Annotated in this window: 62 protein-coding genes, 5 pseudogenes and 1 riboswitch; of the genes and pseudogenes, 21 read left to right on the top strand and 46 right to left on the bottom strand. The window is 45.0% G+C overall.

From position 1 onward, the window contains the following. Nucleotides 1–53: 53 nt before the first annotated feature. Nucleotides 54–1,082 (bottom strand): serine hydrolase domain-containing protein, encoded by a 1,029-nt coding sequence (locus ABHN01_RS19850; protein WP_429876951.1) that lies wholly within the window; start codon nt 1,080–1,082, stop codon nt 54–56. 203 nt (nt 1,083–1,285) lie between these two features. On the opposite strand from ABHN01_RS19850, the gene ABHN01_RS19845 reads away from it, so the two are divergent. Further along, nucleotides 1,286–1,426: a hypothetical protein gene (locus ABHN01_RS19845; RefSeq protein WP_290400178.1), complete on the top strand. Its 141-nt coding sequence runs from the start codon at nt 1,286–1,288 to the stop codon at nt 1,424–1,426. Next, nucleotides 1,410–1,676 carry a hypothetical protein gene (locus ABHN01_RS19840; RefSeq protein ID WP_429876950.1) on the top strand — a complete coding sequence of 89 codons (267 nt, stop codon included), beginning with the start codon at nt 1,410–1,412 and terminating at the stop codon, nt 1,674–1,676. The genes ABHN01_RS19845 and ABHN01_RS19840 overlap by 17 nt, the downstream gene beginning before the upstream one ends. 45 nt (nt 1,677–1,721) lie before the next feature. Here ABHN01_RS19840 and ABHN01_RS19835 read toward each other — a convergent pair whose 3' ends face one another. Both ABHN01_RS19835 and ABHN01_RS19830 read right to left on the bottom strand, forming a co-directional pair. After that, nucleotides 1,722–2,231, bottom strand: coding sequence for a GNAT family N-acetyltransferase (locus ABHN01_RS19835; RefSeq protein WP_429876949.1), 510 nt, complete (start codon nt 2,229–2,231; stop codon nt 1,722–1,724). Nucleotides 2,232–2,270: 39 nt separating this feature from the next. Then, nucleotides 2,271–2,795 (bottom strand): DinB family protein, encoded by a 525-nt coding sequence (locus ABHN01_RS19830; protein WP_429876948.1) that lies wholly within the window; start codon nt 2,793–2,795, stop codon nt 2,271–2,273. A gap of 191 nt (nt 2,796–2,986) precedes the next feature. On the opposite strand from ABHN01_RS19830, the gene ABHN01_RS19825 reads away from it, so the two are divergent. Further along, a complete protein-coding gene (locus tag ABHN01_RS19825) occupies nt 2,987–3,304 on the top strand; it encodes a hypothetical protein (RefSeq protein WP_429876947.1) in 318 nt (105 codons plus the stop codon). A gap of 111 nt (nt 3,305–3,415) precedes the next feature. On the opposite strand, the pseudogene ABHN01_RS19820 reads toward ABHN01_RS19825, so the two are convergent. From ABHN01_RS19820 to ABHN01_RS19805, 4 genes and pseudogenes are all read right to left on the bottom strand, one after another. Continuing rightward, a pseudogene (locus tag ABHN01_RS19820) lies at nt 3,416–4,600 on the bottom strand (helicase-related protein); the annotation flags it as partial. Then, complete coding sequence (locus ABHN01_RS19815) at nt 4,601–4,783, bottom strand: TetR/AcrR family transcriptional regulator (protein WP_429876946.1); 183 nt, start codon at nt 4,781–4,783, stop codon at nt 4,601–4,603. 291 nt (nt 4,784–5,074) lie between these two features. Next, nucleotides 5,075–5,941: a hypothetical protein gene (locus ABHN01_RS19810; RefSeq protein ID WP_429876945.1), complete on the bottom strand. Its 867-nt coding sequence runs from the start codon at nt 5,939–5,941 to the stop codon at nt 5,075–5,077. A 164-nt stretch (nt 5,942–6,105) separates the two neighbouring features. Next, on the bottom strand, nt 6,106–6,447 hold the full coding sequence (locus ABHN01_RS19805; RefSeq protein ID WP_429876944.1) for a VOC family protein: 342 nt from the start codon (nt 6,445–6,447) through the stop codon (nt 6,106–6,108). A gap of 227 nt (nt 6,448–6,674) precedes the next feature. Between ABHN01_RS19805 and ABHN01_RS19800 the strand changes: the two genes are divergently transcribed. Continuing rightward, on the top strand, nt 6,675–7,619 hold the full coding sequence (locus ABHN01_RS19800; RefSeq protein ID WP_429876943.1) for an aldose 1-epimerase: 945 nt from the start codon (nt 6,675–6,677) through the stop codon (nt 7,617–7,619). Nucleotides 7,620–7,729: 110 nt separating this feature from the next. Here ABHN01_RS19800 and ABHN01_RS19795 read toward each other — a convergent pair whose 3' ends face one another. After that, on the bottom strand, nt 7,730–8,680 hold the full coding sequence (locus ABHN01_RS19795) for a nucleoside hydrolase (protein WP_429876942.1): 951 nt from the start codon (nt 8,678–8,680) through the stop codon (nt 7,730–7,732). Nucleotides 8,681–9,037: 357 nt separating this feature from the next. On the opposite strand from ABHN01_RS19795, the gene ABHN01_RS19790 reads away from it, so the two are divergent. Both ABHN01_RS19790 and ABHN01_RS19785 read left to right on the top strand, forming a co-directional pair. Further along, the gene (locus ABHN01_RS19790) at nt 9,038–9,250 is read left to right on the top strand and encodes a hypothetical protein (protein WP_290400188.1); all 213 of its coding nucleotides are present in this window, start codon (nt 9,038–9,040) and stop codon (nt 9,248–9,250) included. A gap of 12 nt (nt 9,251–9,262) precedes the next feature. After that, entirely contained in the window at nt 9,263–9,436 is a 174-nt protein-coding gene (locus ABHN01_RS19785) for a hypothetical protein (RefSeq protein WP_429876941.1), read from the top strand. Between the two features lie 186 nt (nt 9,437–9,622). Here ABHN01_RS19785 and ABHN01_RS19780 read toward each other — a convergent pair whose 3' ends face one another. From ABHN01_RS19780 to ABHN01_RS19660, 25 genes and pseudogenes are all read right to left on the bottom strand, one after another. Further along, nucleotides 9,623–10,282 (bottom strand): general stress protein, encoded by a 660-nt coding sequence (locus ABHN01_RS19780; protein WP_429876940.1) that lies wholly within the window; start codon nt 10,280–10,282, stop codon nt 9,623–9,625. Between the two features lie 162 nt (nt 10,283–10,444). Then, nucleotides 10,445–10,981, bottom strand: coding sequence for a cob(I)yrinic acid a,c-diamide adenosyltransferase (cobO, locus tag ABHN01_RS19775; RefSeq protein ID WP_290400191.1), 537 nt, complete (start codon nt 10,979–10,981; stop codon nt 10,445–10,447). Beyond that, a complete protein-coding gene (gene cobA, locus ABHN01_RS19770) occupies nt 10,978–11,742 on the bottom strand; it encodes a uroporphyrinogen-III C-methyltransferase (RefSeq protein ID WP_429876939.1) in 765 nt (254 codons plus the stop codon). Before cobA ends, cobO begins: the two co-directional genes overlap by 4 nt. After that, nucleotides 11,735–12,370, bottom strand: coding sequence for an NAD(P)-binding protein (locus ABHN01_RS19765; protein WP_429876938.1), 636 nt, complete (start codon nt 12,368–12,370; stop codon nt 11,735–11,737). The genes cobA and ABHN01_RS19765 overlap by 8 nt, the downstream gene beginning before the upstream one ends. Beyond that, nucleotides 12,371–13,909 carry a cobyric acid synthase gene (locus ABHN01_RS19760; RefSeq protein ID WP_429876937.1) on the bottom strand — a complete coding sequence of 513 codons (1,539 nt, stop codon included), beginning with the start codon at nt 13,907–13,909 and terminating at the stop codon, nt 12,371–12,373. Next, the gene (locus ABHN01_RS19755) at nt 13,902–15,278 is read right to left on the bottom strand and encodes a cobyrinate a,c-diamide synthase (protein WP_429876936.1); all 1,377 of its coding nucleotides are present in this window, start codon (nt 15,276–15,278) and stop codon (nt 13,902–13,904) included. The genes ABHN01_RS19760 and ABHN01_RS19755 overlap by 8 nt, the downstream gene beginning before the upstream one ends. A 20-nt stretch (nt 15,279–15,298) precedes the next feature. Next, on the bottom strand, nt 15,299–16,426 hold the full coding sequence (locus ABHN01_RS19750) for a cobalt-precorrin 5A hydrolase (protein ID WP_429876935.1): 1,128 nt from the start codon (nt 16,424–16,426) through the stop codon (nt 15,299–15,301). Then, nucleotides 16,423–17,196, bottom strand: coding sequence for a precorrin-4 C(11)-methyltransferase (gene cobM, locus ABHN01_RS19745; RefSeq protein WP_290400197.1), 774 nt, complete (start codon nt 17,194–17,196; stop codon nt 16,423–16,425). Before cobM ends, ABHN01_RS19750 begins: the two co-directional genes overlap by 4 nt. Further along, nucleotides 17,196–17,897 carry a precorrin-2 C(20)-methyltransferase gene (cobI, locus tag ABHN01_RS19740; protein WP_429876934.1) on the bottom strand — a complete coding sequence of 234 codons (702 nt, stop codon included), beginning with the start codon at nt 17,895–17,897 and terminating at the stop codon, nt 17,196–17,198. Before cobI ends, cobM begins: the two co-directional genes overlap by 1 nt. A 1-nt stretch (nt 17,898) precedes the next feature. Continuing rightward, a complete protein-coding gene (gene cbiE, locus ABHN01_RS19735; RefSeq protein ID WP_429876933.1) occupies nt 17,899–19,107 on the bottom strand; it encodes a precorrin-6y C5,15-methyltransferase (decarboxylating) subunit CbiE in 1,209 nt (402 codons plus the stop codon). Beyond that, the gene (locus ABHN01_RS19730; RefSeq protein WP_429876932.1) at nt 19,091–20,206 is read right to left on the bottom strand and encodes a cobalt-precorrin-5B (C(1))-methyltransferase; all 1,116 of its coding nucleotides are present in this window, start codon (nt 20,204–20,206) and stop codon (nt 19,091–19,093) included. Before ABHN01_RS19730 ends, cbiE begins: the two co-directional genes overlap by 17 nt. A 3-nt stretch (nt 20,207–20,209) precedes the next feature. Beyond that, complete coding sequence (locus ABHN01_RS19725) at nt 20,210–20,857, bottom strand: precorrin-8X methylmutase (protein WP_290400459.1); 648 nt, start codon at nt 20,855–20,857, stop codon at nt 20,210–20,212. Beyond that, entirely contained in the window at nt 20,857–21,633 is a 777-nt protein-coding gene (gene cobK, locus ABHN01_RS19720; RefSeq protein WP_429876931.1) for a precorrin-6A reductase, read from the bottom strand. Before cobK ends, ABHN01_RS19725 begins: the two co-directional genes overlap by 1 nt. Further along, nucleotides 21,630–22,538 carry a sirohydrochlorin chelatase gene (locus ABHN01_RS19715; RefSeq protein ID WP_429876930.1) on the bottom strand — a complete coding sequence of 303 codons (909 nt, stop codon included), beginning with the start codon at nt 22,536–22,538 and terminating at the stop codon, nt 21,630–21,632. Before ABHN01_RS19715 ends, cobK begins: the two co-directional genes overlap by 4 nt. An 11-nt stretch (nt 22,539–22,549) precedes the next feature. Then, a complete protein-coding gene (cobJ, locus tag ABHN01_RS19710) occupies nt 22,550–24,172 on the bottom strand; it encodes a precorrin-3B C(17)-methyltransferase (RefSeq protein ID WP_429876929.1) in 1,623 nt (540 codons plus the stop codon). A gap of 1 nt (nt 24,173) precedes the next feature. Further along, nucleotides 24,174–24,875, bottom strand: coding sequence for a High-affinity nickel-transporter (locus tag ABHN01_RS19705; RefSeq protein WP_429876928.1), 702 nt, complete (start codon nt 24,873–24,875; stop codon nt 24,174–24,176). Continuing rightward, complete coding sequence (locus ABHN01_RS19700) at nt 24,875–25,264, bottom strand: (2Fe-2S) ferredoxin domain-containing protein (RefSeq protein ID WP_429876927.1); 390 nt, start codon at nt 25,262–25,264, stop codon at nt 24,875–24,877. Before ABHN01_RS19700 ends, ABHN01_RS19705 begins: the two co-directional genes overlap by 1 nt. 197 nt (nt 25,265–25,461) lie before the next feature. Further along, nucleotides 25,462–25,649: riboswitch (cobalamin riboswitch) on the bottom strand. A gap of 90 nt (nt 25,650–25,739) precedes the next feature. Then, nucleotides 25,740–25,961 carry a hypothetical protein gene (locus tag ABHN01_RS19695; RefSeq protein WP_290400206.1) on the bottom strand — a complete coding sequence of 74 codons (222 nt, stop codon included), beginning with the start codon at nt 25,959–25,961 and terminating at the stop codon, nt 25,740–25,742. A gap of 184 nt (nt 25,962–26,145) precedes the next feature. Then, nucleotides 26,146–27,008, bottom strand: a pseudogene (locus ABHN01_RS19690) (DUF4003 family protein). Beyond that, the gene (locus tag ABHN01_RS19685) at nt 26,980–27,111 is read right to left on the bottom strand and encodes a hypothetical protein (RefSeq protein WP_429876926.1); all 132 of its coding nucleotides are present in this window, start codon (nt 27,109–27,111) and stop codon (nt 26,980–26,982) included. Before ABHN01_RS19685 ends, ABHN01_RS19690 begins: the two are co-directional and overlap by 29 nt. A 73-nt stretch (nt 27,112–27,184) precedes the next feature. Then, nucleotides 27,185–27,442, bottom strand: a complete 258-nt coding sequence (locus ABHN01_RS19680) for a VOC family protein (RefSeq protein WP_429876925.1) — start codon at nt 27,440–27,442, stop codon at nt 27,185–27,187. 176 nt (nt 27,443–27,618) lie between these two features. Then, on the bottom strand, nt 27,619–28,041 hold the full coding sequence (locus tag ABHN01_RS19675) for a VOC family protein (RefSeq protein ID WP_429876924.1): 423 nt from the start codon (nt 28,039–28,041) through the stop codon (nt 27,619–27,621). Nucleotides 28,042–28,136: 95 nt separating this feature from the next. After that, nucleotides 28,137–28,655, bottom strand: coding sequence for a histidine phosphatase family protein (locus ABHN01_RS19670; protein WP_429876923.1), 519 nt, complete (start codon nt 28,653–28,655; stop codon nt 28,137–28,139). 26 nt (nt 28,656–28,681) lie between these two features. Continuing rightward, nucleotides 28,682–28,846: a hypothetical protein gene (locus ABHN01_RS19665; protein WP_290400210.1), complete on the bottom strand. Its 165-nt coding sequence runs from the start codon at nt 28,844–28,846 to the stop codon at nt 28,682–28,684. A 189-nt stretch (nt 28,847–29,035) separates the two neighbouring features. Then, nucleotides 29,036–30,253 carry an MFS transporter gene (locus ABHN01_RS19660; RefSeq protein ID WP_429876922.1) on the bottom strand — a complete coding sequence of 406 codons (1,218 nt, stop codon included), beginning with the start codon at nt 30,251–30,253 and terminating at the stop codon, nt 29,036–29,038. Between the two features lie 199 nt (nt 30,254–30,452). Between ABHN01_RS19660 and ABHN01_RS19655 the strand changes: the two genes are divergently transcribed. Continuing rightward, a complete protein-coding gene (locus tag ABHN01_RS19655) occupies nt 30,453–31,049 on the top strand; it encodes a YczE/YyaS/YitT family protein (protein WP_429876921.1) in 597 nt (198 codons plus the stop codon). Between the two features lie 48 nt (nt 31,050–31,097). On the opposite strand, the gene ABHN01_RS19650 is transcribed toward ABHN01_RS19655, so the two are convergent. Next, on the bottom strand, nt 31,098–32,297 hold the full coding sequence (locus tag ABHN01_RS19650) for a dicarboxylate/amino acid:cation symporter (RefSeq protein WP_429876978.1): 1,200 nt from the start codon (nt 32,295–32,297) through the stop codon (nt 31,098–31,100). Between the two features lie 97 nt (nt 32,298–32,394). Continuing rightward, nucleotides 32,395–32,658 carry a hypothetical protein gene (locus tag ABHN01_RS19645; RefSeq protein WP_429876920.1) on the bottom strand — a complete coding sequence of 88 codons (264 nt, stop codon included), beginning with the start codon at nt 32,656–32,658 and terminating at the stop codon, nt 32,395–32,397. 117 nt (nt 32,659–32,775) lie between these two features. Between ABHN01_RS19645 and ABHN01_RS19640 the strand changes: the two genes are divergently transcribed. From ABHN01_RS19640 to ABHN01_RS19610, 7 genes and pseudogenes are all read left to right on the top strand, one after another. After that, nucleotides 32,776–34,065, top strand: a complete 1,290-nt coding sequence (locus ABHN01_RS19640) for a phytoene desaturase family protein (RefSeq protein ID WP_429876919.1) — start codon at nt 32,776–32,778, stop codon at nt 34,063–34,065. A 10-nt stretch (nt 34,066–34,075) separates the two neighbouring features. Continuing rightward, the gene (locus tag ABHN01_RS19635) at nt 34,076–34,942 is read left to right on the top strand and encodes an RNA polymerase sigma-70 factor (RefSeq protein WP_429876977.1); all 867 of its coding nucleotides are present in this window, start codon (nt 34,076–34,078) and stop codon (nt 34,940–34,942) included. Between the two features lie 82 nt (nt 34,943–35,024). After that, a complete protein-coding gene (locus tag ABHN01_RS19630; protein WP_429876918.1) occupies nt 35,025–35,768 on the top strand; it encodes an alpha/beta fold hydrolase in 744 nt (247 codons plus the stop codon). A 235-nt stretch (nt 35,769–36,003) separates the two neighbouring features. Then, nucleotides 36,004–36,756, top strand: coding sequence for an IclR family transcriptional regulator (locus ABHN01_RS19625; RefSeq protein WP_429876917.1), 753 nt, complete (start codon nt 36,004–36,006; stop codon nt 36,754–36,756). Between the two features lie 121 nt (nt 36,757–36,877). Beyond that, a complete protein-coding gene (locus ABHN01_RS19620; RefSeq protein WP_429876916.1) occupies nt 36,878–38,218 on the top strand; it encodes an APC family permease in 1,341 nt (446 codons plus the stop codon). 11 nt (nt 38,219–38,229) lie between these two features. Further along, complete coding sequence (locus ABHN01_RS19615) at nt 38,230–39,039, top strand: creatininase family protein (protein WP_290400218.1); 810 nt, start codon at nt 38,230–38,232, stop codon at nt 39,037–39,039. Between the two features lie 123 nt (nt 39,040–39,162). Next, nucleotides 39,163–39,683: pseudogene (locus tag ABHN01_RS19610) on the top strand (YfiT family bacillithiol transferase). Between the two features lie 45 nt (nt 39,684–39,728). Here the strand turns inward: ABHN01_RS19610 and ABHN01_RS19605 are convergent. The 7 genes from ABHN01_RS19605 to ABHN01_RS19575 all read right to left on the bottom strand — a co-directional run bounded on the left by ABHN01_RS19605 (nt 39,729) and on the right by ABHN01_RS19575 (nt 47,043). After that, nucleotides 39,729–40,394: an O-methyltransferase gene (locus tag ABHN01_RS19605; protein WP_429876915.1), complete on the bottom strand. Its 666-nt coding sequence runs from the start codon at nt 40,392–40,394 to the stop codon at nt 39,729–39,731. 112 nt (nt 40,395–40,506) lie between these two features. After that, entirely contained in the window at nt 40,507–40,791 is a 285-nt protein-coding gene (locus ABHN01_RS19600) for an alpha/beta fold hydrolase (protein ID WP_429876976.1), read from the bottom strand. 7 nt (nt 40,792–40,798) lie between these two features. Then, complete coding sequence (locus tag ABHN01_RS19595) at nt 40,799–40,990, bottom strand: alpha/beta fold hydrolase (protein ID WP_429876914.1); 192 nt, start codon at nt 40,988–40,990, stop codon at nt 40,799–40,801. Beyond that, nucleotides 40,966–41,172, bottom strand: a complete 207-nt coding sequence (locus ABHN01_RS19590; protein WP_429876913.1) for an alpha/beta fold hydrolase — start codon at nt 41,170–41,172, stop codon at nt 40,966–40,968. Before ABHN01_RS19590 ends, ABHN01_RS19595 begins: the two co-directional genes overlap by 25 nt. A gap of 47 nt (nt 41,173–41,219) precedes the next feature. Continuing rightward, a complete protein-coding gene (locus tag ABHN01_RS19585) occupies nt 41,220–44,483 on the bottom strand; it encodes an SNF2 helicase associated domain-containing protein (RefSeq protein ID WP_429876912.1) in 3,264 nt (1,087 codons plus the stop codon). Nucleotides 44,484–44,594: 111 nt separating this feature from the next. Next, the gene (locus tag ABHN01_RS19580) at nt 44,595–45,134 is read right to left on the bottom strand and encodes a GNAT family N-acetyltransferase (RefSeq protein ID WP_429876911.1); all 540 of its coding nucleotides are present in this window, start codon (nt 45,132–45,134) and stop codon (nt 44,595–44,597) included. A gap of 409 nt (nt 45,135–45,543) precedes the next feature. After that, nucleotides 45,544–47,043 carry a multicopper oxidase family protein gene (locus ABHN01_RS19575; RefSeq protein ID WP_429876910.1) on the bottom strand — a complete coding sequence of 500 codons (1,500 nt, stop codon included), beginning with the start codon at nt 47,041–47,043 and terminating at the stop codon, nt 45,544–45,546. 236 nt (nt 47,044–47,279) lie between these two features. Here ABHN01_RS19575 and ABHN01_RS19570 point away from each other — a divergent pair, with 236 nt between their 5' ends. Next, complete coding sequence (locus ABHN01_RS19570) at nt 47,280–48,809, top strand: FAD-dependent monooxygenase (RefSeq protein ID WP_429876909.1); 1,530 nt, start codon at nt 47,280–47,282, stop codon at nt 48,807–48,809. 35 nt (nt 48,810–48,844) lie between these two features. Continuing rightward, nucleotides 48,845–49,108, top strand: a complete 264-nt coding sequence (locus ABHN01_RS19565) for a hypothetical protein (protein ID WP_429876908.1) — start codon at nt 48,845–48,847, stop codon at nt 49,106–49,108. Nucleotides 49,109–49,137: 29 nt separating this feature from the next. Here ABHN01_RS19565 and ABHN01_RS19560 read toward each other — a convergent pair whose 3' ends face one another. After that, nucleotides 49,138–49,860, bottom strand: coding sequence for an SGNH/GDSL hydrolase family protein (locus ABHN01_RS19560; protein WP_429876907.1), 723 nt, complete (start codon nt 49,858–49,860; stop codon nt 49,138–49,140). Nucleotides 49,861–50,230: 370 nt separating this feature from the next. On the opposite strand from ABHN01_RS19560, the gene ABHN01_RS19555 reads away from it, so the two are divergent. Beyond that, on the top strand, nt 50,231–50,995 hold the full coding sequence (locus ABHN01_RS19555; RefSeq protein ID WP_429876906.1) for a MerR family transcriptional regulator: 765 nt from the start codon (nt 50,231–50,233) through the stop codon (nt 50,993–50,995). A 45-nt stretch (nt 50,996–51,040) separates the two neighbouring features. Here ABHN01_RS19555 and ABHN01_RS19550 read toward each other — a convergent pair whose 3' ends face one another. Continuing rightward, the gene (locus ABHN01_RS19550) at nt 51,041–51,322 is read right to left on the bottom strand and encodes a WGxxGxxG family protein (protein WP_429876905.1); all 282 of its coding nucleotides are present in this window, start codon (nt 51,320–51,322) and stop codon (nt 51,041–51,043) included. A 201-nt stretch (nt 51,323–51,523) separates the two neighbouring features. Between ABHN01_RS19550 and ABHN01_RS19545 the strand changes: the two genes are divergently transcribed. Then, complete coding sequence (locus ABHN01_RS19545; RefSeq protein WP_429876975.1) at nt 51,524–52,042, top strand: DUF3231 family protein; 519 nt, start codon at nt 51,524–51,526, stop codon at nt 52,040–52,042. A 33-nt stretch (nt 52,043–52,075) separates the two neighbouring features. On the opposite strand, the gene ABHN01_RS19540 is transcribed toward ABHN01_RS19545, so the two are convergent. Beyond that, the gene (locus ABHN01_RS19540; protein WP_429876904.1) at nt 52,076–52,786 is read right to left on the bottom strand and encodes a cytochrome c oxidase assembly protein; all 711 of its coding nucleotides are present in this window, start codon (nt 52,784–52,786) and stop codon (nt 52,076–52,078) included. Nucleotides 52,787–52,872: 86 nt separating this feature from the next. Next, nucleotides 52,873–53,364 carry a DUF2243 domain-containing protein gene (locus ABHN01_RS19535; protein ID WP_429876903.1) on the bottom strand — a complete coding sequence of 164 codons (492 nt, stop codon included), beginning with the start codon at nt 53,362–53,364 and terminating at the stop codon, nt 52,873–52,875. Between the two features lie 11 nt (nt 53,365–53,375). On the opposite strand from ABHN01_RS19535, the pseudogene ABHN01_RS19530 reads away from it, so the two are divergent. The 3 genes and pseudogenes from ABHN01_RS19530 to ABHN01_RS19520 form a co-directional block, all read left to right on the top strand. Further along, nucleotides 53,376–54,224: pseudogene (locus tag ABHN01_RS19530) on the top strand (TrkH family potassium uptake protein); the annotation flags it as partial. Between the two features lie 23 nt (nt 54,225–54,247). Beyond that, nucleotides 54,248–54,909: pseudogene (locus tag ABHN01_RS19525) on the top strand (potassium channel family protein). A gap of 137 nt (nt 54,910–55,046) precedes the next feature. After that, nucleotides 55,047–55,586 (top strand): dihydrofolate reductase family protein, encoded by a 540-nt coding sequence (locus ABHN01_RS19520; protein ID WP_429876902.1) that lies wholly within the window; start codon nt 55,047–55,049, stop codon nt 55,584–55,586. Nucleotides 55,587–55,662: the final 76 nt, after the last annotated feature.

Here is a 55,662-nt window from a genome sequence, read left to right as displayed (position 1 = left end):
ATACCAATAAAATAAAAAGCAGTGCCATCCCGATGGAATAGCACTGCTCGTACTTAAGACGTGATCTCTTTCATCACTTCACTCTCAATACCTTTGATCATTTCAAACGCACCCCCTGACTGATTACTGCAAACAGAGATGCTGAGTGAGGAATGCGGATGGAAAGCGGCCCGAAAATTCACACCTGGGTCGTAGCCCATCAAAATGAATTTCGTCACTGCATGATTTTCAGTCTTCATCCAGATTCCATATCCATAGGCAGTAGAGTCATCTACCATCGTATGAGGGGTAAGCAGCTGTTGAACGGTCTTTTTATCCAACAACCTCCCTTCTGTTAATGCCTCCCATAACTGAATCATCCCACAGGCCGTTGTATACGCCCCGCCGTCTGGTCCTCCTTTTGCCGGCAACGAGAATATATTCGTCTTCCAGCTTCCATCGCTTTGATCGATATAGCCTAAAGCAGTTTTCGACGGCAGCCTGTCTGTTTCGAAGTAACCGGCATCCAGTCCGACTCTCTGAAATATATTTTTCTCTACATAGTCGGTGAACGCCATTCCGCTAACTTGTTCAATGATCAAGCCAAGCAAGATAAAGCCCGCGTTATTGTAGTGAAACTCGCTTCCAGGAGAGTGCCTCATCCTTTCATTTTGAAAGAACGGTAAAAGGTCTTCCGGACCACGGACATGATACATCGGCTTTTTAATCCATAGTTCCTCGTAATCTTCCATTATTTCTTCATCAAAATAGTCAGGTATACCCGAAGTATGACTAAGTAAGTGATGAACGGTTATTTCCTGAGAAAAGTGAGGGAGCGACAGGTGTAAAACATCTCCCAATAAAGTTTGATAGGACAGTCGCCCCTCTTCAACAAGCTGACAAATCGCAATAGCCGTAAACAGCTTACTGCCCGACGCAATTCCAAACCTTGTATCACTTTCGTTGTTGATCTGCTCAGATCGGTTGGCCAGTCCAAAACTGCTATCTGCCAGGACTTCGTCTCCCTGCTTTACGAATATCGAGCCTGAAAATTGAAATTCAGCCGCCATCGATTTTATGGAATTCATAATAGGATTGTTCATAACTCTTCCTCCACCATCTTTCCGTTAATCAAAACTTAGACATTTCTTTGCCAAATCCTGCTAAGTAAGTTGCTTTTCTAAATTCTTTCCATTTAATAAAATGAATGTATCCCATCTATCGTCTTTCTACTAAACACCTCAACAACTGATCCAATAATCATCGTAACCTCGTACCCCTAATTCTAAAAGGAGGAGGTGCAAAAGTGATGAAGAAGGCAGGTTGGATTCCGGTGTTTTTTATTATTACGATGCTGATTCCGACAACCGCGCATGCGGGCTGGGATTACCAGGGCAGTGATGGCTTTACGAAACAAAGCAAGAATCTCAATGCGGAAGCAGTTTAAATTCTGTCTGGGCAAAAATAGTAAAGAAGGAAGCTACCGACTGATGGAGGAGGATCCTTTTAATCCGGATGATTGGGTCTCTTATGAAGAAGAAGATCCGACACCAAGCTTCCCTAATCACGGATTCGATAGCAAAGGCTGTATCGTATACCACAATATTAATAAATATGTGGACGGAACAGTTGGACAAGCGGAGATGTATATCAAGAAATGGCCGGGAGGGAATTCAAAGGTCTATGCTTATGAATAATTTGAACGACAAAAAGAGCATCGATGCTGATGCTCTTTTATGTGCCTATTCAAGATTCAGCCGCCAGTTGTTGCACTGCATCATGCTGCCGGGAGGGTATTCAAACTGACATTCATTCACGAATGTAAAGCCCAGCTTGCGGCAAATGGCATTTGAAGCTTTGTTGCTGACAGATGGAAAGGCATGAAGAAATCTGTGCTTTTTCTCAGATCTCGCTTCCTCAATGGCCGCAGTAACCGCTTGGCTGGCTATGCCTTTTCCCTGATAGATAGGCAGAACACTCCAGCCGATCTCATAAACAGTTTCATTCTCCCAGACACTTTCCCAGTAACCGACAGACCCTGCTGTTTCACCGTGATCGAGGATGACCGTGTACATACAACCCCTGTCACCGAGTTCCAGATACCGCTTATGGCGGGCAAGGATGAACTCCTCACTCTCCGGTCCGCCAAGATGCTTTGTCATTTCAGGTGTATTCAACTGATACAGGAGCTCCAGATCCCTGTCCGCCTCCGTCCATGGCCGGATTTGAATTGAAATGTTTCCATCCTTCATTCCCTTTCCCTCCCATTGATAGAAGGCTACATAATTTTATTATACCGGGCTCTTAAATCCGTTTCTTGAAACATATAAATATAATCCGTAATCCTGCATGACAGACGGATGCCCTTCCTGTCTTAGCATGGCAGCTGCATTTCCACGGTGATAATTGCCGTGTGTGGAGATATGGAAGATCGTTTCGGTTGGCGTCGTATCGAGCAGGCCAGCGTACGGATTATCAACCGTGAATACTTTTTCCATATCGTTTTGCTGGATAAAGGCTTTGTATTTCTCGGTAAGCTCGTTGTACATCGTTTCCATCTCCTGGAGTGCACAAGAATCTGCCTGCAATCGGATTTGATCATTTTCACCCCATACTTCTTTCATATCTCTCCCGTTCATAACCTCCAGCCACAATAAATCCGTCAGATAAATGTGGATCATCACTGTTTGAAGAGATGGAAAAATGCTTGGCTTTAATTCTTTTTTGTATAAATCCTCTGGAAGTTCTTTTAGGCGTTCAAAAATTTTTGCGTTTGCCCAGGCATGATAGTCATACATTTCCTTTGCTTGGTCCATACCGAAAGCCTCCCTTTTGAAAAAGATTTCAACCCCCTATGTATTCAAGGAGAAACAGCCAATCCCTTCAACTAAGGAAATATTTGGTCATCTCTCCCATTCACCCCCACAAACCATACTTTTCATTATAAATATGTTATAGAGTACATAAAAAGCAACGCTGAAAAAGGACGCATGAAGGAGGCAAGGCCATGGAGCCTTATGTAAAAGAAGCTCTGCTGGAGTGGAAAGAAGAAATGGAGAGCCAGAAGCGAGAAATCGATGAAGAGTACGAAAAAGTAAAGACCGAACTTCAGCTTTATTCCTATAAATTCGGAATCACCAAACAAGTCCTGCAATCCACGATCAACGAAGAAATGATCCGAAACATCAAGTCCACCTACCAGGAACCATTCGAGGAAAAATACAACGAGCTCAAGCAGCAATTAAAGAAGCTTGAGGAGAAGCGGAATGTATTTTTAATGTTTGTGGAGAAGATTGAGGGTGCGGGGGTTAAAGAACAGGATTAATGAAAAAACGCAGCTAAGGGCTGCGTTTTTTCATTAATGTACAAGTAATTTAAGGTTCTCTTCTTTTCTCTCAAAGTGTTCATGCAGCCTATACTCACATATCTGTCTTGTTCACTCAAAAACGATTTCATTATGATTGATTGGAATCTTAATGGAAAAAACACCTTGATTAAACTCGGTTAACCCTTTCGAACTCCCGCTCCATTTAGTCATTGGCATATTGGCAATAAGCTTGCTGACTTTTTGTTCGTCATATTGCCAAAACTGTTTTGATGCTTTATCTGAGAAGTCAATCCGTTTCCGATATTCCTTTTCCGTCATATAACGATGGAAATATGGAGCAACTTCATTTGGTGTAACAGGAACCAGTCAGTTATCCAAGCCTTTGCTGAGCATGAAGTTTAAAACAACCATTTTATAGCTTTTCGCCATACCCGTACTCTAAACTTCAACTAGCCAGGTTTCATTCTCCAAGAAAGCATTTTTTTCTTCTTCTGTTAATTCATCTGCCCAATACAGAAAACCCGGATAAGATTTAAATTCCTGCCTGTATTCCCTGCTGTTTGATCTGCCATGTAAATGAAGCTCCAAATAGGTCGGACGCCTTCCCAGCTCTTTTTTGAGTTCAATGTAATCCCAAAAAAGTTTATCCTTCCTCGGCTGACGTTTACGATTCAGTTCATTGAGCAAATTAACTGCGGCCAATTCAATATTCAATTCACAGCCAGGAGGTACAGCAGGTATTGAGGCTTTCTTACCGTTCTTCTCTTCTCCAGGTTCGGTATTAAAAAGTTGAAGTTTAATGTCCGCATTTCGATAGTTTCCAATCAAATCAATAATGACACAATGATCTTTCCCGGCAAACAGCCTCAATCCCCGTCCAACCTGCTGGGTGACTACAGTAAGTGATTCGGTCGGCCTTACAAAAAGAAGCGTATTAATCGAAGGAATATCAACACCCTCGTTAAATAAATCTACCGTAAAGATCATATCGAGAGCTCCCTCATCCAACCTCTTTATCGCTTCCCCGCGTGTAATGCCCACTGTTTTAGAGTTTAGACTTATTGTTTGATATCCTTGTCGGTTAAAATACTCCGATAGAAAATTCGCCTGCCGGATCGACGAGCAGAAGGCAATAGTTCTTGATTGTTTATAAGATTTCCATGCTTTCAAAACTTTATCTGCCATATCATCACGCAGCTGCACCAAAGCCAACCTAGGGTGACTAAATTGTTGTCTGAACCCAACATCGCAATACTTGTATGGCTTCATATACTTTGTTTCGATCAGTTCGATTCATTGCTCTGTCATTAACTGCTTTGAAAAGCTCTTCTTTATTTTAAAAAAAGTGAAACACATATGTGTTACTCCTACCGCTTTAGCCACCATAGCTGTAGTTGTTTTATAATATCCAAGTTCCGCAAATAGTCCTACTGCTTTATCGATGATTTGTTCTTTGCGATTTTCGCGGTCGGCCAATACTTCCCTCTCCTTTTATTTATTAATAAATAATAATAGTTGATAATGGAAAGTAGTACGAAAACTTCATCTTTACCTGCGATACCTTTATGCTCATAATCTTTTACTTAACTAACTTAGTTTTTATACATTTTGCGGCTTCTTAATTCCTTGTTTGACGATGTGATATTTCCTTGCAGCTGAACAGCTTTTTTCTAGATGCTCTAATGCCCCTGAATGAGGCCGCCGGCTCATATGACAAATTGGTTTAGATTAATTTCTCAGGTTACTGTCGGTTTAACTTGTTTGATATCAAATACTATAAACGTCCCCATGAGACCCACAGGACCTCCAGTTGTCGTAATCGCCGTCCATCGTTTCCACAACGTCTCCAAAAGGCCCGCTGGATCTCCATTCTTTGTCATCGCCATTATCCGCCGTCTCCGGGACGTTTTGTGTCTGATCGTTTGCGGAAGAAAAACAACCTTCTATATCTTGCTCTCTGTATATACCGTATTCATTGTCCCTATCGTCTTCAGGCAGCCAATGAGATTGTTCCATTTCATCCATGATGGGCCATTCATTGAATGGCTGGCCACAGTTACAGATTGGAGTATTACTGAACATTTCATCGTTCATTTCATCCATCATGGGCCATTCATTGAATGGCTGGCCACAGTTACAGATTGGGGTAGGATTGATCGTTTCATCGTTCATTATTCGTCCCCTATCTTCCATTTCAGAGAAAAAACCGGTGCTGCCCATCATTTCCATAATAGAATCAATGTTACCTCTAAAACTACTCGGGCTGCTGCTGGAGCTGCTAGATCTCCTGGAACGCCTTAAGCTGCTGGACCTGCTTCTTGTTGATTCGTTTTTCATGTTATAACTCGAGCTAGGAAGGGTACTGGATTCCGTTGCCATCCAGCTTGATGATTCATACCTCCAGTAATATCTGGGGTTACTTGAACTGCTGGAACTGCTGGACTCAATGGGTTCACTGATATTACTTGGTTCGATTTCAATGCTCGTAATGTTTGAACTGTTGCTTGATGATTCGCTTATATCGTTTCTCCTTTTACGGATGATGCGGACGTTATCCTTTGTCGATCTTACAGGAGTAACCCAAGTGCGACCGATATAACAGCTGTCTAATGACTCTTTTCTTTTTTCAGACATCATATAGCCCCTTTCACGTTACTATATTCAGTACGAATGTTTGTAGAAAGGGACAAGTATCATTATTTTTAAAAATGGACGGGTTCATCCCCTTCACAATTTCATGTTTGAAATGGAAAAAGCTGCCTTATTGGCAGCTGACGAATATTTAAAAATCATTCTTTCTATTGACTAAGCACTTCGACTGTAAACCCTCCTGGTGCATCCACATAAAAGGTATAGCCATGTAACTGTTGAGGAGGCTTTACATCGAATCCATCCTCTTTTAACCGTTGATTGATTTGGTCCACTGATTCTTTATTTTCCTGGGCGAATCCAATGTGAAACGTTTTTGGATACTGAACGTCGTTCCCCTTCATTAAGGTAAATACGAAACCATCGTCATCAAACAAGACCGCAAATCCATTCCCACGGCTTGCTCTACATGTTAGACCGAAATATTTTTCTAAAAAACCCCGTGCAGCTGAGACATCCGTAACCGTTAGATTAAGGTGATTAAGTTTCATTCTTCCACCCTTTCTTCATTTGGTTTGATCAACTCTTCAAAATTATAATAGATGAAAGAGAAGCATGATCACAAATCGTACGCTCTTGTGAAAATATTTTGAACTGTTTTAAGATCATTCCTTAACTTTTAGCCTATGGCCATCCAATGGACTGATCAGATAAAGGCTTGTATTGAGCAGCATAAGGGAATACTACTATCGACACTGAACTTGATGGAGGTTTTTAAATGAGTGTAAAAAGGATCCAATTCTTGGATGAAACGGCCTATGCGATCGAAAACGAAGAAATAAAGGCGATTGTCCTCCCTTCCCAAGGATGCAATCTGATTTCAATTCTTGATAAAAAGACAAACACTGAAATACTCAGAACACCAAAAACCAGAGCGGAATACGAAACGAGAAGGATGGTGTTCGGGACACCTGTACTGTTCCCCCCAAACCGAATTGAAGATGCTGTGTTTGACTATAACGGCAGGAAATACGAGTTGGAGATGAATCGGCCGAAAGAGAATGTTCATATCCATGGGTTTGTTCATGATAAAGAATGGAGCGTTCTTGAGATCGATGAGAACCTTCCAAAATTGAAAACACAGCTCCGATCGGTTGAACATCCGGACATCCTCAATCAATTCCCTCACGATTTTTCGATCACGATGACGATTGAGATTGAGGGAAACGAAGTAATACAAACCACTGAAATCACAAATAACGGCGACTCCCCTATGCCCTGTGGAATCGGCTATCATACAACGTTTCAATTCCCCCGTGAAGCCAAATTATTTATTGATGTAAAAGAAAAATGGCTGCTAAATGAGCGCCATCTTCCTACAGGGGAGTTGGAAAGTGCCGCAAACAAAAAAGATCTTTCAGAAGGAACCTCCCTGTCTGGGGTGGCGATGGACGATGTTTTCTTAATGACCGAAAACAAGTCGGCTGCTATTGAACTCCCCGGCCAAGGCATCAAAATCTTCTACTCTCTTTCTGATGGATTTACCCAATGGGTGTTATTCACAGCGAGCGGCAAGGAAAACCTGCTTGCCGTTGAACCGTATTCCTGGGTCACCAATGCACCGAATTTGAAGGAGCTTCCAAGAGATTTAACGGGTTTGGACGACATTAAACCGAAGGACAAAAAAGAATATACCTCCAGATTTAAAATCGAACATAACTGATGACACTCAAGGGAGTTCTTCAAATAAAGAAGAGCTCCCGTTTATTTTGATTAATTTAATAAGAAAAGCTGCCTGTCATGGCAGCTGGATGGTAAGCAGCACCGCCCCCTCTATCTCCAAGATAAAAGAGTATCCATAATGCTTTTTTTAAATGCTTCATAATTAAAATGAGTAGCCACACTATGTATTTTGAACTCTGGGTTTACTGTAAAACGCAAATCGGCAATGCTTTGTCCAAACCCATCCCCTCTATCTGGAATTACTTTTATAGGAATTCTTGTAATGCTAACAAAATTAGGATTTAACAGATACCAAATTGTCATAAAATCATGCATAGGACTTCCTTTTATGCCCGGATTGGATTTCGAGTAAAAATGGTAATAGTAGTCCAACATCGGTTTAATTATGAGTCCGACGGGATCCTTCGTGTTTTGGTGAAATCGGTGAATGGTTTGAACCATTTCGGGAGTAACAAGTGCATACTGAGTGATGTTTAAAGGGATAAGCGTCAAATTTTTTGCATGTTGCAAGACCAGGTTCGCTGCATAAGGATCAGAGTGAAAATTGGCTTCAGCTACCGCGGTTACATTTCCAGGAACAAAGAATGCTCCTCCCATGCAAATATATTCCTTAACGTTTCTCATCTTTTCTAAATTTAGTACCAATGCGGTTGCCAATGAAGATAGTCTTCCAAGGTTGATGATTGTTAGATCCTCTATATTCGCATCAATTAACGGATAGATATCATTAAAAGGGAATACAGGATAAGGTATATCGGGAGGCGTGATTGGTCCTAACCCCATTTTTCCGTGTACTTCAGGAAAATACTGTACCGAAATACCCGTTAAAGGGCCGGAAGCACCAAGAAATACGGGTACTTTTTCTTGTCCCATAATAAACTTTATATAATTAATATTCCTAATAACATCCACTCTGGATACATTTCCATAGTCAGCTACGATACCTATTATTTGCACTTCTTCTTTACGGAAGAAGGCATATATAAGGGCAAAAGCATCGTCTATTCCCAAATCTGTAAAAAGAAGAACCTTTTTAGGCATACATATTCCTCCATTTCTACAAATGTATATGGCACCAAAGATCATTGATATGACCAAAATGGATATCTTAACTATTGTTGTAAAAACATCGAGAGAGTGATAGTCTTAGAAAACAAGCGTTTTATCTCTTTATAACGGCCGCGATAACCAAGTTCGTAACAACATCTGCAAGATATTCTTTTACTTCTCAAAGCGTTAGTCAGTAGGTATGATTAACGCTTTTTTTCCTCCTGTTTGAATGAAGGATTTTTATTCTGAAATTGTTAGACCATTTTTCTTTTGAACTCTCTCTTTCCGTTTCTTGCCTATAAGAAAAAGCTTTCCATCAAAAAAATATATGGAAAAAGGAATGATTTAATGAATAAGGTTGAATTATTAAGAAACCTGCACAAAGCCAGTCGAGGCAATTTGTTTTCAATAGAGATTCCTAAGGCTACAAAAGAAAATGGAAGAAAGATTGAAGAAATGGTCGGAGAATTACAAACAGAAGGAAAAATCAAACTAAGAGAATGTGTACAGCGTGATTACTCAGTTTATTTACAAGGAATATTGAAGTATGCATCCGAATAATCGGGAGGAAATATGAGATTTTTGATTCTGGCTGGCTTAGTCTATGTTTTTGTTTTTATTCTGAACATGCTTTGGCCGGAGCAAAATATGACTTCCAAACCGATCATCACAGGTCTTTTTACGGTCGGTGCAGTCTACCTTTCCAGCAAATGGTTGACTTCCAAAGATAAGAGCAAAGATGCGTAACCTTTTTTGGGCCTTTATCGGTATAGTCATCGGTGGCTATTTGCTGTTCCATGAAATGAAATTGCATGATACGGGCCATCGCTGTTGTCGAGATCTTCATTGGTTTTTTGTATGTTGTTTGAACCGGGGAAAAAAAGAAAGAAAAACAATAAAAAAGGCACCCGACTGGGGATGCCTTTTCATCTTCTAAAACAATTTATCTTTGTCCGAGTTTCTTGGTGTTGTTCTTGTGCGGCCTCTCAACTCATCTCCCTTATTCGTCTCCCCTTCATCTGGATAAAGTTCTCGGTCTGTATGATCCGTAATATCGGAATTTGACCGGTACGACCGCTCAATGTCATCCACTAAATCAAAATCTCTGTTATCATTTACATTGCTGCCTGCGGTGTAGCCATCTCTGGTATCTTTGACATCAGAAGCTATTCTGAAGGTTCCATAATCCATTCCGGCACTTGCAGGATTAACAGACGTTGAATCATCGGAATGAAGATTGCGGTCTGAATCGACCATCAGCAGAATTTTTCCTGATTCCACTTCTGAAGCATAGGATGCGGCTTCCCGGTCAGGTATTCCGTAATCTGATAATTTTTCTCCCAGGCTGTTCTTGCTTTTCATGTACTCATCATCCAAAAACGCAGCTTTTAATTTGTCCAACAAAGATTCTTTATGAGGTTCTTCCACATTTTCAACCGTTGCACCGGTGATGGTTTCAACGGTGTCCGTATAATGATCATGATTCGTGACTACAGAGATCTCATCTGTATCATACCCTCTTGATTGCAGTTGCTGTACCGCACTTACCGCCGCTTCCTCTGACTCATAAACACCAATTACATGTTTACCCATGAGAATTTCCTCCTCTTGTTAAAATGATTTGCTGTGGATTAAGTACCCGCATGGATGTTTTGTAAACAAAAATAAGCAAACTTTTCGGTTTTTACGATAAAAAAACCTGCCTATCATTTGATAAGCAGGCTTTAACTATTTAATTGAATTGATCATTCCTGCCTAAAATTCGATCCCTTTAATGGCAGGAATTCCTTCATCATAATAATGCTTGACCGGCTGCATCTCCGTCACAAGGTCCGCGATGTCAATGATCTCTTGTTTCGCGTTTCTTCCCGTCAAAATGACGTTCATGCCTGAAGGCCGATTTTTGATACTGTCAACGACCTCATCGAGTGGCAGGACATCATCGACCGGAAACTTCTCGATCGAAAGGGCGTTATTGATTTCGTCGAGGATGATTACATCGTACTGAGTAGAGCACAGCTTTTCCTTTGCCAGCTTCCAAGCGGCCTGGAGCGCTTCGCGGTGCTCTTCAGGTGTTTTCGTCCATGTAAACCCGACACCGGTCTGGATCATTTCGATGCCGATCTTGTCAAACATCAGCTTTTCACCGTATGTGCGGGTTGGTGATTTGATAAATTGAAGGATGAGGACTTTCTTGCCCCTCCCTGCTGCCCGGAGTGCCAGACCGAGAGCCGCCGTTGTTTTTCCTTTTCCATGGCCGGTATACACCAAAGTCATCCCCCGCTGGCTCATGCAAACACATTCACTTTATCGAACCATCTGATTTTCTCCCGCAGCTGAACGACTTCGCCGACGATGATCATGGCCGGATGGGAGATGGCCGCTGCCTCGGCCTCACGCTCAATCGTTGCAAGTGTACCGGTGACCGTCCGCTGGTGTTGGGTAGTCCCCCATTCAATCACGGCCGCAGGAGTATCGGGACTTTTCCCATGACTGACGAGTTCTTTGCAGATGTTCTTCAAGTTCCCGATGCCCATATAAAAAGCAATCGTATCGCTTCCTTCAGCGAGCGCCCGCCAATTGATGAAATCCTGTCCCTTCTCCTTTCGGCCATGGCCGGTGACAATGGTGAACGAACCGGCATGATCCCGGTGAGTGACAGGGATTCCCGCGTAGGCTGGCGCGGCGATGCCTGCCGTTACACCAGGTACAATTTCGAATGGGATATCATGCCCGGCGAGAATTTCCGCTTCTTCCCCCACTCTTCCGAACACACACGGGTCGCCTCCCTTCAAACGGGTAACGGTCTTCCCTTCCATCGCTTTTTCCACTAACAGATCATGGATCTGTTCCTGGATGAGTTCGTGCTTTCCAGGCAATTTTCCGCAATAGATGAGTTCTGCGTCCCGTTTGGCATAGTTCAGCAGTTCTTTATTGATAAGGCGGTCGTAGGCAATGACGTCTGCCTTTTGGATGCATTCCATCCCATATACCGTAATGAGCTTCGGATCCCCTGGACCCGCTCCAACAAGATATACTTTGCCTTTATTCATCTTCCCTTCCTCCTTCCGAGCATAATGCCAGAAAACGCTGCTCTCTTTCTTGGCCGCTCATATCCTGAAACTCTTGATCAAGAATTTGGGTTAAAATGCTTTTCCTTCGTTCTGGCTCTCTAATCACTGACTTCACATGGATACGGCAACGATCCAGAAACTCAAGGTATTCACCAAAGGACTCGTCGTAGCTTGAAGAAAGTTCTTTTGTAATTCTTTTGGCAAGTCCCGGGCTCGCGCCTGAAGTGGAGACAGCAACCGTCAGCTTTCCCTGGCGAAAAAGAGAAGGCAGGATAAAGTTTCCTTTCGTTTGATCATCACTCCGGCACAGCAGCTGCTCTGGATCGGCCGAATCTTGTACTTTTTGATTGACGGCCGGCTCGTTGACAGCCGTAATGACGAGAAACGCCCCATCCGTATCGCTCGGTTCAACATTCTTTTGTTTCCATTGGATCTGCTGATCGGCCGCCCATCGTGAAATCTGTTCTGTAGCGACAGGACTGATCACCGTAATATCCGCATCAGCTTCAAGCAGCCCCCGGATTTTACGTTCAGCGATGATGCCGCCGCCTACGACTATGGCCTTTTTCCCTTGGATGTTCAGCATGATCGGATAGTAATGGCTCATCTACTTCACTCCTTGTCCACTGCTTTCCTGCATCAAGAGCCGTTTATTACTGTAGTCTCTCATGGTTTGATAAATCTTGTCCAGATCCACATGCTCTCGTACATGTTCGGCGAGGAGATCAAAGCTTTCCTCTCGCATGGCGTTGAATCTGACAGGATCCTTCACCTCGTCTAATCCTTTTCGCTTTCTGACAGAATTGAGCAAAGCCGTTCGAAACTCATCGTTATGGAACAATCCATGAAAATAAGTACCGATGATCCGCTCATCTTCACTCTTCGCTCCGTCTGTCTCCCCGTTTGCGGTTTGGATAAAGGAATTCAGACTTTCGGTTGAACGGGAGACTCCCATATGAATCTCATAGCCCTCCAAGTCATAGCATTTCTCACCGTATAGGGCAGTGCCTTTTGAACGAATCGTTGTTTTTTCTGACGACAGCTCTGTATGTATTGGGAGCATCCCAAATCCTTCCGCATTTCCTAATGGGGTTTCCACCTGTTCAGGATCACTCACGCACCGGCCCAGCATCTGATAGCCGCCGCATATTCCTACTGTGGGTATATCGTTATGTTTTATTTTATCAAAAAGTCCGCTGCGTTGGAGAAAAAGCAAGTCCTCGATCGTGTTTTTACTGCCGGGCAGGACGATAAGATCCGGATGCTCCAGCTGATCCCCATGTGTGACGAAGCGGACCGAACAATCAGGCTCCGCAAAGAACGGATCAATATCGGTAAAGTTTGAGATCATCGGATATTGGATAACAGCAATGTCCAGGCTCTTTGTGTCATCCCTTTCCCGTCTGTAACGTTTGAGGACTACCGAATCTTCTGCCTCAATCGTCAAGCCTGGGAGGTACGGAATAACCCCGAGTACAGGCTTTCCACTGTAATTCTCGAACCAGTGAAGGCCCGGCTTCAGCAGGTTGATATCACCGCGGAACTTATTGATGATGACTCCGGCCACCCGTTCCCGGTCCCGATCAGAAAGAAGCTGCAGGGTTCCTACCAAACTTGCAAAAACGCCGCCTTTTTCAATATCACCAACAAGGATGACTGGCGCCTCTGCCATCTGCGCCACACGCATGTTCACCAGTTCCCTGTCATTCAGATTCACTTCAGCGGGACTTCCCGCACCCTCGATGACAATACAATCAAACGATTCATAGAGTGCAGCCAGTGAATCTTTAATCAATTTCAGACCTGTATGAAAAAATGCCTCGCGGTAATGGAAGGCATTCATGTTTTGATAGGGCTTGCCATGGACGACAATCTGTGAATCGTTCTCCCGGCTCGGCTTGATCAGGATCGGGTTCATGTCCGTCGTCGCCTCGACACCTGCTGCTTCTGCCTGGACGCCCTGTGCTCTTCCAATCTCCTTGCCATCGATCGTTATGTAAGAGTTCAGCGCCATGTTCTGTGACTTGAATGGTGCTGTCTGAAGCCCAGCCTGAGCAAAAATACGGCAAAAGGCGGTGGTGATCACGCTCTTTCCTGCATCAGAATGCGTACCTTGAATCATGAGGGAAAGAGGTTGTTTACACATACTGTTTCCGCTCCAGACATTGCTTTATCCAGTTTTGCGCCATTTGCGGAAAGGAGGCAAAATGGAAATGAGTGTATCCTGCGATCAGATTGCCCATCATGCAGCCTTCATCCTTGCTTCCTCTCATGCCTTTCGTCTTGTAGGCATACGGGACGTCCTGATCGGAGTGATACGTGGAATAGTGAAACTCATGGCCTTTTGCTGTTTGGCCGTCCTCCAACAGAAAGTTTCCCGGTTTCCCGGTGATCTCCCTGTAGCCGAGAGCCGCCCTCTTGTTTTGCATAACCACTCTTCCAGGTATGATCCCAGCCATCGGGTAGCACTTTCCGTCTGTTGTTTGAAGCTCCTCCGTCAGATACATGAATCCGCCGCACTCCGCCAATGTCGGAAGGCCAGCCGCAATCGCCTCTTTTACGGATTGTTTTACTTCTTTATTTCCCGCTAATTCCTTAGCGAACTCCTCGGGAAAGCCTCCGCCAAGATAAAGCGCTTCCGCATCTGCCGGCACCTTTTCTCCATTAAGGGGGGAGAAGAACTGAACCTTTGCCCCGTATGATTCGAGCAGTTCGAGGTTCTCCTGATAGTAGAAGTTAAAGGCAGCATCCTTTGCCACCGCGAGTTTTATTGAAGGATTCTCTCGTTTTTGAAAGATGGAAGGTTCGATTCCTCCATCCATCACTGACGTTTCCGCCAGCTCCATCAGGCGGTCCAAATCGATCGTTTGTTCAATGAGCGTTCCCAGTTTTTCAAAGAACGAATCCAAATCCCCTCGCTCGATGGATGGGATGAGGCCGAGGTGCCGTTCCGGTATGTTTAAGTCGTCATTCCTTTCCAGATAGCCGATGACCGGGACACCGCATTCTTGTTCGATGGCCGTTTTCACCAGCTTGTAATGTCCCTTGGAACCCACTCGGTTTGCGATGACTCCAGCGATATTCACCTCTTCAGAAAGACTTTGAAAACCTTTGACGATGGCAGCAGCGCTTCTCGCCATACTGGCACAGTTGACGACGAGCAGGACTGGACTTTGCGTGATCACACTGATTTCTGCCGTGCTCCCCGCGTCCGATCTCGGGTCCTTTCCATCATAAAAGCCCATGACCCCCTCGATGATGGAGAGATCAGCACCGGCACTCCCTCTTCGGGCAATCTCCTTTACTGCCTCATCTTTCATCATCCAGCTGTCCAGGTTTCTCGAAGTCCTCCCGGTTACCGCTGAATGGTAGGTGGGATCAATATAATCCGGGCCGCATTTAAAGCCCTGAACGGTGTATCCCCTGCTTTGCAATGCACTCATGAGCCCGATTGTAAGCGTTGTCTTCCCGACACCGCTTCCGGTTCCAGCGATCATAATTCTTCTCTCACTCATCCTGTTCACCTCCTGTTTGCTTATTGATATGGAATGACGGCCACGGATATGGTCACGTTGCCTGACTTCTTTTTCACCAATTCAAGAGAGCTCGCACCACTGGCCAGACGGGCCGCCGGTTCACTTACGCCGTAAGCACCCGTATACTTATGAACGGTTTCAGACGGATCGGAAATTTCAATCGCATTCAGCTCATCGGGTGTATAACAGACAAAGCTCCAATTATTTTTCTCAACCGTCTCCAATACCCCCTCTTCGTCCTTCTTCAGATCGATCGTTGCAATCCCTTTTACACTTTTCACAGAAAGATTCAGTTCATCCAGCGTTTCCTGAATGACAGACTGTATTTCTTCCGCAGCTGTTCCGCGGTTGCAACCCATGCCGAGAATGATGACTTTCGGGCGGTAGAGCACTCCGTTGTCCAATATCCTTTTTTCCTCTTCCTTTAGGTGGCGGTGTGTGATGACCAGGGCGGCATCCGGCTGATGCTGAAGTGCTTCAGCGATGGATGGGTACGGCCTGATGTTGGCCGGAAGCGGGCGGTCATGCTCCCACCAGCCCTTTTCTCCGGATTCCTGAATGACAGCAACGTGTTCTTCGTTCACAACCGATGCTGACACGGGTGTAAGTTTCTCTGCTGAATCCCACACCCAGCCGAAGCGTTTGCCGAACAGATCGACCGGAATCGTCTTTTGTACATCCGAAGCAGTCGTGATGACCGGCTCAGCTCCAATTAATGCTGCGATTTCCTTTGTCAGCTCGTTAGCCCCGCCAAGGTGACCGGATAGGACCGAAATGGCAAACTGCCCTTTATCATCCAGCACGACGATGCCGGGATCGGTCTTTTTGTCCTTTAACAGCGGTGCTATCATCCGGACGACCGCCCCCAGGGATATAACGAGTACTATGCCTTTATAGTTTTTAAAGAGAGAGGGCAGAAGCAGGCGGACACTGCCTTCAAACATCTGGATGTTCTTCTCCTGTTCATCCCCCTTTTCGAATTTCTTCATATAGTACAGATCAGACGACTGAAAGAGGCCTTGCAGCCTCCGTGCCAGTGCCACACCATGCTTTGTAATGGCGACGAGCGCATAATCATTGGCTGTTCGAACCTCGGGCTGGATTCCTTCCTGAAGCACATGATTCATGATGGGACTCCTTTTCGGAAGCCATGGGTAAAGGTCTTGTCATACAGCTTGGAACGGAAATCCTTCTCGTGAATGTTTTCATCCAGCGCCCAGCCGGCCAAAATCATGACCTGTTTTCTCATGCCGTTCTGCTTCAAATCTTCATCCAGGCTCTCAAGCGTCGTTCGTACGATTTTCTGATCCGGCCAGGAAGCTTTATACACGGCAGCGACCGGTGTCTCTTTGCTCCAGCCGGCTTCCAGGAATTCATTCACGATCTTCTTTGTCAGCGTTGCGCTAAGAAACAGACAGATCGTGCAATGATGACTCGCGAGATCTCTGAGCTTCTCCCGCTCCGGCATTTTCGTGCGTCCCTCCGCTCTCGTGAGGATCACCGTCTGTGTCAGATCAGGGATCGTAAGTTCGGCACCGACTGCGGCTGCAGAAGCAAACACTGAGCTGACCCCAGGGATGATCTCCACCTCAATGCCTTTCCGTTTCAACAAAGAGATCTGTTCCAGGGTGGCTCCGTAAACCGCAGGGTCGCCGGTGTGAACCCTTGCTACCTTTTTGCCTTCTTTTACGTATTCGGCCATCTTCCCGACCATCTCTTCCAAGTGCATGCCAGCCGTCTTGATGACTTCTGCATCCTCACTTGCCCTCTCAATGAGCGCCTCGCTCACGAGCGAATCGGCGTACATGACGACATCCGCCTCCTGAAGAGCGTTCAGCCCTTTCACTGTAATGAGGTCCGGATCACCGGGGCCTGCTCCGATAATCGTTATTTTCATTATTTTCTCACCACCATTAATGTTAAGTATTCGAGCTCAGCATGATCGAGCTCATCCATGTTCCAGATCACCTCTTCCTCGGAGGTTACTTTTGTCACAACGGATGCTTTGTCTATCAGATCAAGCTCTCGTAAAATTTTCAGCATGAGCGGCATGACCTTCGCTACTTTTATAAAAAAGATGCAATCATTCTCTACGATCGCTTTTTTCATCGTTTCGTAGTCATCACGAGCCGGAATGATCGCCACATGCTCGTCCCCTTCTGCAAGGGCAAGGCCAAGTGCGGAGGCTGTTCCATTGATGGACGAAATTCCTGGAACAGTTTGAATGGCGACCTCAGGGTGACGCTCTTTCATCATGTTCATCATATGTATGAATGTGCTGTACAGGAGAGGATCTCCTTCTGTGACGAAGGCGACGTCCTTTCCTTCGCTCAGCTTTTCATAGACCGCTTCCACCGTGTTGGACCATTCCCTCTCCAGAATGACAGGGTCCTTCGTCATCGGAAAAACGAGGCCGAGCATCTCTTTTTCTTCCTGCTTCAGAAAAACATCGACAATCTTGTGGGCATAGCTCTTTGTGCCTTTTCTTTTCTTTGGATAAGCGATGACCGGTGATTCCTTCAGCTTTCGGAAGGCTTTTACCGTCAATAGTTCCGGATCACCCGGGCCAACACCAAGGCCATATAACGTTCCAACCATATTAATCTCCTTTTTTCCTTGTGGCTGTAATGATATAAATCGGATTCAATGCATCAAATCTCGTTAAATTTAAGATGGGCTTGCTTCTGGATACTTGGGTAAGCGTGATGGCAGTCTCATAGCTTCTATTCTTGAATCCTTCCACCGCCTGAGCGAGGTTTTCGATCGTTACCGCGTTCAGAACAATTCTTCCGCCAGGCTTGAGGCGGCTGCAGCAAACGTCCAGGATTCCGTCCATGCCTCCGGCTGTTCCCCCAATAAAGACCGCGTCGGGAGCCGGGAATTCGTCCAGCCTCTCGGGTGCCTTTCCTTGGACGACAGTCAGGTCGGCACGGAATTTTTTCATATTTTCATAGCAGTTTTCCAGGTCATGCTCGTTCTTTTCAATGCCAAATACAGCACCTTCACGGGCAATCTTGGCCGCTTCAATCGCTACAGAACCCGTACAGATCCCGATGTCCCACATCGTACTGTCTTCTTTCAGTCCGAGCGCTCCAAGGCTCAATATACGGATTTCTTTTTTGGTGAGCAGGCCTTTTTCCGGCTTCCGCTGAAAAAACTCCTCATCCTCTATGCCAAAACCCCATGTTGGACCTTCTGACCGCTGTTTTAAAATGACGACGTTCAGCGGCGAGCCTTCCCAATCGGCCATTTCCTCCAGTGTGAGACGGGTACAGCGCTCTTCACTCCCACCCAGATTTTCTGCGACAAACGCTGTATACTCTGTCATGCCAAATGATAAAAGATAGTTGGCGATCGCAGCTGGTCTATTCTCCGCATCGGTTAAAAGCGCCACCTTCTTCTTTCCGTCAATGCGCTGGGCCAGCCCCTTCATGCTGCGGCCGTGGACACTCGTGACATAAGCGTCCTGCCAGCTTTCGTTCATCCTGGAGAAAGCGAGCTGAACAGAGCTCATATACGGATGAATCTCCACTTCTGTCTCCTTGGAAAGATAACTGCCGATGCCATAAAAGAGCGGATCTCCTGATGCAAGAACGACCGTCTTCCTCTCTTCCTGCTTCAATCGTTCCGTCATCTGCTTAAGCCCGCCCTTGATGACTGCCTTCTCCCCTTTGTATTCCGGGAAGAAGGACAGCTGGCGCTCCCCGCCCATCAGCAGTTCGCTTTCCTGAATCATCTCCTGATATTTCGGAAGAAGCCCCGCTGCTCCTCCATCACCGATTCCAATGATTTTAATCCTGGCTGTCATGTCGTTCCGCCTTTCCCAAAAAATCTCCTTTTAGCGTATATAAACTGGTGGACACCGTAAGGCCGCCCTTCATCTCTTTCAGTGCGTTGTCACAGCAGCTTGCACAAAGCTCGTCAAAAAAGGAAGTGACACCGTTCGCTGCCATGAGATCACCGACCTGTGATGCCGTGTTTGCCTCCTTTGCCTGCTGAACAAGCTCCTCACTTGCACCGGCTCTTTCAGCAACCGAAGAGAGAAACCCAAAATCGATCGGCGCGCTTTTGGAGTGGACCATCATGACTCCCTGGGCGACCTTCGAGAATTTCCCCATCATCCCGACCATGGATATGTGTTCCATGCCCTGCCTCTTACACTCTTTTAGCGTAAAACCGACAAAGTCTCCCATTTCAATGAATGCTTCTTCTGGTAGTTCCGGATACTCCTTGATTCCGTATTTCTCGCTGCGCCCGCCGGTGGTGATGACCACATGCCGGCAGCCGCTTGCTTTTGCGACTGAGATCGCCTGAACGATACTGGCCTTATAGGCTGCAGATGAAAAGGGAATGACGATGCCTCTTGTGCCAAGAATGGAAATGCCTCCGATGATGCCAAGCCTTCCGTTCAGCGTCTTCTTGGCGATCTCTTCTCCATCCGGTACCGAGATGACGATTTTGATTCCTTTTTCAACACCAAAGGCGTCCAGCACCTCTTTCGCCGTTTCACGGATCATCTTTCTTGGAATTGGATTGATCGCGGCTTCACCGACAGGAACCGGCAGCCCTTCTTTCGTCACTCTTCCCACACCAACTCCGCCGTCGAGTATGATCTCCTTTCCCTCCGTCCAGGACACCTCGGATTTGATGAGCGCCTGATGGGTGGCATCCGGATCATCTCCAGCGTCCTTGACCGTGCCGGCCTCCACTGCTCCCGCTCTCATGAAACAGCTGTCCATCTGAAAGGTGGCAAACTTCTTTACAGGCAGGTAGATCGTCGCTTCGGATTGCGGCTCTCCCGTAATGAGGGCCGTCAGGGCAGCCTTGGTGGCTGCTGTGGCACAAGCCCCCGTCGTATAGCCCTGCCGGAGGTTCTTTTTATCCTTTTCTGCCGTCTTGCTCTTCATGGTTTAGACCTGTTCTGCAAGAAGGGAAATCGCGTTCAATGCGGCAACCGTAACCGTACTGCCGCCTTTGCGTCCAAGGTTCGTAATATAAGGGATATCAAGCTTCGCCAATTCTTCTTTCGATTCTGCCGCTGATACGAAACCGACGGGCAGTCCGATCACCAGACCCGGCTTCGCTTCTCCCTCTTTAACGAGACGAATCAATTCGAGGAGAGCAGTCGGTGCGTTTCCGATGGCAAAAATTCCGCCATCCGCTTCTTTGATCGCTTTACGTATGGATATGATGGCGCGAGTGGTGTTCAGCCTCTTTGCTTCCTCCATTACGTCCGGGTCCGAGATGTAGACCCTCACTTCACCGCCGTATTTTTCAATTCGGGGCTTGCTCACACCGACCTGTACCATCTGCACATCTGCCACCACTTTTTTTCCGTTTCGGATCGCTTGAATGCCCGCCTGGACAGCATCCGGATGAAACAGCATGCTCTTTCCGAGCTCAAAATCGGCAGACGCGTGGATGACACGGCGAACGATAGGATATTGCTCCTCTGTAAAGTGATGCTCTCCAATCTCTTCATCAATCATCTCAAAGCTCCGTCCTTCAATTTGCTGCGGCTGGACGGTCAGCGGTTTAAATTCCGTTTTAAAATCCATCATGCCAATACTCCTCTCCATTCCCGGGAAATATGATTTACGATTTCTTCAAAGTTCGAATAGCGATTCTCATACGTGATCTTCGGCCGTTTAATCATTACGACTTGAATGCCCATTTCCAGAGCTGCTTCTACTTTTTCATCGACGGCTCCCTGTTTGCCGCTTTCCTTCGTCACCATGACGGTAACGTTAAACTGCTGAAACAGCGCCTTGTTGAAATCTCTGGAAAAAGGCCCTTGAATGGCGACGATGTTTTTTTGCTTAAGCCCGAGCTCCTCGCATTTCTCCATGTTGTCTTTTCTCGGCAGCATTCGGGCGATTAAAGTAGTATCCGGAAGATCCAGCAATTTTTCTGTAAACGTTTGAAGCGTCTTGCTTCCGGTCGTCAGCATCACCACTCCGCCAATCCTTGCCGCCTGATCTGCTGCCTCTTCATATGTGTCGGCGAGGAGCAGGTTGTTATCATGATAGCTTTGGGTATCCCGCTCATAGCGGATATAAAGGACCCCTTTTGATTTTGCTCCGGCCATTGCGTTCTTGCTCGCTTCCTCAGCGAACGGATGAGAGGCATCGACCACGGCTGTGATCTTATGTTTTTCAATAAAGGTGCCGAACTCTTCCTGATCCAGCCGTCCGGTATGTACGTCCAGCCCATGTTCTTTAAGCTCGCGAGCGGCATTCTCCGTTACGACCGTAGCAAGAAGCGGATATCCCGCCGCCTTGATGGTTAATGCGAGCTCCCTCGCATCGCTCGTACCTGCGAGAAAAAGGATCATACCTTTTGCTCCTCTCCTGCGTGAGTATGTTCATGATGATGGTGGTGGTGGTGGTGATGCCCATGGCCGTGGTCATGATCGTGGTGATGATGATGATCAATATGCTCCATCGCATCCAAACGGTACTGGCATGTATCACAATTCATCTTCACTTCCCCTTCCAGTACTTCTTCGATGCGGTCTAGAATAATGGTTTGCAGGTTCGGATGAAATCCAAAATATTGGGCGAGCTGGAAAGTATGCGCTGGATATTGTTCCTGAAAATCATCCACCAATTTCTCCAGACGGTTGATCAGGATTCCGGTGAATAAGAAATACGGAAGTATGATGACCTTTTTCGCACCAAGCTTGATGCAGCGCTCCACCCCTTCCGCAATGAGCGGATCAGTCACACCCATGAACGCCGGCTCGATGATCTTGTAATTCAGCTTCTCCCACAGTAGCCTTGTGATTTTATACAGATCGCTGTTGGCATCAGGATCACTGCCTCCGCGGCCCAGCAGGATCACGGCCGTATCTTCCTCGGGAGCGTCCGTGTTTTCTCCAATCTCTTCCAAACGGCAGTTCAGGATATCCAGTGCCGCTTCATGGATGCCAATCGGCCTTCCATACGTGAAATTCACATGCGGATAACTTTCTTTCGCTTCATCAATCGCAGCTGGAATATGGATTTTGGAATGTCCCGCTGGGAGCAGCATGATCGGAACAACTGCAACTGAGGTCGCTCCCTTTTTGACACACGCCTCGATTCCCTGGTGAATGTTTGGGCTCTCAAATTCCAGGAAGCATGTTTCTACGAGCACCTCATGGTTTACCATTGGCTTAATCCCTTCGATAAATGCCCGCACCTGATCGTTTCCTTCTGCATCACGGCTTCCGTGGCCTACCATTAAGATTGCGTTCATTGTTTTCCTCCTCAATCCCCGCATGGCGCAGGTTCCAGTTCGATGACCGGGGCCATGTCTCTATGTTTGAATCCGCCTACCTGTTGTACGCGTTTAAAGAACTTGAAGAACCGTTCATTCGGATGGCCTTTTTCCTCGTATTCCTGAATGATGGACGTTACGATGCCGACGAGCTTCTCCGGCTCAATTCCTTCCATCACCGGCTGAGCGGAATGGGCTGTCCGGCTCAGAGGCTTGCCTCCCAAGAACAGATCGAATTTCCCTTTGCGGAACACGATGCCGATGTCTTCCTGAACACCCCCATAGCAAGCCATACCGCATCCGTTAAAGCCGAGCTTCAGTTCTTTAGGAAGCGGCATTCCTCCAAGCTCGTCCTGCAGCTGCTCCACATAAGGAATGGAATCATATTTTTCACCGTCACAAAAATCACACGCTTTAATCTGCAGAACATCACCTGCCGGCAGCAGCAGAAATCCTTCGGCCTCCAGCTGTTCGGTCACCTGTTCCGGCTTGTCCGTCGACAGCTGTACCTTGATCAGATGGTGGGGGGTATATTCCATCTCCCCATGTTCGCCTACGACTTCGGCCAATGTCATCAGCTGCTTGGCCGTAAACTTCTTGTTCACGAGGCCCGGACTCACTCCAAATTCCAGGATGGATTCCACACCGGATGGAACAGGAGATTCTTCTTTTTGCGGTTCCGCTTGATTACCAGACGACAAAGCGAGCGCTTCTGTCGCCAACTCGAGAGCAGAGGCCTTCTGAGTCTCTTTTTCTGGCTGATGTTCTTTCTCCGGTTCCTCGTCCTGCAGCGCCCATGGTTCATTCTCTTTTCGAAGGCGCTCATGCGGTTTCAGCCGCTGTTTTTCTGTGTTCAGTGTGTATTTCCGTTGATAGCCCCTTGGCGTGATCAGTTTATTGCTGTCATACAAAAAGGTCTGTGAGTTGCCAACGATGACCGTTGTCAGCATGCCGATCTCGTGATCAAGCATCTCTCTTAAGTTAGTGATGACAACGTCCTCCCTGTCCCGGTATGCGCTTTTCACCAGCCCAACCGGTGTATCCGGTGAACGATGCTTCAGCAGGATGGTTTGAGCTTCTACGATCTGCCTCGTACGGCGTCCGCTTTTTGGATTGTAGAAGGCAATGACAAAATCAGCCTGTGCCGCTGCCTCAATCCTCTTTTCGATTAATTTCCACGGCGTTAGATGGTCGCTTAAGCTAATCGTACAAGCATCATGCATAACGGGTGCGCCGAGCAGTGACGCGCAGGAGTTAATCGCAGAAATGCCTGGAATGACTTCAACCTCTACTCCGGTTTCTTCTTTCCAGCCTTTTTCAACAAGCACCTCATAGACGAGGCCGCTCATACCGTAAACTCCCGCATCACCACTGGAAATTACAGCGACCTTCTTCCCTTCTTCCGCCAGTTTGACCGCAGCCTGCGCCCGGCTGACTTCCTCTGACATTCCGGTGCTGATCACCTTTTGATCCGTGATTAACCCCTGGATCAGTTCCACATAGGTCTTGTAGCCAACAATGCAGTCACTTTCCTGAATTGCCTGCTTCGCCCGCTCCGTAATATGGTCATAGCTTCCTGGACCGAATCCGATGATCAAGAGTTTCCCTTTCAATTTAAAATCCTCCTTTGAGCAGTTCAGCCATCATATAGACCCCAAGGCCTACACTGTAAAAACCGGTTATACAGCCTAATACAATGTAAAATCCTTTCTTTATGCTCGCCTTCATAAATCCCCACGTGAACAGAAACGTTACACAGATCGTTGAGAACAGCAGTCCGACAACAAACAATACGAGCTGAGCCGTTGCACCGGAAACACTCCCAAATCCGGCTGCATGTGAGACAACAGCGATCTGTGTCGGGCTTTCTACACCGATTCCATGGATGATTCCAATAATAAAAGCTCCGATGATGCCAAACTTCGTCAGGCTGGAATCCTCTTTGTTTTGGGAGCCTGTGACCTTTCTTATGTATTGCATGACAATTTCCAGTCTGCTTTTATATTTATAGTCCTGCTTGCTTTGGAAGATGGACAGCAGGATGATGGCACCCAGCACGATTAAGGTGACACTGACCGAGAGTTCCAAATAGCTTTGAGCACTGGCTGGCATCTTCGCTCCCACATAGATCGAAAGAAGGCCGATAAAAAAGACGATGGCCCCATGGCCAAGAGCGTACATGATTCCCAGGGACAGCTGCCGTCTCCGTTTCTTTTCACTGCCGACCATATCTGCAATGGCTGCGACATGATCCCCATCCAATCCATGACGCATGCCTATGAAGATCGCAAGCATGGCAAAAGTGATAAGTTCCATCAGCGGACAGCCTCCTTTTTTTCTCCCTTTTGAATCCCTTTGGTCAAGCCATTTTCTTCTGTCAGGGAGAATCCGTTCTCACCGTACTCGTAAATGAGGAGCTCTTTCACCTTTTCTCCTTTTAACAAATGGCCTTTTACCATTTCTCGGGCGGCATGTTCATCCGGCATTTTATACCATGCTCCCTCCGGATAGACGATCGCAACACAGGCGTCCTTGCACCGGCCATTACATCGTGTTCTTGTCGTATGCACCAAAGCATCGAGATCCTGCTTCTTAATTTCGTCCCTGATTGCCTGAGTGACTTCCTCGCCGCCTTTCCGCATACAGCTGGATCCGTTGCAGATCAATACGTGGCTCATCGTTCCATTTAAGTTCCAAGTCGTCATCAGATCACTTCCTCTTGATTTTTTTTGCACGCAAAAAAGGGCGACTCTATATGTCAGCCCCCTAATAAAATACCGTTTCATCATAAAACGGTAACGGAAGGTTAGTAGACAAATAGGTCACCCTATATCGAATCATGCCAAATCATTCAATCCATGATTTCCATTGCATGTTAACACATCATCCTCCCTCCGAGAATCGTATTACTCATTTAAAAGCAGGTCTCCTGGCTCGCATATCAACTGATTCCTGTTTCCTTCCCAGCCTTTTGGCCAGTGGTTCATTACAAGATCATCCATGCTTACAGTAGCGGGGGCTGCACCGGACTCGCACCGGTTTCCCTATTATCTCAATGTAAACTTGAGCACTCTTAAACTTCTATTCAGTTATAAATCCCGTTGCCATTAAACCTACTATACTTTCACGATATTCACAATAGTTTTTTATTTTGGGCATAAAACTTAATCGACAAATTTCTCAATAGATGGGGCCGCCGCCGACTTCATATAAGTAGTTCAAGCATACTCCCACAATCAGTAATCCAACCGCTCCAATAGCCAAATACATGAATAAGAGAAGGATCCCGTTATCTTGAGAAACGATCTTCTGAAACACCTTTGCACTTCTAAGCTGTGCACGTACCCAAAGCATAACGCCAAAACCAATGATTGCGCCAATGACAGAAAAGATCTCGAGCATTGTGGTTTCCCCTTTTCCTTAGTACCTTAATTTATGCAGGAAAAAAGGAAAAAGGAACAACCCGCGTTCAATCCAAAGATCTCTATAATCCGCCCAGCCAAGCGTATTTAGCGCAACACCCCTTAGAGACTGGTGCAGTGAGTTAATAAAAAAGAACTGCGCTGCAGTTCTTTTTTCAAGGTTACTAGCTTCCTGCACTCGAGGAAGAAGCTGCAGTTGTGGCAGCAATGGCTGCAATCGCCGCTGCTTGCTGTGCTTGCATGATTGCCTCGATGGCTGCAAAGATTCCGGCCCCGAGCAAGGTAGTGTCATGCATCTTCTCACTCAGTAGGAAATTGGCCACCATTAGGATATTCATGTCTTTATGCCACTTAAAGTGCTTCTCGTCGCTTAAACGGTCTGCGGCTTTCAAAACAGTCGCCACTTCCTTTTTAATAGAGCGAGGAGACCGGCCAGCGGATAATGCATCGCTCTTGGCTTTTTCCACTGTGTTCTGAAGGCATCTGCCACTTTTGTACATTGTTCGTTAAGGGCATCCGCCTTATTTTCGTCCCCTAGAGACAGGATGTGGCTTAAGAACTGCAAGTCATTCCCTTTCGCAAATCCTTGCTGATTCAGACATTTATAAAAATACTCAATCTGTTTCATCAAATCGTTTACCGTTCCTTCCCGTTCTGCAAGAAGGACGGCCAGCGGAAAATCTGTACTGGAAGTAAGAAAAAAATGGTTGGATGACATCCCTTTGTACACTTGCATAACTCGTTCGATGTCCTCCGTTCTGCCATTTTCGATTTGCTCCAGCATCACTTGAGCTGCAATATAAGTAGAGGCACCCCTGCTGAATTTACCAGAGACCATCTTTTCGTACACTTCAAGCAGGCGATGGAACTTCTCTACAGAATTCTCAAAACGCACATCGAGCATCGCGGCTGTTGTGTAACGGTAGGAAGACTTTAGCGTATTGAACGCTCCTACCTGTTCTTTAACATAATCGCTCAATGACTCAAACCGCCTTAAATCAAACGGTTTTTCGTTGATCACATACATGGAAGCGATCATCATCACTCATTTTCCATTTAAACGCCGTTTTCAGCTGGCTGTATATATCGGTATATGTAGTAAGCTTTTGTTCAAAGGATGGTGTCAGCATGCCTTAACTCCCCTTCCAAATTTCCGACTAAACCAATTTACGGATCTGTTATAGGAAAGTTTCAAATGATTACCTATAAAACTTCTTCTGAAATGAGGCCAAAGCCAATTCTAGCCGGATCGACCAGGTAAGCTAGATAAAACTCTTCAAATTCCATCTTCTCCCGAACGATGATCGCTCCGTTCTCTTTTGCTTTTGAAATTGCCTCATCAATGGATTCTACTTCGATTTGAATCCGAGTACCATGCGGAAAATCGTGAGGTCCTTTTGCTATTCCTCCATCGATTTCTTCTGATCGATCCTCTCCTGTGGTAACAACCGATAGTGCCAACGAGGTTCATCCACCTGCCATCCAAAAACATTTGAATAGAATGCAGCTGCTTTTTCCGGTTCCTGACTATTCATTTCAGATCCAACCACTCTTGCCATTTTAAATCTCACTCTGTTTAAGTGGAATCAAACATAAGTAAAAAAAGCCGCCTAGGCAGCTTTTTTTTAACGATGTATTTATTTTCCCAGTGTTGAGATTTGCCAAGTCACTCCGTATTTATCTTTAAGCTGGCCATAAGATGGGCTCCAGAAGGTTTCCTGCAGCTCCATGATCACTTTTCCGCCCTCTTTTAACTTCTCAAAAATTTCTTTGGAGGTTTCGGCGCTGTCAATTGTGATCGCTACTGTTACTTGGTCTCCAGTTTCATAGGGCATCCCCGGGAACGTATCAGATAGCATCAAGTCATGATCTCCTACTTTTAAATGGGCATTCATTACACGGTCTTTTGCTTCTGCAGGAACAGGATATTCCGGATTCTCCGGCTGGTCGCCGAAAGTTTGTACAGATAAAACCTTCGCATTTAATGCCTTTTCATAAAACTTAACAGCTTCTTGACCATTTCCATTCGTTACTAAATAAGGATACAGCCCTACGATCATATCAGACACCTCGTTTTATTATTTTTCGAACGTATGTTCCCGTTTATATTACTACAGATATAAAATAAGTGCAACACCCTACTACCTAAATTTTCTTATTCATTTTTTAAGTGGGAGGTGCAATTTGTGAATCGGATAAGTTTTCCGTGACGAGTGTACTCAAGCAGATGCATGCCTGTATTTTCAGAGTGAAACCAAACAGTATTGCCGGAAGGCAGCCCCACGAAGCTTTCAATGATTTGTGTGATCATGCCTCCATGAGAAACAACGGCCACTCTTTTAATATCCTTGCCAAGTTCTTTAATCGATGATAAGTTCCTTTCACCCCTCAGCCTGAAATTAGTTTTAGATTCATTTTCCTGTTGTTCTTTAAGGTTCTCTATGTAGGTTACCGGGCAGCCTGTTTTTTTGGAGAGTCGATCAGCAGCCTGTCTGGCCCTGATCAGGGTACTGCTCCAAATCACATCAGGCAGAAGTTCTGTACACACACGAAGTGCCATTTTGTCCACTTGATCAACCCCTCGGCGTGTCAGCGGCAAATCAGTTGAGCCTGTGTAGTCTTCTTCTAGAAAATCATCTTCTGATTCCCCGTGCCGAATCAACAAGATCTGCATGAGCACCTCCTAAAAAAAGAACCGAGTTACATCGGTCCTCCATTGTATGAACTATTATTTTTCGCATTCTCTGATTCTAAAAGTCGAACGGAGTCATCCTCTTGGAGTGCAGTCTTTGTTGCTTTGCTGGAATATACAAAAAATCCAATCATAACGGCCGCCGCGATCAACAGCAGCAAGAACCAAGCCATTAGACTTACCTCCTTTTTTTAATCTCTCTCTGCTCTACCTTATGAAGCAAATCAGCAAATGATGAAAAAAAGCGGAATAGCGCCTCATCATCACTCTTATTAATTTCTCTGTCCTACAGAATATTCCTTCTAACGAATTAAATGTACTTTACAAAAATGGCCGGTACCTGGCTTTCTTCAAACAAGTGATTATTTCGCCAACATTACTGGCTTTCTTTTATTTCGGCTCACTTTCGACCGGTATTGCATCAGTATGATCGAAGCGATAACGAATGAGCTGATCCCGAAGCCGATCACCATCTTTTCAAAACCAATCGTATCCAGGAATAACCCGGTTAACAGCATAAGAATCTGAAAGATAATGTTGTCGGTCATTCCTTTAATGGAGAAAAACCGTCCATGATAGTCAGAAGGGATGTCCGTTTGGAAAATAGTCGTGGTCACAGGGAAAAGCATACCCGCTGAAAGGCCGAACAGGCCAAACGAAACAACAGACATCGCGGGATGAGCCGCTAAAAATAATGATGTATGAGCGGTCGCGATAAGAAAGGTGATGCCAAACAGAAACGGCAGCCGCGGACGTTCGCGAAAGAACTTTCGGGCCAGAAAGGTACCAAGAAATACACAAAGCCCCTCTGTTGTATAGAGAATCCCTTTAATACCGGGATTGTGCTGGATTTGGCTGATCTCGATGACCATCAAGTTAAAACCAGAAAGAAATAGGTAAGGCGGTATGAGAAGAAAGATACCGTATACGACCTTCGATTGTTTTCTCACGATAGGATAAAGTTCTTTTAACGTAGTGAAGAAGTTCTCTTTCTTTCTGTCTGCTGACTTCTCCTTCACTTTTCCCTCTACTGAAATGTAAAAAGTCGAGAGGAGGAGTATAACATACGTTACAAGTGTCACTGTATACATTGCTGTCAGCGACATACCGACGAGCATTGCTCCTCCAAGCGCTGTCCCTGCGATTCTTGCACCTGTAAAAATGTTCATATATACACCGTTTGCCTGCAGAAGTTCTTCTTTTCTCACAATCAGCGGAATGAGCGTCTGCATGGCGGGATTGGAGAACGTTCCCGCGATTCCAATGATGAACGTGTAGATCAGCATCCACCAGACATTTTCATAGGCAATGGCCAAGTACATGAAACCGATTGCAAAGCACCTGGCCAAACCGGCATAAATGAGGATTTTCTTCTTATCTCCACGGTCAATGATCCTCCCTGCCATGGGAGCAAGAAAGATCCCGACCAAAAATCCTGACAGAATGATCAGTGCCTGTAAAAAGGATGACTCTACGTTCTTCTGCAAAAATTCAAGGTTGCCGATGATCCCGACCCATAGACCGGTACTCGAAACGGCGACACCAAACATAAGTAATAAAAAGTTACGGTTCTTCCACATTCCATTACCCCTTTCCCGATACATCACACATATTTAACATTACCACCATATTTTAACATGAATGGCGAGGAACGGGATAAAATTGGGTTATAAATCCGCACCCGACGGATTTATGGAAGACAAGACCCGGCATATAGTAATGAAGATAACCCTTGGATCATCTGAATCCAGGGTTTTAATTGTTAAAGGGGCCATAGATATGATCAAAAGAAAATTATCATTCTTTACGATAGGTATTCTTATACTCACGCTTGGCATCGCACTAACCATTCTTTCAAACTCCGGCACTTCCCCTTACGATGCACTTCTCGTTGGATTGTTTCGAAGCATTGGGCTTACTGTAGGCTCGTGGGAAATTCTCATTGCCCTGTTGATGATCTATTTAAATGCAGCTGTTTCTCGAAGCCGGCCCGAATACTTAGCATTAATGACGGCTTTCATCACCGGGGCTGGCATCGATTTCTGGCTCTTCACCCTTCAAAACTGGCTGATACCCATTTCCTACTTCTCTCAATTCTTGCTGCTCACTTTAGGCATGGTGGCCATTGGTATCGGAACATCCCTCTATTTACAAGCCAAATTTGCACCTATTCCCCTGGACCGTCTTATGCTCATTCTTCAAAACCAGGCTGGCTGGACGCTCGCTTTATCTCGTCTGGTGATCAGCATTGTGATTCTTATACTCGCCTTTCTTCTCCACGGCCCCATCGGCATTGGAACGGTTTTGACCGCATTTTTCAATGGAAGCATTCTTTCCTTTTTCATGCCCCTCGCCACGAAATTGTATAACATTTAGATGGATGATCGAACCGCATCTGCCTTTAAAAAAAAGACGGATGGCTCGTTAGCCGCCCGTCTTTTTATTCTTATCCCAGCGATTGATCACTGCTGCATTTGCCGTGCTTCCAATGACGTTCAGTGCAGTTCGGAAACCATCGGTCAACCGGTCCACTCCCGCAACGATTGCAATCCCTTCAAGGGGCAAGCCAGCCGCGGACAATACAGTGGTCATCATAATGATGCCTGCACCTGGCACACCAGCTGTACTGAAGGAAACAAGCAGGGCACTGATAAAAACTGATGTGATTAAAGAAGCGGTTATGGGTACATCAAAGAATTGGGCAATGAAAAGAGCGTTGAACCCTTGTAGTATGGCCGCTCCATCCCGTTTAACAGCTGTACCAAACGGCAGGGCAAAGCTGGTGATTTCTTGTCTCATCCCGTAATGGCTTTTTGCGTTATCCATGGATACTGGCAGCGCGGCATTAGAGCTTGCGGTGCCAAACGCCAAAGAGAATGAAGGAAAAAAGCTTTTAAAGAAATGGTTTGGCTTGGCTCCAACGATCAGTAGAAACAGATAGTAGATCACCGTCATCACAATAATCGCTGCTATTAAACCAACGACATACAACAGAAGCTTTTTTACGATACCGAAGCCTTGTGAGGCAATGACGGAGGCTATTAAAGCAAACACACCGATCGGAGCCACCTTTAATATGATTTGCAATATTTTTTCCACGATCGCATACACACTTTCAACCAAAGCCCTAAAAGGTTTGGCTTTCTCCTTTACGAGATTCATGGCTGCTCCGATTAAAACCGCTGAGATAATAACCTGCAGCAAGTTTGCTGTACTCAAAGCTTCAAAAGGATTCGTCGGTACGATGCCTACTAACCAGTCCACTAAGGATTGGCTTTTCTGTGTTTTATCCGGTGCTTCCGCCATTTTTGAAAGAGAGATCCCTGTACCTGGCTTGAGGATCGCCGCCATGAGCATGCCGATCGCGAGGGCTATCGAGCTGGTGATGATATACAGCGGGAGGAGTTTAGCAGTATATGATCCGATCTTTCCCGTTCCCTGGAGACTTGTCAGTCCAATGATCAGTGACGTGAATACGACAGGAACGACAATGAATTGAATGACTCGAATAAAGGCTTGTCCGATCGGTGACAGGACATAATGATCAATCTTCCCAACATGACCGGGAACCAATGCATGTAAGAGAGCGCCCGCAAGAATACCCAAAATCAATCCTGCAAGAATCTTTGTTGATAATTTCAGTTTTCTCCCCTCCTATTTCATAGTTATTACATTGGTTTACTATATAATAATTTGGCCGATCGTCCAAAGATGTTGCTTGTCATTGATAAAGTGACTGAATGCTCTTCAGGTCATGAAGCAACAAGCCAATCTCCTCACTGCTCAGCCTGACCGGCATCGCATCATATAGAGTAATGACCTGACCATCCAAGTCATTTTGATGCTTCTGAAGATAACCGTAAAGCTTATTTAACTGGCTGACGGATAGGGTGGATTGTGTGGCCAGATGCTTCACTTGCTGCAGTGAAAACTCGTTCATGCTCACATCAAATTCTCCTGAGATGATGTTTCCGTTCATTTGCATGTGATCTCTCCCTTCTTTATTTTTTTTAGTTTACCCTTCACCATGAAAATTCCTCGTCTTTTGTCACAGAAGATCGCTCTTTCTCGTCTTGATTATAAAAGAGAAAGTGGTGATCTTATGGAAACATTTGAAACAGTGATCATTGGCGGAGGGATTGCCGGGCTTACAGCAGCTGTCTATTTAGCCAAAGCCGGTATTTCAACAGTGGTCATTGAAAAAGGAAATCAGCTGGGAGGCCGGGCACAAACGGTCAAAAAAAATGAAGCCCTCTTTAACCTTGGCGGGCATGCTCTCTATAAAGGCGGTGAGGCCGAAGCGATTTTAAACGAGCTTGGGATCATCCCGTCAGGAAGTGTGCCTGTTACGAAAGGCAGTTTGATCTGGAATCAATCTTTATATACGTTTCCCAGCAACTTCACTTCACTTCTTTCCACCAAGCTTCTTTCGTGGCCGGGAAAAATGGAATTGGGAAAGCTTTTGGCCACACTGAAACATATCAATCCCGGAGCATTGGGTACATTGAGTCTGAGAGAATGGGCAGAAGCGGAAATCCAGGATCCCATGGTCAGACACATTTTTTACGCGTTATGCCGGACATCCACCTATTGTATTGGCCCGGACCATCAAAGAGCGGATGCAGTGATCCAGCAGGTCATCAGAGGCTTGAACGGCGTGCTCTATGTAGATGGCGGCTGGCAGACCATCGTTGAAGAGTTAAAGGAGTCGGCGGTAAATATGGGTGTGATGATCATTACTCATCAATCCGTCTCTTCCATACGGAAGAACCATTCTTTCACCGTCTCCTTATCAAACGGAGAAAGCATTGATGCTCTCTCTGTACTGTCGACTGCCAGCCCAGAGCAGACGTTCCGGCTTATGGAAGGCGCTGAAAGCACCTCTCTCTCCACTTGGAAAGATAGAGTTAAGCCGGTCTTTGCTGCTTGTCTTGATGTTTCACTGCGTACTCTTCCAAATCCCGGCCAGCAGTTTGCGATTGGTGTGGATCAGCATATCCTGTTTTCCAATCATTCAAGAGCAGCCCGTTTAAGCGAAGACGGTTCAGCGGTCTGCCAGCTCATCAAATATTTGGGGACAAATCCAGAAAGCAATGCAATAGACTGCAAGCAGGAACTGGAGCATATATTGGAAATGCTGCAGCCGGGCTGGAGAAAGGAATTGAAATCCTATCAATATCTGCCTCATATCGCCGTGGTGCATGATTCCTGTGCGATGGATCATCACCTTTCCTATGGCCCATCTGTTCCGGAGATCCCGGGTTTTTATATTGCAGGAGATGGAGCAGGCCATGGCGAAATGCTCGTAGATGCGGCGTTCGCAAGTGCAAAACGAGCTGCTCAAGCTATTGTTCAAGACGCAGTGAAACGTATCATTCAAAAGGAGGCATAACGTGAATCCGATAGATACAGAAATGCTTTATATCAATCACCACCCTCTTCTTTTTTCCTTGGCGTATCGAATGCTGGGCAGTGTCCAGGACGCCGAAGACATCATCCAGGATACGTTTATCACATTAAATGGAGCAAAAGTGGAGCATATTCAAAATATAAAAGCCTATCTCTGCAAAATGGTAACAAACTGCTGTATCGACCGGCTGAAGTCTGCTCGAAAGAAACGGGAACAGTATGTTGGAGAGTGGCTGCCCGAGCCGCTGCTTACAGAAAATGACCGAATTGAAGATCCAGCCTATCAGATGTTTATGAAAGAATCGGTTTCAATGGCTTACTTGCTTCTGCTGGAACAGTTATCAGAGACTGAGCGAGCGGTGTTTCTTCTAAAAGAGGTTCTTCAATACAGCTATGAGGATATTGCTGAAATGGTTGGCAAAAGCAGTACGAATTGCCGCCAGATCTTTCATCGGGCTAAGAAAAGCATAGGAAGACCATCTGAAGAAAGGAAAATGACGAAAAAAGCATCCTCACTCACCGAACAGTTCGTTCGTGCTCTCACTTCCGGAGATACAGGTGCTTTGCTCAGCCTGTTGTCCGTTGATGCAACCCTGATCACAGACGGTGGCGGAAAAACGAAAGCAGCCATCTTCCCAATTTTTGGGGCGGAGCGGATCTCCCGGTTTTACCAGGGCATTCTGCCAAAAATTCCGAAAGACATCAGCTATACCTCTACCTCGGTAAACGGGGGACCTGGAATGATCTTAAAAGAAGGCGAGAGAGTCTATGCTGTCATGTCCTTTCAAATTCAGAATAACAGCATCCAAAACATTTACACGGTCATGAACCCCGAAAAGCTTACTCATATCTCTGCCTAGTTGTCAGGAATGCGGTTTATGTTCATACTAGAAAGGTATACTAGAACATCTTCCGTACCGGGAGAACATGTGGAGGATTTACTTGAATAAGAAACTGAAGCTTGTCCTTATCATCTTGCTGCTCTTGCTTGCTGTCTATGCCGGCGGTTTTCTCATTTGGACCCAGAAGACCTTCGTGCCTACCGCTCAATTGAACCAGTTAGTGGACGTAAAAAAAGAGGTCCTGCATCAAGACGACCTGTATATTTTCAAACCGAAAAATATGAAACCCACGGATGGCGTCATTTTTTATCCTGGTGCTAAAGTGGAACCAGCCGCATATTCCTACTGGGCAAAAAAAGTGGCTGATGCCGGGTATCTCGTTGTCATTCCAAAAATGCCGCTGAACCTGGCATTGCTCGGCAAAAACAGAGCCGACGAAGCGATGAAAGCCGATCCTGCTATTAAGAAATGGTATATTGCCGGCCATTCAATAGGAGGACCAGCAGCTTCCGCTTATGCTCTAAAACACCCCAATAAGATTAAAGGCATCATCTTCCTTGGTTCCTATACAACGGAAGGTTCAAATTTATCAAAAGCCCGCTTTCCTCTCCTGTCCATTTATGGAGAACGGGACGGATTGACAACAAAAGCAAAGATCAATGGCAACAAATCTTTTAACCCGGCAAATACAACCTATTATGAGATCAAAGGCGGCAACCATGCCCAGTTTGGCATGTACGGTCCGCAAGCCGGGGACAAAAAAGCGCGGATTTCCAATAAGAAACAGCAGGATGAAGTAATTAAAGAAATGATCTCCTGGCTCAATAAGAAAAAACAGCAATAACTAATGAAGTGCACCACCCTTGTTATCATTCTCTACAAGGGTGGTGCACTTGCGATTAGGGTGCAATATTTAGTTTTTCTACCATCGTAAACTAGAAAGATAGGATGGAAGTGCTGTACTTTATTGATCTAAAGCGTGTTCGCCCAAAACTACAACTGGACTTTCACGCTTTTCCTTGGTAGTTTTTGAAGAGAGCCTCATTTTCTATTATGCATCGGTAAAGGAGACGTTCTGAATGGATAAAAGCAGTAAAAATGGAAGTGTGGAAAAAGCTCTCAGCATCTTGGAGTTCTTTTCAGAAAACACTCCCTTTTATACGTTGCAGCAGCTTTCCAAGGAATCCGGATACCCAAAGACCACGTTGTTCCGGTTATTGTGTTCTCTGGAGAAATTCGGTTATATCAGAAGAGCACAAACCAAAGGTGAAATACAATTCGGCCTTGGCTGGAGTTTTCTAGAAAAGGCCGCACTCGTAAAGGAACAGATCAATTTGAAGGAACTGGCCAAAAATATAATGATCTCTTTAAGAAACAAAACGAATTTAACGGTACAATTAGCGATCCAAGATGGAAGAGAAGCGGTCTACATAGAGCAGATCCCTTCCTTTCAGCCTATTCGGGTCTATCCTGAAATCGGCCGGCGGGTCCCTTTAAATTCAGCAGCCTGTCCACGGATCCTCTTAGCTTATCTTCCCGAAGAAGAGCAAAAGGGATTCTTAGAGTTCCATAACTCTCTTAATACAAAGAAAAAGGAAGACATACGAAGTGAATTGTCCATGATAAAGCAACAAGGATTTGCGATCAGTAAGGGAGAACTTGCTGAAGGGACAATGGCGCTGGCTGTTCCCGTTTTTGATGCACAGAACGAGATCATAGCCTCTCTGAGTGTCATTGGGTTAGAAAATGATCGTCTCTTTTACGATACTTCAGAACTAATTAGCAACCTGAAAGAAGCTTCTTCCAGCATTCTATCGGTGCTAAAAAGTTAAACACGTGTCCACGTGTTTTTTTTGTAAAAACAGAAGGAAAGTTGTCAGAAGGATCGAACTAATTTTAATATACGGAATAATTATTCCTATATTCGGAATTAGATAATGGGAGGGCATGCTGGTGAATCAACAAAATCTAAAACGATCACTTTCTTTTCTTGACCTTTACTCACTCGGTGTAGCTGCACTCATAGGGACGGGTATCTTTGTCCTTACGGGAATTGCTGCAAAACCAGCTGGAGCTGGCTTGTTTTTAAGCTTCCTCATCGCAGGGGGCATCGCCATTTGTACCGCGTTATCTTTCGCAGAGCTCTCAGCAATGTATCCACAGGCAGGAGCAAGCTATGTATACTGTAAAAAGGCTTTTTCCACATTGGGACAAGGAACGGGAAATTTAGTAGCTTCCGTTGTCGGATGGACGCTCATGACCCAGTATATCGTTGTTGGTGCCGCTGTTTGGCTTGGGTTTGGACTGTATGCGCAGTTTTTCCTGCCCGGTCTGTCCGTTACGTTCTGGGCTGTCATATTGGGCGTATTGACCGTCACTCTTTTATATCTTGGCATCTCTTTTTCAAAATCAGTTATTAATCTGTTAGTCATTGTAAAAGTATTTGCTCTTCTTTTATTTGTTGTGCTCGGGATTCTTCACCCACAACTTGCAATGCCCATTCATCAGACACCATTTCTCCCACAGGGGTTTGGCGGACTAATGGCAGCGGCAGCGATTATTGCTTTCGGACAGATTCATATCGATGCTATAACCACCGTTGCGGAAGAGGCAAAAAATCCCTATCGTGATATTCCGAGGGCGACTGTGTGGGCAATTGCCACCGTTGTTGTCTTATATGCACTAGTGGGCTGGGTCTCCGTGACTCTTGTTCCTACCGACGTACTTCCTACCCTCAAAGCACCATTAGCTTCAGCTCTTAATGTTGTCACCTCTGGATGGGCATCAAGTTTTGTGGCTGCAGCTGGGATTGCAGCGACGATTACTTCGGGTTTAGGCTGTATGATCGGAGGTCCCCGTGTAGGGCTGGCCATGGCGAGAGAAGGTCAATTATGGTCTTCCTTCGGAAAAATTCATACGAAATTCAAATCACCGAGCACGGCAACCCTTATTACAGGGGCTTTTGCCATCCTGCTAACACTTACGGGAAATCTCAGCCTCGTGGCTTCAGCCGGCGTATTTACCGCCTTAATGGTTTTTATTGCAGTTAACGTAGCAGTTATCATTCTTCGTTATAAAGAAAAGCACACAAAAAGGCCCTTTAAAATACCTGGAGGGCTCCTTTTCCCAATCCTGGGAATTGCCGGCACGATTGTGGAATTGTTCTATTTGGATCCAAAGGCTATTTTAATGGGTGCTGCGTGGATGGTAACAGGTATCATCGTTTACTTCTTTTTTAAAAAAGCGGGAACACACCAATCATTTGATTCAATGACTGATCATAAAAAAGTGTAGGAGGGTTTCTTTTGAAAAGTGTTTGGTTACAAGAAAACAAATGGGAAGACGTACAAAATTACTTAAAGGAAAAGCAGACGATTATTGTTCCATTCGGCAGTGTTGAGCAGCACGCCCGTCATCTGCCCATGGGGACCGATTCTTTTGTAGCGATCAAGGTCGCAGAAGATGCTGCAAAACAAACAGATACGCTTATCGCACCACCAAACTGGGTAGGCTGGGCTCCTCATCATATGGCCTATCCCGGTACCATTACCTTAAGACCAGAAACACTAACAAATCTGATGCTGGATGTTTGTGAAAGTTTAACTTATCATGGGTTTCAAAAAATCATTGTAATCAATGGCCACAGAGAGGCAAATCTTCCGCCATTAAAGATCGCGGCCACCAAACTGAGAAATAAAACAGGGGCTTTTATCTGTATCGTAGATCCGTTCTATTTTGCAGAATCCATAGGTAAAAAGATTAGAAAGTCAGAGCCAGGGGGAGTCGGCCATGCGGATGAAATGGAGACTTCACATATGATGCACCTTTTTCCGGAGCTTTGCAATATGGAAGCTGCGGTTAAAAACATTCATGAGAAGCATTCCTTCTTAAACCATGATCCGTTTATCGATGGGGATCGTATCTTCTTGCCGAGTGATGTAGCGACGTATCGCGAAAGTTCAAACCATATCGGGGTAGTTGGGGATCCCTCTGTCTCTACTGCAGAAAATGGGGAAATCTATCATAAAGAATTGATTGCCAATATGGTAGAGTTGATCGATTATTGTAACACTAAAGTGGAGGTAACCTTACGCAACCAGAAAGTTCCATTATAAGAAGATAAAAATGTTAAGGGGGAGTAGATCAAAACTGCTTTTGACCTACTCCCCTTTTTAATGGTGCCAGGCACCATTAAGGAAGAACTAACAATCCACTATATAACGTAAGGAGCAACGGGAATGATAGATTTACGCTATCCGATTGGATTATTTTCACTCGAACAAAACGTTACAGCTATTAAAATTGAAGAATGGATTCTGGATCTTGAGAAAGCGCCTAATCAGTTAAAAGAAGCGGTCCAAGATTTATCTGAAGAGCAATTGGATACACCTTATCGGCCAGGTGGCTGGACGATTCGCCAGGTTGTCCACCATCTGCCTGACAGCCATCTTAACAGCTATATCCGCTTTAAATTGGCGCTCACTAAAGAGAATCCCGTCATCAGGCCATACCATGAAGATTGTTGGGCAAGCTTCCGGATTCCAGGCTGCCTATTGACGTTTCCATCTCATTGCTTGAAGCGCTCCACGCAAGATGGACCGTACTGCTTAGATCGTTAACTTCAGCAGAACTTGAAAAAACGTTCACTCACCCTGATTCCGGTGTTGTGACGCTGGCTCAAAACATCGGTCTATATTCCTGGCACAGCCGCCATCATATCGCTCATATTACTTCACTTCGCCAGCGTTCCGGATGGTGAACGCAAAGAAAAGCCAATGGCCTCATTGGCTTTTCTTCTAGCAACTCACTCTTTCACAATACCGAATACAAAACCATCGTAGCCTTTGCTTCCGACTGTCTGCATAGCTGTTGCTTCAATTTTCGGTTCAGTGGACAACAGATCCAGCAATGCCCTCGATCCCTGAACACTGCTATCCTGGCTGTTTTCTTCCACTACTTTTCCGTTTCGTACGACATTATCACCGATGATCAGGGTACCCGGCTTTGAAAGTTGAAGTGCCCATTTCAAATAATGGGGATTGTTCGGCTTATCCGCATCAATGAAAATAAGGTCAAAGGATGAATATCCTTTCCCGATAAGCGTTGGCAAGGATTCGAGCGCAGGGCCTACGATTACTTCGATTTTTTCATCAAGCCCTGCTTTCCTGATATTTTCACGAGCGACCTTTGCATGTTTTTCACTGTATTCCAACGTAATAAGCTTTCCGTCTTCCGGCAGTGCACGCGCCATCCAAATGCTGCTGTATCCGCCCAGTGTTCCTATTTCTAGAATATGTTTTGCTCCTCGAAGTTTAGCCAATAAATAGAGGAACTTTCCTTGACTGGGCGAGACATCAATTGAAGGCAGGCCAGCCTCACTGTTCGCCTTCAAAATATAGTCCATATCCGGATCCGCTCCATGAAGCTTGGAGTTGAAATAGGCATCCACATTGTTCCACGTTTCTTCCATTTCTCTCTCTCCTTTTTTAACAGCTGGGGATTGTAACACCTTTATTTTCGACATGATTCCAGCTGGTCCTGTCTGTCATGAAAGCAAAAGAATACTGTTTTGTTCAGCCTTCTTAGTGTTGCCTCACCGCTTCAGCTCCTGATCTTAAAAACTCGTCGAGTACATTGAAATTTCGTTTCGGTTCTTCAACGCTGGGGGCATGGCCAGATTTCTCAAATACTACAAAATCAGCATGAGGAATCAGACGGGCTACTTCCTTTCCATCGTCTGGAGGATTCAAGCCGTCATATTTCCCGCTGATTACGAGAGTATCCGCAGTGATCTTATGTAAATCATCCCGAAAATCAAAATTCTCAAGCGCTTTGTTGGCCGCTTCCTGCTGTTGTGGAGTGAGCACAGGAACGTTAACTGCTTGCTGATGAGGATGTTTTCCCAAACGCCTTGGCAACGACCAGGATCAGCTTCTCTACGCGCTCCGGTACAGCAATCGCTACCCCTTGAGCAACATAGCTGCCCATAGAGGCGCCCAGAATATTCGCTTTTTTAATCTCCAGGTGATCCATTAAGCCGATTACATCCTGTACATGATCTTCCATCGTATATCGACGAATTTTTTCCGACTTGCCATGGCCTCTGGAATCGATGGCAATAATTCTAATTGTTCAATTTCCAGGCCGAACATCTGATGGTCCCCGCCAAGTCCATGCAACAAAATAAGGTGCCCGCTTTCATACTCTTCGTAATACAGGTGAATTCCGTTTACCTTAACTTTTGGCATCTCGCTTTCCCCGTTTTCGAGCTCCTTTTATTATCTTCCTCTTCGATTCATAACATTAAAATCTCCCGAATGTCTTCTTCGGTAAGAGAAGAGGATGATTTCTCCCCTGTACCTATAATTTCTCCAATCAGATCTTTCTTTCTCTCTTGAAGTTCGTTCATTTTTTCTTCGATCGTTCCTCGTGCAACCAGTTTGATGACCTGTACGGCATTCGCCTGGCCCATTCGATGGGCACGGTCAGCTGCTTGATCCTCGACAGCAGGATTCCACCATATATCATAAAGGATGACCGTATCGGCACCCGTCAAGTTAAGGCCCGTTCCCCCTGCTTTTAATGAAATAAGAAAAAAATCACGTTCTCCCGCATTGAATCGGTTGCATAATGCTACACGTTCCATGGAGGGAGTTTGTCCATCCAGATAGAAAAAAGGGAGCCCCTTGTTCGCCAATTCTCTTCCGACCAGCTCCAGCATCTTCGTAAATTGGGAAAAGATCAGTACTCTTCTGCCGGAAAGTTTGGATTCCTCAACAATCTCCATTAACTGTGTAAATTTCGCTGATGCCCCTTTGTAGCTATCGACGAATAACGCCGGGTGGCAGCAGATCTGGCGTAATCGCGTCAAACCGGCAAGGATTTTTATGCGATTCTTTCGCAGCGTATCTCTGTCCAAATGTTTCAGTGTGTCATTGCGGAGCTTCGCCAAATAGGCAGCATACAGTTTCTTCTGTTCTGGAAGCAGTTCCACGAATTCCAATGACTCCGTTTTTTCAGGAAGCTCCATGAGGACATCCTCTTTTAACCGTCTAAGCAAGAATGGAGATATCCGCCGATTGATGGTTTTTCGGGAAAGATGACTGAATTCCTTTAAGCCCCTTAACAACTCAGGAAAAACAACATGAAAGATCGACCATAATTCTTCCAGAGCATTCTCCACTGGCGTACCCGTAAGCGCGAAACGATGGTCTGCCCCAATCTTCTTCACTGCCCGTGCGGTTTGTGTCACTGGATTCTTGAATGCCTGTGCCTCATCAAAAAATACCGTGTGAAAGGCTAGTTTTTCATACCATCCTATATCCTTGCGCAGCAAGGGATATGAGGTGATGATCACATCGTGATCCAATATTTGCTTAAGGATGTCGAATCTCTCTGTTTTATCGCCATCTGCCACAACCGCTTGCAGATCTGGAGCAAATTTTTTTATTTCACTCAGCCAGTTGTACGTTAAAGAGGACGGGCAGACAATGAGGACCGGAGACTTCTTTGCACGAATATCCTGAAGCACCGATTCGATGAAAGTGATGCTTTGCAGCGTTTTTCCCAAACCCATATCATCAGCAAGGATACCGCCAAATCCGTATGTGGCAAGTGTTTTCATCCATTGGTATCCTTTTCTCTGATAATCTCTCAAGATCGGTTCCATGTCTCTAGGTACTTCGAACTCCAGGCTGTCCGGATTGCGAAGCTTTTCCAAGAATTGAAGGAATGATTTTTCCAATTCAAACATATGATCCTCAGCTGCATCCAGCATTTGCATCCCTTGAATGAACGGCAGTTCGAGGCCTTTTTCCAAATCATGATTTGGAACAGGCAAAGCATGCAGAAAACGCTGAATTTCTTCAAATTCACGCGTTTCTAATGAAAGAAGGGAGCCGTTTCTCAAACGATAATATTTCCTTTTCTCCTCAAGTGCCAAAAGAACATCTCGTATTTGTCCTTCAGGAATGCCATCGATCGCAAATTTGAACTCCAGCCAATTGGTCCTTTCTTTTTTGAGCTTTACTCTAATCTGCGGCCGTGCATTTTCCCTGAACATACGATTTCTCACAGCGGTTGTTGCATAGATTTGGACAAACTTTTGTAGTTTAGGAACGACATGATATAAAAACTCATACTCCAGCTCTTCATTATGCAAAAAATATCCGCCATCCGTCTTGGCAAATGAGCTTTTCTCCATAAGCTCGAGGATCAATTCCTCTTTCTCGACATCTCTGATCAGTTTTGAGTTCTCCTGATGAGCACGCCTTTCCAACGGATCAATGACGATATGATCATACTGAAACTCAAGCCCTGCAAGGAGCCGGTTTTTCACGCGATCCAAGTATAGCTTGGCCACTAACGGTATACTGGCAAACTGCTCCGTTATCGCACGGGACACTTGAACCAATCCGAGGCGTTTCAAGCCTGGAATGACTTTTTCTAAAAAAATTCCCATTTGCTTTTGAGAAATTGGTATGATATTCGTTCTTGATGCATCCAGCATTCGTTTCAGTTCTGAAAGTCGAGCGCAGTCATCACTTTTTAACGGAAACAATTTTCCACAAGACAGGACTGAGCGATAGGAAGGTAAGACAGCCATCTGACTTAGTCCTTCAATCTTCAACTGATAGTCCTTCTCCTTGGACTCTTCAAAATCGAACTGTAAATTCAGCGGTTCCTTCGATGTCTGAAACTGTTTATGCGTGCTGCCATACTCCATCTTTACGATTGGCGCTTTCTCAAGCAGAGGCAGAAGCCCTTCCCACGAAGAAGGATTAATAAATAAAAGGTCGTTATGGGTTAACTCGTTCGGTCGTTCTAACAGTTCGTCCATATACACCTGTTCATCATGCATGGTTTTTGTAAGGTGTCGAAGGACCTCATCGTTTTCTTTTTCAAAACAATGATGGATTGGTTCATAAGTGAATGAAAGGGAAAGCGGGGCAGCAGACCCTTTTTCCATCCGCTTAAGAAAATCCCGGATATGCTGAACCTTAACCGGACCGATTTTGACACTTATCGCTAACCCGGTTTGTCCTTTTCCGCTCTCAACAGGTTTGCAGGTAAATCCCACATCGAGCACCTGCCTTTTTTCGAAATGAAGCTGATGCTTGCTCGCTGGCTTCGGCTGATCATGAAAAAGGCTCAAAAAGTCTTCTGTCAGTTCTTGATCCCCCAGAGATCCCGCAAGATTCCCACCTGAAATCACAGGGTTCGTTCCGCGTTCCTGGTGATGATAAATCGTCAGCAATACCGCTGCTACGTGCTGGCAATCTTTTTGGAATGAAGCAAGGGTCGGGCAGCTGCACTCCGACCGAAAACTTCCATTCGGTTCACATTCAATGGTGACGTGAAAATCCTCTGTACCCGTAACTGTTGCTTTGCAATTGTCTGCACTGTAAAGATCGAAGTTCACTTTATCCGCTCGATAAAAAGAGTCTCCCTTTTTGAAGGAGACCGTACCGCACTTTTCTTTGATGATGCTTTGGTTGAGTTTGATATTCAAATGATCCGGCCCCCCTTCATAAGGATGTTTCGACTCTGCTAGTTTCATGATAGTAAAAATCCTCAAAATATGCGAGCACTTGATTCAATAGATGTTTTATGGTCAGTATTCTCACGGATAAGGTATAAATATTCCCCATAAACTCATGACAAAGGAACTTTAATAAAGATAGCCTAATAGATCAAGATCTCCTTCACTCCATTTGGTCATACCGACTTGCTTAATCATTAATTCTTCAAGATCTTCAGTACCTATACCTTTTGTAGCTTGGGTTTCATCATTAATCTGAAGCCATTTGCATTTATTTCTTACTGGTTGATACCCATTTCTTACATATAAGTTTATGTTATCGGCAAATAAGAGTAAAAAATCAATATTGCGTCCCTGAGAAAACCTATCAATTTCTAAAAGCAGCCTTGAGCCCACACCCTGTGACCGGGCGTTTCGCGAAACACACAAATCAATTACTCCGAGTATTTTTACGGCTTTTCCGTTTAAATTCATCACTCTGTAATCCAGCCCGACATGTCCTATGAGCTGATGTTCCTGGTTAAAGGCCAGAAATCTAAAATGCGGCAACTGCTTAAAATAAATCCTATCCGTCGGATACACCTCTGGAAAACTTTCAGTTAATAATTGTTGTATCTTCATCGAACGCTCATTACTAATGTCATATTCAAATACTTTATCTATTTTCAAGTTACCTCTCCCCTGTGAAAATTTTCGTAATAACATTCTACATCATCCTTATTCATACCTTCTACCAGTCTGCCGAAATGAAAAGACATGGATTTTCATCAAGAAATTCCATGTCTTCTAATCGATTGACTTTTACCTTTTTCCTTTAATCGTCAATCCATATCCAATCCGATATAATGGATTGCTCTTGTCATGTGTAATATTCTGGTCCATGTTCCGTGGCCAAGTATAGGATAGTTTTACTGAGAATGGGTGTTTTCCGAAGAGAACATTACGGAACAGGACCCGAACGGCGAAACCGTGGACAAATCATTTCGACTGGAAAGAATTATTAAATATAAATGTAGAGAGGAAGAGATAATCATCTCTTCCTCTTCTTATTCACGGCTGGAATATCAGTAACCTTAACCTATTCGTTTATTTTGTATCTATAGGTATTGGGAGGGATGATTTTCAACGGTCTCATCATATCATGGTCTTCATGCTCTAATCGATGACAGTGCCATACATAGTCTCCAGAAAACGGCTCAAACTTCATAATAATTCGAACGGTTTGTCCTGGACCTACAAGAACAGTATCTTTTAAACCGAAATCAGCTGGGATAGGGTCCAATAATCTTCCATTCTCATCGTAACGATCAAGGACACGGAAATTAACCAGATGTACATGAATAGGATGTATGCCAGGGGTTAAATTCACTAACTCCCATACTTCGACAGAATTAAGCAATGGTGTTTCTGTCACTGGATCATCCCATTTTTTATCGTCAAATAAAAGCATAAGACGTCCAAATTCATCATGTGAATCCTGCAGTGTTATGCGTCTTACTTTTCTTACTCTGTTTAATGGAATAGGGTCAATTCTAGTTAAGAGAGATGGCACTCTGCTTTGATCAGGGGAGGCTAAATTCTTAGTGACTTGGAATTCCATTACCTCACCGGTGGGATTTTCTAATTCGAATCCATCTTGCAAAACTACTTTTTGCCCCGCTGACTCTGAGAAATCAACGACGATGTCAATTCGTTCCGCAGGTGAAACATCCAAACTGTTTACTTTAATTGGCCGTTCGAAAAGGCCTCCATCAGTTCCGATTAAAAAGAAAGAACTGAGGTTGCTTAATTGGAACTTGTATGTTCGAGTATTGGACGCATTTACTAAACGAAATCTGTATTTGCGGGGCTCTACTTTTAAGAATGGCCATACTTTCCCGTTGACTGAAATGGTATTCCCTAAAAACGAAGGAACTATAGAAGGATACGGTAAATTTGGGGATGGATCGTCTGGCTGGGCAGGATAAAAGAGCGAACCGTCTGGATTAAATGATCGATCCTGTACGATAAGCGGTATTTCGTATTTACCCTTTGGAAGCGGCAGGGACCTTTCTTGTTCATCGCGAATGAAGTAAAGACCCGCAAGACCTGCATACACATTCAGACGGGTAATCCCAAGTGCATGGTCATGATACCATAGGGCAGTTGCACGTTCTCGATTCGTATAATGATAAATCTCTTTTACGAAACTAGGACCTGTTTGTTTAAAGTTTCTCGTAAACCATGCTTCGGGATGACCATCGCTAGCTGGTTCACTGGGGCTTCCGTGCAGGTGCACCATCGTTCGTACTTCGGGATTGTGATGGGCTCCGTGAATGGTTTTATCGACTGGCAAGAAATGTTTTGCTGGTAAATTGTTTGTCCATCTCACATATACAGGTTGATTTTTTTCCACATTAAACGTTGGACCTGGTACTAACCCATTATAGCCCCATACTTTCGTTTTAGGTAAATCTCTATGAAACTTGTGAAGGGTTTCAAGCATACGTACATTATAAAGCGGCTTTCCTTGATAGGTTACATTTGGTTTGATGATGGAGGGAATCGGAAGGGAGTTAACAAATTTTTCTAGTTCCAAACATTTTTTTCTCCTTTTAAAAAGATTTTGTCTTTTCTATTATCATGCTTATCTAATGAATATTGCTTGTTTACATGTCCCATATCAGTCTTGAAATATTAAATGAATATGAATATCGTTTCTAGTTATCAGCCGTCATTCGGGAAGAATGCTCAATCATATTGACAATGGAAGCCGGGTGAGAAAAAGTGTTTAAAAAGCACCATTATAAGGGATGAATCTAGGAGGCCGTTGGAATGAATACAAGCGTCTTGATCGTTGGAGCAGGGCCCACAGGCCTTGTCCTCGCGCTTCAGCTCAAAACATACGGAATACCGTTCCGGATTATCGAAAAACATTCGGGGCCGGGGAAGGCTTCCCGGGCATTGGTCGTACATGCACGAATTCTTGAATTTTATCGTCAGCTTGGTATTGCCGATGAGGTGGTGAGCCTCGGCATCCCGTTAAAATCGGTTCACCTTCGTGAAGGATTGAAAGAAAAAGCGGAATTTAAATTCAGTGATCTTGGCAAGGACATCAGCCCCTATCCATTCGCGCTAAGCCTACCTCAGGATGTCCATGAAGAATTTCTGGTGGATCAGCTTAACCAGTCTGGCATCGGGGTTGAGTGGAACACAGAACTGATCTCGTTTTCGGAGCATGAGAAAGGGGTACGCGTCATTATCAAAAAAGGCGGGCAGGAAGAAGCCGTTAACGTTGACTACTTGTGTGGCTGTGACGGAGCACACAGCACCGTTCGCCATGGACTAAACTTCGACTTTCCCGGCGGTACCTACGACCAGCTCTTTTATGTGGCAGATTTGGAATCAACGGAAGACGAAGTGATGGACCGATCGCTGAAAGCTCATTTTAATGATCAAGGTTTTTGCTTGTTCATGCCGGTCCGAACAACTGGAATGATTCGGCTGATCGGCATCATCCCGCGTGAGCTGGAACAGAGATCTGACATCACATTTGAGGAAATTCAGCCTTATGCTGAGCAGCAAACAGGCCTGACCATCAAAAAGGTCAACTGGTTCTCCACTTATCATGTTCATCACCGAGTCAGCGAACATTTCAGAAAGGGAAGATGCTTCATTGCGGGTGACGCCGGCCATATTCACAGTCCAGCCGGCGGCCAGGGAATGAACACCGGGATCGGAGATGCGGTTAACTTATCATGGAAGCTTGCTGCAGTCCTTCATCATAAAGCAGATTCCTCAGTCCTTGATACCTATGAGACCGAACGGATTGCCTTCGCGCGCACATTGGTCTCCACTACTGACCGCGCCTTCCAGACTATAGTCGGGCGCAATGCCCGGAACCGGCTCATCCGTAATGTACTGATCCCGTATGCCGCTCCTCTTCTGCTCGGTTTTGCAGCTGCTCGCAGAGTCCTTTTTAACACTCTTTCTCAGACACGGATCGAATACAGGGACAGCGAGTTAAGCACAGGCATTGCTGGAAAGATCCGTGGCGGTGACCGCTTGCCCTGGGTGCAAATGGAGAATGGCAATAATTTTGATGTTTTAAAAAGTATGGATTGGCAGCTTCACATATATGGGAGGATTCAAGACAGAATTAGAGAGTTTGTTGGCACAGAAGGGTTTTCTGCCCATTCCTTCCCATGGCATCACTCCATGGATGATGCAGGACTCAAAAACAATTCACTCTACCTCATTCGTCCGGATGGGTATGTTGCTTATGCTGATGAGGAACAAAACGTTGAGAAATTGAAGCACTTTATCGAGAAGTTTAACCTCTCCCCTTTTAAATCAGCCAAATAGCGAAAACGTAAAGGGAGCCGTGCCGGTGAATACGAATGGAGATTGTGGATATCACAATTTTTTGTTTTCAGAAAACCAGCTTTCAGGTGTCATTGATCCTCAGCCTTTCATTGGACATACGATCCATTGTGTTTGCTTTTTGCTCTATCCTGACCATGTGGAAGTACGATGATCAAGCACTCTCTGAGGAAGTGCTGCTCAGACTATTTCCACGTCTGTCCAGAAGCGCCAAGCACCATCCTGAAGACCTTCCGGAATATAGAGAGGCCTGGGATAGGTGGAAGACTCAAATCAAATAAAAAAAGAGGACACCCAAGTCCTCTTTCTTTTACTTCACATCCTTCTTCATTACATGCCAAAACTGTTTTGCAATAGCTTTGTATCCTTTAACATTCAGATGGTTATCTTCAGGATTCGGCACATATTTTTCGAAATGGGGATCAATTTTTCCTCCTGTTGGAACATACAAATCTCCGTTGGACCCTGCCTTCTCTTCAATCGCGGAATTTAGTGCATCGTTTAACGGCACCAAGAAATTTTGGCTTTCCTTGTCATAATAAGAAAATGGATTGTAATACCCCATCACATATACATGCACATCCGCATTCAACAGATCAATTTTTTCCAGGATGGTTTGCAGGTTGGCCTTAGCCGCTTCAATACCTTCCCAAGCATTTCTCGGATCAGTCATTAGTTTACGGAAGAGATCATTGGCTCCAATATTGATGGTAATATGGGTCGCTCCACGAATTTCCTTTATAACTTCAGGGTTAGCAAGAACATCATTTTTTAATTGTTCAGAAGTATATCCTGGCACCCCGAAATTATCATAATCTTTAAGACTGACATTTGATCGTTTGAAATAGCTGCTTATAAAATCCGGATAGCTCTTGTCAATGTCACCATAAGGGGTCATTCCTGCGGCTATCGAGTCTCCTAAAGCGACATACTCCACATTTTTTTGGCCTTCCTGATGGTCGGCATAGGCGGTCAACGGGGCAAAAGAGAACAGCGTACTCGCCGCCAGCAATGCGGCAAAAGATTTTTTCATCATAATCCTCTCCTCTTTAATGGTTACCCATTCTATATGACGCGTTGAAAATGGAAGCAGCCCGAAGATCTGTTGTTCTTCCTCCAATGAATCAGGCCTTGGAACTTTAGAACAGGTTCGTTGGACACATTCTCTCCTTTCAGATTTTTTTCCTTTAAAGATACGACTAAAGTCCTCCTCTAAATTAGTTTTACCATGATTTTATGTCTGTGATGACCGGAGAACTCATGTAGTATTACTTTAACCCCGCTCTCTTGAACAGGGGTTTTAATTTTTTTATAACTTGAAATGCGTTGTAAAAGAATATAAAAATGGGTTTGACATTGACGCAGCGTCAAGGTGTACATTTAGGAGGTCAGGAGGTGATCACATGGAATATACGGTGCAAAAGTTAGGAAAGCTGGCCGGAATCAGTACGAGGACCTTAAGGTATTATGACGAGATTGGCATCCTTAAGCCGGCAAGGATCAATTCGTCAGGCTACCGGATTTATGGCCAGTCCGAAGTCAACTGTCTGCAGCAAATTTTATTCTACCGGGAGCTAGGGCTCAGTCTGGAAAAGATTAAAGAGATCATGAGTGATCCTTCCTTCAATGGGACCGAAGCTCTTATCAAACACCGTGAGAAGCTTCTTGACAAGAAAAAGCAATTGGAACTTCTTATTGAGAACGTGGAAAAAACAATTGCTTCATCTGAAGGGAGAATGACGATGACGGATCAAGAAAAATTTGAAGGCTTTAAACAAAAGCTCATTGATGATAACGAAAAACAATACGGGAAAGAGATTCGTGAAAAATACGGGGACGAGACGGTTAATCTATCCAATAAACAACTGAAAAATATAACGCAGGAACAGTATGAGGAGGTTACACGGCTAGGGGATGAATTGAAGGCCGCTTTGTCAGAGGCTTTTAAAACCGGAGACCCTGCAGGAGAACTGGCTCAAAAAACAGCCGACCTTCATAAGCAATGGCTCTGCTTTCACTGGAGTGAATACAATAAAGAATCACATGCGGGTCTGGCGCAAATGTATGTTGACGATGACCGCTTCAAACAGCACTATGACAAAGACCAGCCAGGAACAGCCGAGTTCTTAAGGGATGCGATTCAAATTTATACTGGAACAAAGTTATAAAAAAAAAGTACCCCATTATGCATCACATGGGGTACTTTTATCGTCTTAGCGCGTTGATTCTTCCCGGTCTCTGCGTCTAAGTCCTAGAAGCCCCACTAAACCAAGAAGTCCGATCCATTCCCAGTTAGAATCATTATCGTTGTTATCGTTAGCCGTAGTGACATTTCGAGTAGCTGGAGTGCGATCGTTATAATTATCGTTCGTAATATCGTTTGTCATATTTGTGCCACGGTCAATCCTGTCCGTACCACGTTCTGCAGAGGCTGGCATGGAAAAGGTGAAAATAGAAATAGCCATTGCACATACAAAAGCTGTGATTTTATTCATTATGGTATCCCTCCCTTCCAACCCTTATCATTTCCCTAAACGTAAAGCTGTATCCTGAAGTATAATTTTTACCTTTTGTTTTAGACATTTCCACGGATATCCGGGCGTTGTTTAGAGATTCTATACATTGTGGCCAATTGACCAAAAGAGAGGTGGTCCACAATGAATAAAACCAATTTAATACAAATGGGGAGGACGATTATGGGAATCTTAAGCGGAAATCCACAAAGTGAGCCAATGCATTATGGGGAAGTCTTTGGCATGTGGAGTTACCTCGCCGGAAACAAGGGCTATGTCGCAGGATATGAAACGTTAATCAATCATACTGGAGACGGGGACTTAAAAAAATTCCTGGAAGATTCTGTTCAAGCCATGAAACAAGAAATAGAACAGGTCGAAAAGGTGCTAAAAGCCAATGGAATTGGTTTACCGCCAGCCCCCCCCGAACGTCCAACAGCTTCTTTAGGAAGCATTCCTGCAGGAGCCCGCTTTAACGATGCTGAAATTGCAGCATCTGTTGCAAAAGATGGAGCAGCAGGATTAGTTGCTTGCAGCCAAATTATGGGGCAATCCATCCGGGAAGATATCGGAGCCATGTTTGGACAGTTCCACATGAACAAAGCTCAGTTCGGTGTACGTCTATTGCGCATGATGAAAGAAAAGGGATGGTTGGTTCCTCCTCCCCTTCACCTTGAAATGCCCGAGGCTGCTCACGCGTAGCACCTAATGAAAGTGAGAGGTGCCAGAACCGAATCAAAAGTCGGTCACTGGCACCTTTTTTGTCACCGTTTTCACGGATTTATACCATTGTTGACAAAAAACAAGGATCAGAACAAGATCGATCATGTCTCCCCCATAGTACATCAGCATGCCTCCAATTTCTGCCTCCTCCCTTGAAACACCAGGCGGAGGATAGGCATAAAGGAATTTCGAAAGAATTCCATGGCCGGCAAGTGCGGCTACAAACACAACGGCACGATACATATAACTGTACCGGTGGAAAACAGGATCAATGTAGATCATGGATAAAGTAAAAATGAGTCCAGCCAGAAAGATGTGCAGATGGACAAGAACAAACAACCACTGATACTCATGCATCAAAGGATACAAATCCGTTGAATAAAGAACCCATAGCCCGCCGATGTTGAGGACAGACGCAATAAGCGGATGTGTGGCCAAGCGAAACGGCCAAAGCTTCAGAATGAATGATAATTTTCTTGCATAGATCACAGGGAGTGTCCGAAACACAAGCGTAATGGGTGCCCCAAGAACAAGCAGCAGCGGAGCAAGCATGCCGAGCAGCAGATGATTGGCCATATGGAATATAAAATGATGTTGGGCATACACGGCGAGTGGACCAATGTGCGGTGCAGCTCCACATCCTATTCCTGCACACCATAATAAGTAACGGTGAAGCGGCCATGATCTTAGATGTTTCCACCGGCTTGTCGTCACCCCGGCCATTATGTTTTAAATGATAAGCAGCAAAGCAATGGACAACAGCATGTAATGTGAGACACTCCAATATTTATGATTCATTTCTGCGTGGTTCATTGGAAACGTCCTTTCTGCCGAATCGTCCCTTTCCCTGTCGCCGAAATGATTGCCGTTCCGATCCCAATCATGGCCAATGCGAAGATGTTCCAGATCATGTCATAGTAAAACACGTTATCCACATAGCGAATTTGGTGGAGGAGCATGAGCTTATGCTGGATGATCCCGTCATACAACTGAAACACCCCCGCTCCTAACAGTACGCCTCCCCACCACCGCTTAACATGCCATGCCTCGCGTCTTTTTAAATCAGCCAACATAAAAAGTGCTCCGATCGTGGAAAACCAGCTGAACGCGTGAAAAAGTCCATCTGAAACCAGACCAATCTCAAGGGTAGACTTATCGTAAAAATGATGCCAATGAAGCAGTTGATGGAAGACCGTTTCGTCAATAAATGCGATCAATCCTATCCCGAACAGCAGGCCAGACCAAAGACTGCGTCTTAAATAAATCCCGGACACTTTATGGTTTCCGCTCTTATCTGCCATTTTAGCCCCTCTTCTTGCATTTTTCCGTATCCAACTTTAATAATGCCGTCTTTGACATCGTGGGAGGATTCAAGAGTCTGACGGAATATAAAGAAGACCCCATCGTTACGCTCACGGTTGCGACTCTTGTTATCCTTGGAGGGATTGGGTTTATTGTTGTCGGTGATCTCATTGAGCATCGAAAAAAACTAAAAAATATTTCGTTACATACCAAGGTCGTCCTTTCCACCACCGCTATCCTGATTGTGGCCGGCACTATTCTTGTCTTCCTGCTGGAGATGCAGAACAGCAGGACTCTTGAGCCTCTCTCTCCGGCAGGCAAGTGGCTCGCATCCTTGTAACCCCACGGACAGCGGGATCCAATACCTTAAACATTCCGGATTTGACTCATCCTACTCTCCTGCTCACCATTATCCTTATGTTTATCGGGGCTTCACCGGGGTCGACCGGAGGCGGGATTAAGACGACGTTTCGTGACCCTGTTTGGGGCCGCCTGGTCTCAAATTAAAGGAAAAGAGGATGTGGTGTTCTTTAAACAGCGGATTATTCCGACCATGATTTATAAGGCATTGACCGTTATCTTAAGTGCATTGATTCTTGTCATCGCCCTTACGATGCTCTTATCGGTCACAGAACATGAAAATGACTTTTTAAAAATCTTGTTTGAAGCCGTATCCGCATTCGGAACCGTAGGGCTGTCCATGGGACTTACACCGGACCTTTCTTCATTTGGCAAAATCATTATTGCTCTCACGATGTTTATCGGAAGGCTAGGACCGCTCACGGTAGCCATCGCTCTGGCCAAACGGAATGAAAGGGAACTCTATCGCTATCCAAAAGGAAAATATATGATCGGCTAACATTGAAAGAGAGGGAAAAGCACATGAAAAAACAGTATGCCGTTATTGGACTTGGACGGTTTGGCTCACATTTAGCGAGAGCACTATATGAGGAAGAAAACGAGGTTATCGGCATTGATATAAGAGAAGATAAGGTGGAAGATCTACAGAATGACTTGAGCCAGGCATTTATCGCTGACAGTACAGATGAAGACAGCATGAAGAGCCTCGGTCTCCGTAACTTTGATGTAGTGATCGTTGCGATCGGGGATGACATGGAGGCGAGCATTTTAACGGTCGTTCTGCTAAAGAATTAGGTGTGCCCTATATTGTCGCCAAAGCACTCAGTAAACGGCACGGGCTGGTACTGACCAAAATCGGCGCTGACCAAGTGGTTTTCCCTGAACGGGATATGGGGCTCCGGCTGGCTCAAAACCTCATGCACCCGAACATCATCGATCATCTCAGATTATCGGACGATTACAGTATAGAAGAAATTAAGGTTCCTTCAGACTTGGTCAGACATACCATTCAAGCATTGGACATCAGAGCTAAGTATCAGCTGAATGTCATCGCCATCCGCCATACGGATGAAGAGGTGTCGATTGCTCCGGGTCCTGATTATTCTTTAAAAAACGGAGACCTGCTCGTCATCATCGGCAAGAACAAGGATTTAAATGAGTTATCTCAAAAGTTGAAAGAATGACAGAAGCCGTCCCAAAAAAGGACGGCTTTTTTAATCGCACTTCATTTTTATTTTATATGACAATAGATGTCATATTTGTTTGCTACGCTGATCATACGGAAATGTTCCTATCATTCAGTATAAAGGAGAGGGTAACGATGGAAATACAAGCAAAAACGAGAAACTTGGTATTTTACGGTGCGACCAGTGTGGATGGCTACATTGCACGAGACGATCATTCATTGGATTGGCTAATAGGTACAGAAGGAGAAGAAGAAGCTGGTTATGCTGAATTTTATGAAACTGTGGATACGATTTTAATGGGCAGAAAAACGTATGAACAAGTGTTACTTCTTTCACCCAAGGAATTCCTTTATAAAGGGAAGGAATGCTATGTTTTTTCTCATACAATGACCGGCTTTAACGAGTGTGTAAATTTCATCAATGAGGATATTGTAAGCTTCACGAAGGCTTTAAAGAAACAAGAGGGCAACCGGATATGGATTGTAGGCGGGGGCGAAGTGCTGTTCCCTCTTCTTCAGGAGAAACTTGTTGATGAGTTTTTTATTCAGATTGCTCCAACCATTATTGGTCAGGGAATCCCTTTATTATTGCCTGGGAACCACGAGCATAAACTGGAGCTTTTGGATGTTCGCCGCTACAAACAATTGGCTGAGCTGCATTATGTGTCCAGATGAATATCTTTTAATAAAAAAAAACCACAGGGCTTGATCTGAACCCAAAAAGTTAGACAAAAATATTAGGCGGCTTCTT

This window comes from Fictibacillus sp. NRS-1165, assembly GCF_050468105.1.
GTDB classification, from domain to species: Bacteria; Bacillota; Bacilli; order Bacillales; family Fictibacillaceae; genus Fictibacillus_C; species Fictibacillus_C terrinigri.
Note: the sequence above shows the minus strand (reverse complement) of the source record. Positions and strands in the feature narration are given on the sequence as shown.

What these genes read in the sequence shown, in the direction of transcription:
- ABHN01_RS19825 (WP_429876947.1), top strand. Translation starts at nt 2,987, where the DNA reads ATGGAGCCTTATGTAAAAGAAGCTCTGCTGGAGTGGAAAGAAGAAATG.
- ABHN01_RS19590 (WP_429876913.1), bottom strand. Translation starts at nt 41,172, where the DNA reads ATGCCAAAAGTTAAGGTAAACGGAATTCACCTGTATTACGAAGAGTAT.
- ABHN01_RS19640 (WP_429876919.1), top strand. Translation starts at nt 32,776, where the DNA reads ATGGAAACATTTGAAACAGTGATCATTGGCGGAGGGATTGCCGGGCTT.
- ABHN01_RS19810 (WP_429876945.1), bottom strand. Translation starts at nt 5,941, where the DNA reads ATGTCTGAAAAAAGAAAAGAGTCATTAGACAGCTGTTATATCGGTCGC.
- ABHN01_RS19675 (WP_429876924.1), bottom strand. Translation starts at nt 28,041, where the DNA reads ATGATCGTAGGGCTGTATCCTTATTTAGTAACGAATGGAAATGGTCAA.
- ABHN01_RS19685 (WP_429876926.1), bottom strand. Translation starts at nt 27,111, where the DNA reads ATGCTGACACCATCCTTTGAACAAAAGCTTACTACATATACCGATATA.
- cobM (WP_290400197.1), bottom strand. Translation starts at nt 17,196, where the DNA reads ATGAAAATAACGATTATCGGAGCAGGCCCCGGTGATCCGGACCTCATT.
- ABHN01_RS19555 (WP_429876906.1), top strand. Translation starts at nt 50,231, where the DNA reads ATGGAATATACGGTGCAAAAGTTAGGAAAGCTGGCCGGAATCAGTACG.
- ABHN01_RS19790 (WP_290400188.1), top strand. Translation starts at nt 9,038, where the DNA reads ATGAATAAGGTTGAATTATTAAGAAACCTGCACAAAGCCAGTCGAGGC.
- ABHN01_RS19730 (WP_429876932.1), bottom strand. Translation starts at nt 20,206, where the DNA reads ATGAAGAGCAAGACGGCAGAAAAGGATAAAAAGAACCTCCGGCAGGGC.
- ABHN01_RS19840 (WP_429876950.1), top strand. Translation starts at nt 1,410, where the DNA reads ATGCGGAAGCAGTTTAAATTCTGTCTGGGCAAAAATAGTAAAGAAGGA.
- cobO (WP_290400191.1), bottom strand. Translation starts at nt 10,981, where the DNA reads ATGAGCCAGCGGGGGATGACTTTGGTGTATACCGGCCATGGAAAAGGA.
- ABHN01_RS19700 (WP_429876927.1), bottom strand. Translation starts at nt 25,264, where the DNA reads ATGACGACTTGGAACTTAAATGGAACGATGAGCCACGTATTGATCTGC.
- ABHN01_RS19750 (WP_429876935.1), bottom strand. Translation starts at nt 16,426, where the DNA reads ATGAATCATGTGCTTCAGGAAGGAATCCAGCCCGAGGTTCGAACAGCC.
- ABHN01_RS19835 (WP_429876949.1), bottom strand. Translation starts at nt 2,231, where the DNA reads ATGAAGGATGGAAACATTTCAATTCAAATCCGGCCATGGACGGAGGCG.
- cbiE (WP_429876933.1), bottom strand. Translation starts at nt 19,107, where the DNA reads ATGACAGCCAGGATTAAAATCATTGGAATCGGTGATGGAGGAGCAGCG.
- ABHN01_RS19665 (WP_290400210.1), bottom strand. Translation starts at nt 28,846, where the DNA reads ATGGCTTGGTTCTTGCTGCTGTTGATCGCGGCGGCCGTTATGATTGGA.
- ABHN01_RS19625 (WP_429876917.1), top strand. Translation starts at nt 36,004, where the DNA reads ATGGATAAAAGCAGTAAAAATGGAAGTGTGGAAAAAGCTCTCAGCATC.
- ABHN01_RS19535 (WP_429876903.1), bottom strand. Translation starts at nt 53,364, where the DNA reads ATGGCAGATAAGAGCGGAAACCATAAAGTGTCCGGGATTTATTTAAGA.
- ABHN01_RS19540 (WP_429876904.1), bottom strand. Translation starts at nt 52,786, where the DNA reads ATGGCCGGGGTGACGACAAGCCGGTGGAAACATCTAAGATCATGGCCG.
- ABHN01_RS19570 (WP_429876909.1), top strand. Translation starts at nt 47,280, where the DNA reads ATGAATACAAGCGTCTTGATCGTTGGAGCAGGGCCCACAGGCCTTGTC.
- ABHN01_RS19550 (WP_429876905.1), bottom strand. Translation starts at nt 51,322, where the DNA reads ATGAATAAAATCACAGCTTTTGTATGTGCAATGGCTATTTCTATTTTC.
- cobA (WP_429876939.1), bottom strand. Translation starts at nt 11,742, where the DNA reads ATGAATAAAGGCAAAGTATATCTTGTTGGAGCGGGTCCAGGGGATCCG.
- ABHN01_RS19850 (WP_429876951.1), bottom strand. Translation starts at nt 1,082, where the DNA reads ATGAACAATCCTATTATGAATTCCATAAAATCGATGGCGGCTGAATTT.
- ABHN01_RS19585 (WP_429876912.1), bottom strand. Translation starts at nt 44,483, where the DNA reads ATGAAACTAGCAGAGTCGAAACATCCTTATGAAGGGGGGCCGGATCAT.
- ABHN01_RS19655 (WP_429876921.1), top strand. Translation starts at nt 30,453, where the DNA reads ATGATCAAAAGAAAATTATCATTCTTTACGATAGGTATTCTTATACTC.
- ABHN01_RS19780 (WP_429876940.1), bottom strand. Translation starts at nt 10,282, where the DNA reads ATGGGTAAACATGTAATTGGTGTTTATGAGTCAGAGGAAGCGGCGGTA.
- cobI (WP_429876934.1), bottom strand. Translation starts at nt 17,897, where the DNA reads ATGGTTGGAACGTTATATGGCCTTGGTGTTGGCCCGGGTGATCCGGAA.
- ABHN01_RS19795 (WP_429876942.1), bottom strand. Translation starts at nt 8,680, where the DNA reads ATGCCTAAAAAGGTTCTTCTTTTTACAGATTTGGGAATAGACGATGCT.
- ABHN01_RS19660 (WP_429876922.1), bottom strand. Translation starts at nt 30,253, where the DNA reads ATGTGGAAGAACCGTAACTTTTTATTACTTATGTTTGGTGTCGCCGTT.
- ABHN01_RS19755 (WP_429876936.1), bottom strand. Translation starts at nt 15,278, where the DNA reads ATGAGTGAGAGAAGAATTATGATCGCTGGAACCGGAAGCGGTGTCGGG.
- ABHN01_RS19605 (WP_429876915.1), bottom strand. Translation starts at nt 40,394, where the DNA reads ATGGAAGAAACGTGGAACAATGTGGATGCCTATTTCAACTCCAAGCTT.
- ABHN01_RS19520 (WP_429876902.1), top strand. Translation starts at nt 55,047, where the DNA reads ATGGAAATACAAGCAAAAACGAGAAACTTGGTATTTTACGGTGCGACC.
- ABHN01_RS19545 (WP_429876975.1), top strand. Translation starts at nt 51,524, where the DNA reads ATGGGAATCTTAAGCGGAAATCCACAAAGTGAGCCAATGCATTATGGG.
- ABHN01_RS19560 (WP_429876907.1), bottom strand. Translation starts at nt 49,860, where the DNA reads ATGAAAAAATCTTTTGCCGCATTGCTGGCGGCGAGTACGCTGTTCTCT.
- ABHN01_RS19765 (WP_429876938.1), bottom strand. Translation starts at nt 12,370, where the DNA reads ATGAGCCATTACTATCCGATCATGCTGAACATCCAAGGGAAAAAGGCC.
- ABHN01_RS19725 (WP_290400459.1), bottom strand. Translation starts at nt 20,857, where the DNA reads ATGGATTTTAAAACGGAATTTAAACCGCTGACCGTCCAGCCGCAGCAA.
- ABHN01_RS19695 (WP_290400206.1), bottom strand. Translation starts at nt 25,961, where the DNA reads ATGCTCGAGATCTTTTCTGTCATTGGCGCAATCATTGGTTTTGGCGTT.
- ABHN01_RS19760 (WP_429876937.1), bottom strand. Translation starts at nt 13,909, where the DNA reads ATGTGTAAACAACCTCTTTCCCTCATGATTCAAGGTACGCATTCTGAT.
- ABHN01_RS19705 (WP_429876928.1), bottom strand. Translation starts at nt 24,875, where the DNA reads ATGGAACTTATCACTTTTGCCATGCTTGCGATCTTCATAGGCATGCGT.
- ABHN01_RS19645 (WP_429876920.1), bottom strand. Translation starts at nt 32,658, where the DNA reads ATGCAAATGAACGGAAACATCATCTCAGGAGAATTTGATGTGAGCATG.
- ABHN01_RS19830 (WP_429876948.1), bottom strand. Translation starts at nt 2,795, where the DNA reads ATGGACCAAGCAAAGGAAATGTATGACTATCATGCCTGGGCAAACGCA.
- ABHN01_RS19805 (WP_429876944.1), bottom strand. Translation starts at nt 6,447, where the DNA reads ATGAAACTTAATCACCTTAATCTAACGGTTACGGATGTCTCAGCTGCA.
- ABHN01_RS19595 (WP_429876914.1), bottom strand. Translation starts at nt 40,990, where the DNA reads ATGGAAGATCATGTACAGGATGTAATCGGCTTAATGGATCACCTGGAG.
- cobK (WP_429876931.1), bottom strand. Translation starts at nt 21,633, where the DNA reads ATGATCCTTTTTCTCGCAGGTACGAGCGATGCGAGGGAGCTCGCATTA.
- ABHN01_RS19670 (WP_429876923.1), bottom strand. Translation starts at nt 28,655, where the DNA reads ATGCAGATCTTGTTGATTCGGCACGGGGAATCAGAAGATGATTTTCTA.
- ABHN01_RS19785 (WP_429876941.1), top strand. Translation starts at nt 9,263, where the DNA reads ATGAGATTTTTGATTCTGGCTGGCTTAGTCTATGTTTTTGTTTTTATT.
- ABHN01_RS19715 (WP_429876930.1), bottom strand. Translation starts at nt 22,538, where the DNA reads ATGAACGCAATCTTAATGGTAGGCCACGGAAGCCGTGATGCAGAAGGA.
- ABHN01_RS19565 (WP_429876908.1), top strand. Translation starts at nt 48,845, where the DNA reads ATGGAGATTGTGGATATCACAATTTTTTGTTTTCAGAAAACCAGCTTT.
- ABHN01_RS19800 (WP_429876943.1), top strand. Translation starts at nt 6,675, where the DNA reads ATGAGTGTAAAAAGGATCCAATTCTTGGATGAAACGGCCTATGCGATC.